The sequence below is a fragment of the Paenilisteria newyorkensis genome (genome assembly GCF_000766145.1).
Taxonomy (GTDB): Bacteria; Bacillota; Bacilli; order Lactobacillales; family Listeriaceae; genus Listeria_A; species Listeria_A newyorkensis.
On the sequence record NZ_JNFB01000012.1, the window covers coordinates 461,374 to 519,044 of the forward strand.

Below are 57,671 nucleotides of genomic sequence, written 5' to 3' on the forward strand. Positions count from 1 at the left end.
TATTGGCGGGATATTGGGATTCATTGCGATTTACTATTTTGTTGTCGCTCAAGTTTTGCTCATGCTCTATTTGGTATCGATTCTGATGGGGATTGGCCGAAGCGGGACTTTCTATGTACCTTGGAATATTTATAGTTTCGTGGCGGATGTCGATCAAATGCTGACAGGTAAAAGACGAGAAGGTATATTTGCAGGGATGATGACATTTACGCGGAAGTTCGTGCAATCTGTAGCCATTCTTTTAGTCGGCGCATTTTTAGAAAGCTTTGGTTTTATTTCTAAGCAAACGGTGCAATCGAGTAGCGCGATTATGGGGATTATCATTGTGTTTGGTATTGGGACGATTGTCTTCGCGCTATTTGGCCTCTATATATCGAGTAAGTTTAAATTAACGAGAGCGAATCACAAAGTCCTGTTAAATGAAATTGAGCGTTTGCAAGAAGGTGGTTCGATGGAGACGGTCGATCCGCATACGAGAGAAGTCGTGGAAGAGTTGACAGGATGGGAGTACGAGAACAACTGGGGGAATAATAGGATTGTTCCTGTTAGAGAGAAAACGGTTTAAATGTAGAAGTCAAAAAAATAATCCTCGTCTATTCCAGAAAGTGGGATAGGCGAGGATTATTTTTTATAAGGCAACGTATTTCCAAAGTGTCTGACCATCTTTTGAGTCAACCATCGTTACTTTTTGCTGTAAACGCCACTTCTTCATTTGACGTTCGACTTGTTTTTCTGGTAAAGCATATAAATTCGCTATTTCCTTCGTTGTCGAAATCTGGACTTCTTCCATGTATTCCTCAAGCGTCGGCGTTTCTTTTGGTTCTGGGAAATGATTGAGCAGTTCCGAAAGAATGTGCACGTAGACATCATAACGATGCAAGCCACTAATCTTCAAACCTTCGTCCTCAATATTCCGATTGAAAAAGACAACGGTCGGATTCTCATCAATTTCCATTTCATGCGCTACTTTCTGGTCGCCGATATAGGCCCGTTTGGCAAGATTGGATTGCAAGTCACTTTTGAACTCCATCAAATCAAGGCCAACTATTTTGGCGGTTTCGTATAGAACGCTCGATTCAGAAATATCTTTTTCGTCGATGAAATGGGATTCTTGGAGTTTGCGCAAGAAATCAATGCCTTGTTTCTTCCCTTGAAGTTCCGCAGCTTTCACCGCTAAACAGGAAATATAAGACATATGTGCCATTTCAGGTTGGGGAATCGTGCAGGCATTTCGCTTTTGCCGATTCATCACCGTTTGTAGGTTATTATGCAGGACATAGCGCAACTTAAAGTAGTTGCCATATTCCATCTGCAACCTCCGTATCGTATGTTCCATGTTCCAGCAATCCGTACAAGCCGGGTCGAAAAATAGATAAATCTCAATAGGCTTGCTATTACAGACCGATTGAAGATATAAATTTTGGTTTATCATTGCTATCACCTGTTTTTCAGATTCTAATCTCTCTCTTGATTAGACAAAGTATATGCGAATGGATCCATTTTTTCTCGGGAGGTTTGCCGGATATGTCATGACATCATTCATACTACCATAACTATATTTTAGCAGTGGAAGGTTAAATTAACAAATGATTGCAATCAAAAAAGCAAAACTTCCTTACCCAAATTTGACGAAACCGTAACATTTCGCATACATTACGATTTTGGCGTCTACCAGTGAACGCGTTAACATCCAGTGATAGCAATGACTTTATTTCTCTTTGTAAACAGCTTCATAAAAACGTAATATTTTATTCTTTGTCGGACGCTGCGGAATCTCTCGCTCCTCTAAAAAACGATGAAATATCACTTTTCCTTTTTCAAAATCGGCAACTTCGTATTCTAATTCGAAATCATGCGTGTCACTATAGAAGCTTTTATCGAAAACGAGCAACCCTTTTTTGTATTCTTTTTCGGCGCGGGTGGTTGTTAGCGAACCGAACATGACGAGGTCTTCGTGGTCGATGCTAAGCGTATGTAACGCGTCACGAACTTGACCAACAGGGATATTTGCACCGTCTAAAATCGCTGTGACTTGTTCTTCCGCTAAGATTTGTGTCGTTTCGAGTAGGCCGATTTGCTCCGGTGTTTTTAAGGTAAGTTCGTAATGTAATTCTCGTTTTCGGATTCTTAAAGCGGCGAGGCGATCCTTCAACTGGAAATCAGCGGTATCGAAGTAATAATTGGTTTGCGTGAAAAAATCAGATTCCTCTAAACGGAATTCATGCACTAATAAATCGTATTCGCTAGCAGTCAGCATGTTTTTAAATTCAATTTCTAATTCTTGGCTCATGGATAAGCACTCCTTTTTTATTAATCCCAGACTGCATCTAAATCTTCTGAGTAGTTGATAATCGCTTTTTTGTAAGCAATAATGGTTGGATCACTCGATGTTTCGCCGATAATCTTGATTGCAAGCTGCATCGCTTCTTTGTAATTCTGCTCGTTATAAAGGGCCATACTTGCAAAAACAGTAATTGCCTGATTTTCTGGAAAGGCAACGCGCGCTTTTTGAAAAGTTTCGCTAGCTTTTGCATAATTACCAATGGCGCGATACGTGCTGCCAAGACCAATGTAAGCGTCGGCTAAATCATGTTCGGGAAGTCCGATTTCGAGTGCTTTTTCATAGTAGGAAATGGCTTCGGTCTCATCGCTTAAACCGTCGCAACTCCAGGCGGCATAGTAGTTTAAGAGGGCATTGTCGGGCGCTGTTAGCAAGGCATTTTTGGCGGATTCTTTGGCATCTTGATACTGTCCATTTTCGAGTAACGCAAGAATTTCTGTTGTTTTCATCATCGTTTTCCTCCTAGGATTGTGTATTCCTTCATTTTAACACAAGTTGGCAGAATACATGAAATCAAAAAAGATAGATGTAAATAGGAGAGAAAGGCGTGCGAATATGCTAAAATAGAAGGCGAGCAAGTTTATCACATAATGAAAATCGACATATGAGGTGAGTGTTTTGAATCATTGGGAAGATTTTTTAGCGCCATATAAACAAGCAGTGGAAGAACTGAAAATTAAATTAAAAGGGATGCGTTCGCAATTCCAGCTTGCAAATAACCATTCGCCGATTGAGTTCGTGACCGGCCGTGTGAAGCCAGTTTCGAGTATTTTGGATAAGGCGAACAAGAAGGATATCCCACTGGACAGACTCGTCGAAGAAATGCAGGATATTGCGGGGCTTCGGATGATGTGCCAGTTTGTGGATGATATTAATGTAGTCGTGTCGCTCCTTCGTCAACGCAACGACTTTCGAATTATTGAAGAGCGCGATTATATTACGAATAAGAAACCAAGCGGCTACCGTTCGTACCATGTGGTGATTGAGTATCCGGTTGAGACGGTGCAAGGCGAGCGAAAAATCTTAGCGGAGATTCAAATCCGAACGCTGGCGATGAATTTTTGGGCGACGATTGAGCACTCGCTGAACTATAAATATCAAGGTGAATTTCCAGAGGACATCAATGTTCGATTGAAACGCGCGGCTGAGGCGGCTTTTCGGTTGGATGAAGAGATGAGCGAGATTCGTGAGGAAGTACAGGAAGCGCAAGTGTACTTTACAAAAAATAAAGAGGTGCCAAAAGACAAGAACGCGAATCATCATACATTACCGAAAAATTAGATCGCGTAGAGGATAGGGGAGAAGTAATGATGAAGTATGCAGTCACTTCTAGAGGGGATGAGAAGTCCAATCTATTACGGCTCAAAATGATCGGCTATTTTGATGATTTTGATATGGTATATGATGAATCGGAGCCTGAGATTGTGATTTCTATCGGCGGAGATGGCACATTATTGGCGGCTTTTCATGATTATCAACACCGATTGGACAAGGTAACATTCGTCGGCATTCACACAGGCCATTTAGGATTTTATGCTGACTGGCGCCCGTCTGAGGCCGAAAAACTGGTTTTTGCGATTGTCGAAGGGAAATACGATACAGCGGCTTATCCACTTTTGAAAACGACAATCAAATATGGTGGGAATAAAGAGAAGATTTATTTAGCCTTGAATGAATCCACTGTCAAAAGTTCCGGTGGCCCGTTCGTTGTCGATGTCTCGATTAATGACGCCCACTTTGAGCGATTTCGAGGCGATGGCTTGTGTATGTCGACGCCTTCTGGGACTACCGCATACAACAAAGCGCTCGGTGGTGCGTTGATGCATCCATCGATTGAAGCGATGCAGTTGACCGAGATGGCATCGATTAATAACCGCGTGTACCGGACGATTGGCTCGCCACTCATTTTACCAAAACATCATTCGGTGACGTTGAAGCCGGTGAACGATAAGGATTTTCAGGTATCGATGGATCATTTGAGCATTCTACATCGCGATGTCCGCGAAATCCGCTATGACGTCGCACAACAAAAAGTGATGTTTGCACGTTTCCGATCGTTTCCGTTTTGGAAGAGAGTACACGACTCGTTTATTGAGGAATAGATGATATGCGGAGTAAATCGGCGGCAAGCGTTCGCATTCAACCGAGTCGGCGGATTTCCGGTTCTCACGTACACGAGTACGCTCCGCTTCCGGCTTCCACCGACTCGGTTGAATACAAACGCTTTCGCTCGATTTGTTGGTAGCAGAATTTAGAACTTATCCAATAGGGATAAGTTCTAAACATAAACATAAACATAAACATAAACATAAACATAAACATAAACATAAACATAAACATAAACATAAACATAAACATAAACAGTGACACAGAACATGTGAGGTATAAATATGTATTTAGAATGGAATGTCGCGGCGGATGAGGAGAATCTGATGCTGCGTACTTTTTTGCGAGGGAAATTTGTTTCGAAATTGTTGCTGACGTCGGTGAAATTTTCGGAGGATGGTAAGATTGAGGTCAATGGGAAAGAGGAGAATGTGCTTTATCGTGTGAAAACGGGGGATCATGTTCGGATTACTTTTCCGAAAGAGCAGGAGAATGAGCTGCTGATCGCGGAATATGGCGAGCTGCCGATTGTTTTTGAGGATGATTTTATTTTGGTGTTGGATAAGCCGGCTGGGATGACGAGTATTCCGTCGCAGTATCATCCGAGTGGTTCGGTCGCGAATCACTTGAAGGGGCATTATCTGAAAAATAAAATCGATTCGGCGATTCATATTGTGACGCGGCTCGATAAGGAGACGTCAGGCTTGATGCTGATTGCGAAGACGCGTTATGCGCACGGCAGGCTTAGTACGCTGCATCAGGCGGGGCATGTGACGCGTAAATATCAGGCGCTTGTTTCGGGGAATATGGAGACGCGGTCGGGGAGTATTATCGCGCCAATTGGTCGAAATCCGGAAAGTTTGATTGAGCGTGCGGTCGTTGCGGACGGCAAATATGCAAGGACGAACTATGAAGTTTTGGCGAGTTATCCAACATTCGATCATGTGAAAATTCAACTGGAAACGGGGCGGACGCATCAAATCCGTGTTCATTTTGCACATGTTGGGCACCCGCTTGTCGGCGATAGCATGTACGGCGGCCCGACAGAATTAGTGCAGCGCCATGCTCTACATTCCTGCCATCTTGAGCTAATCCACCCATTCACCGAAGAAAAAATGGCTTGGGACAGCGAATTAGCGAGCGATTTGGCGGCAATTTTGACAGAGCATAAATAATAACGGTTTTAAAATAGCAAGCATTCGTGTAAAATGAACATAAGCGCGTAATTTGAAGGAGGAAATGAAACAGATGAATTTATCTTTAGAGGGAAAAAACTATGTCGTGATGGGCGTAGCGAATAAAAGAAGTATTGCATGGGCGATTGCCCGTTCGTTAAATGAAGCAGGAGCAAATCTGATTTTTACATACGCCGATGATCGTTCGAAGCGTAGTATCGAGGAACTGGTGGCTTCTTTGAATGAGAACAATCAAAATCCGCTTATCATAGCATGTGACGTGAATAAAGAAGAGGCGATTGTCGCGACTTTTGAAACGATTAAGGCGAAGGTTGGCCAAATTTCAGGGATTGCGCATTGTATCGCGTTTGCTAATAAAGACTTTTTGGCGGGCGATTATTTGGAAGTCAATCGTGAAAGTTTCTTGCAGGCGCATGAAGTTAGTGCGTACTCATTCACGGCGATTGCGCGTACGGCGAAGCATTTGGAAATGTTAACAGACGATGCGAGTTTAGTGACATTGACATACCTTGGCGGCGAGCGTGTCGTGAAAAATTACAACATCATGGGCGTTGCAAAAGCAGCACTTGACGCAAGCGTGAAATATTTAGCGATGGATCTTGGGAAGCACGGCGTTCGTGTTAACGCGATTTCAGCTGGCCCAATCCGTACCGTTTCCGCACGTGGCGTTGGTAGCTTCAGTGAATCGCTAGCAGTAGTAGAAGAAAAAGCACCATTAAAACGCGCAACACAAGCCGAAGAAGTCGGCGATACAGCGTTATTCCTATTCAGTGGCTTATCTCGCGGCGTGACCGGCGAAATGATCCATGTGGATAGTGGTTATCACATTATCGGATTCTAAAAGAAGATAGAGCATTGGCAAGATAAATCGGCGACAAGCGTTCGCATTCAGGAGATTCGGCGGACTTCCGGTTCTCATGTACAGTCGTACACTCCGCTTCCGGGTTCCACCGAATCTCCTGAATACAAACGCTTTCGCTCGATTTGTTTAAAGCAGAATTCGTGTCTTATCCAAAGAAAATAGAACACAAAAAAGCGCCTTGAAAAATTCTCAAGGCGCTTTTTATTATGCTTTGGCTTGGACAGAAATCACGTCATCTTCTAGAACGGCAACTAGTGCTTTTGCTTCGGGTTGCTCAATCATGAAGTCAGCAATCGCGTCTTCTAGTTGTGATTGAATCGTTCTGCGTAATGGTCTTGCTCCGAAATTAGGATCGTAACCAATCTCGGCAAGTTTTTCTTTCACTGCTGTGTCTACCACCAAATCGATTTCTTGTGGTGCCAACATATCATTCAAATCAGCGAGCATCAAGTCCACGATAACGAGGAGATGTTCTTTATCCAAGCTTTGGAACGTCACAATGGCATCCAACCGATTCAAAAATTCAGGCTTGAAGTAATCGCCCAGTTTATCGAGGATTTCGGACTCTTTTTTCACGGCTTCAGCAGCGGTTGTCGCGAACCCAACGGAAGCTTCAGATAGCGTCGCACCAGCGTTACTTGTCATAATAATCACGGTATCTTTGAAGCTCACCGTACGACCTTGACTATCCGTTAAACGTCCATCCTCTAAAATTTGCAGGAACATGTGCTGCACGTCAGGATGGGCTTTTTCCATTTCGTCGAGCAAAATAATGCTGTACGGGTTGCGGCGAACTTTCTCCGTTAACTGGCCCGCTTCTTCATGACCAACGTAGCCAGGAGGGGAACCGATGAGTTTGGAAACGCTATGTTTTTCCATGTATTCACTCATATCTAGACGAATCATCGCGTCCTCGGAACCGAACATTTCAGAAGCAAGCGTCCGGCCAAGTTCTGTTTTTCCGACACCGGTTGGACCGACAAACAAGAAGGAACCGATAGGCCGATCTTTTTGCTTCAATCCAACGCGGCTACGGCGAATCGCTTTCGCTACTTTGGTAACAGCTTCTTCTTGACCGATGACCTTAGATTTCAAATTCGCTTCGAGGTTCTTCATCTTAGATTGCTCGTCTTCTTGCAAACGACCGACTGGAATACCTGTTTTTTCTTCAATCAAGGCTTGAATATCAGCCGCATGAATCGTTGGTATATCGGACGGAGTGCCTTCTGCTTTGCGCTCTTTCAGTTTTGTAATTTCATCTCGAACCGACGCAGCTTCTTCATAATTTTCATTGCGAAGCGCGGCATCTTTTTGCTCCTCTAATTTAATAATGCGCTCATTAATCGTATTCGGATCGATGTGCTCCAATGTTAAATTATATTTAGAACCAATTTCATCCATCAAATCAATCGCTTTATCTGGCAAATGGCGATCTTGAATATAGCGGTCGCTCAGTTTCGCAGCCGCCTCGATCGCATCTTGCGCATAATGCACGTGGTGGAATTCTTCATATTTCGGCTGTAAACCAGCTAAAATTGTAAGCGTTTCGTCAATCGTAGGCTCATCAACGAGTACCGGCTGGAATCGACGCTCGAGCGCGGCATCTTTTTCGATTTTGCGGTATTCTTTCAGGGTAGTAGCGCCAATCATTTGAAGTTCGCCACGAGCAAGCGCGGGTTTCAAAATGTTTCCGGCGTCCATCGAACCTTCCGCAGAGCCAGCTCCGACAATTGTATGCACCTCATCGATAAACAAAATCGTGTTTTCATCGGCTTGCAATTCGCTAATCAGTTGTTTCATGCGCTCTTCGAATTGTCCGCGAATCCCCGTATTGGAAACGAGGGAAGCAACGTCGAGCAAAATAACTTCCTTGTTTTGGAGTTTTGCAGGGACATTCCCAGCCACAATCGCATTGGCTAAACCTTCAACGACCGCCGTTTTACCAACACCAGGTTCCCCGATAAGCACCGGATTATTTTTATTGCGCCGATTTAAAATTTCAATCATGCGTTGAATTTCCTCATCACGGCCGATGACAGGATCAAGCTTCGCATCCCGAGCCATCGCCGTTAAATTCGTACCATATTCATCTAACAAACCACCGCGTCCGCCGCCAGCCGTTTGTGTTTTCACAGCTGTTTTGCGTTCCGGCTGCGCCTTTTGTTGACCACCAGCGATATTCGCAAAGAAATCATCCATTTGCGAGTAAAAATCATTTTGTCCACGAGGCGTTCCAGCAGATGCTCGGAATTGCGCGTAGCAATCAGGACACAACGGCATCTCCATTTTCTGACCATTCATGCTCATATATAGTTGAATTGTAGCTTCGTTTTGATTACAATTTTGACATTTCATTTGAAAACCTCCCATAAGTTTTGAGATTAGGTCTGACTTTGACTTTATTTGACCTTATGTCATTATTATACTCTGACCAATATTGACTTTCAACTATTTTGCTCAAAAAAAGAATCCCCGCTAAGGAATTCTCATGGTCATTATTATAATCGTTTCTGCATATCTTTATGCTCAATTCCTGCATCCATAAAAATATCAGAACACACTTCGTAGCCCAACTTCTCGTAAAACGGAATCGCTGTTGTTTGCGCGCCAAGCTTCAATAAAGTAACGTTTTGCGCGCGTGCTTCTTGCTCGATGGCTTCGATAATACGGCGGCCACTTCCTTTTTTGCGGGCCACTTTGCGAGCACAGATACGTTCTACTTTTCCGTATTCAGGCAATGCGCGGAATCGTCCAGTGGCAAGCGCCGTGCCATCCTCGTCGTAATCCACAAACATAACGGTTGAAGCCAGCGCGTCGAACTCGTCCCACTCTAACTCCGGATCCACTTTTTGCTCGAGGACAAATACCTCATTTCGAATGTCAAATGCATCTTGTTTCCCTTTTTTATCTATTACTTGCTTTACTGCCATGCTCCTTATTCCTCCTTAAACGGTCATATCTTCTGTTTCAAATTGCTCTTTATCTAACATAAATTGTAGCGCTTCTTTGACGAATGGTTGCCAGTACTTCCAGCGATGCTTGCCTTCAAACTCTTGGAAATAATACTCAAAACCGCGCGCCTCTAAAATGCGATGGAGTGCCAAATTCGGCTCTAGAAAATTCGCTACATCATTATCCGTCGTAGGAACCTCTGTTTCTTCACTACCAATCACGTGGAAAATTTTAACGAGTGCGGGGTTTGCTTTATTCGCAAGTTCCATCAGCTCATCCGTCACCAGTGGCGAATGCAAAATCGCGTTACCAAACGTGTGCGGATATTTCAAGGCAGCTTTCAAGGATACACTGGCACCAAGGGAATCACCCATCAAGAAACGACTTGCTCCCATATGATAGGTCGGAAAGTTAGCTTCAATGTAAGGCACGAGTTCATGCGCCAAAAAGCGAATATAGGCTTCGTTTTGCGCCCCATTAGGATGGTACTTCGCGCGTCGATCTTCCACTGTTTTGTAAGGAATCCCAACAAAAATGGCTTCCTGAATCTGCTTGCTCTCCGCTAATTCATCCGCGAAACGCGCTAACTTGCCAAACTGGAAATAGTCTTTGCCATCTTGTACTAAGAAAAAAGGGTACTTTGAAAGCGGCGAAAACGTTGGCGGTAAATAAATTAATAAGTCCAATTCCTCGTTTAAAACATTACTCCAAATCTTTTGTTCCAACATTTTTGCATCTGCCATTTGTGTAGTCCCCCTTCTTTATTCATTGTCCGAATTATTAGATAATAACTTGTGAGTAAGACAATGCAACCATATTTCGATAACGTATTTACATTCTACCACAAAATGAAATCAATGGGGAAACTTTTGCTTAAATAATCAGTTTTTTTTCAAAAGATTGCGTGTCTTTTTTCAAATCGCGCAGAGTTATGATATAATGAACAAATCAAATAATAGAAGAAAAAGGGTGGGAATCGCATGAGTAGTAAGGATATTGATTGGAGCACACTTGGTTTTGAATATATTAAAACGGATTTGCGCTATGTGTCTATTTGGGAAAATGGCAAGTGGGATGAGGGGACATTAACAGAAGATAATGTCGTGCATATCGCAGAAGGCTCTACGGCGATTCACTACGGACAGCAGTGTTTTGAAGGCTTGAAGGCATATCGTTGTAAAGATGGATCGATTAATTTATTCCGTCCAGATCAGAATGCAAAACGGATGAAGCGCAGTTGTGATCGGTTATTGATGCCAGAATTTCCTGAGGATCGCTTTATTGAGGCGTGTAAACAGGTGGTGGCGGCAAACGAAGATTACATGCCGCCATACGGTTCAGGCGGAACGATGTATTTGCGCCCTTATTTAATCGGAATTGGCGATAATCTAGGAGTTCGGACGGCACCTAAGTTCATGTTTTCTGTCTTTTGTTGCCCAGTTGGTCCTTATTTCAAAGGTGGTTTAAATCCGACGAACTTCATTATTTCCGAGTACGATCGCGCGGCGCCAAACGGTACCGGAGCGGCAAAAGTTGGCGGTAACTACGCAGCCAGCCTCTATCCAGGAAAAATTGCGAAAGATCGCGAGTTCAGCGATTGCATTTACTTGGATCCAGCGACGCACAAAAAAATTGAAGAAGTAGGAGCGGCGAATTTCTTCGGTATTACAAAAGATAACCGTTTTGTGACGCCATTCTCGCCATCTATTTTGCCAAGTATTACGAAATATTCGTTGCTTTATTTGGCGGAGCATCGTTTAGGCATGAAGGCCGAGGAAAGCGATGTCTATATAGATAAATTGGACGAGTTCACGGAGGCCGGAGCATGTGGTACGGCCGCTGTTATTTCGCCAATTGGTGGGATTCAGAATGGGGATGATTTCCATGTGTTTTATAGTGAGACAGAAGTTGGGCCAGTAACGAAGCAATTATATGACGAGCTTTGCGGCATCCAATTTGGCGATGTAGAAGCGCCTGAAGGTTGGATTTATAAGGTGAAGTAAGTTGTTAGTGAGAATAGTGTCTTTAAGTTTTGCCATATTGAGTATGCTAGCTTGGATGCCGAATATTGTATTTCAAATGGCGTCACTATGGTTTTTAATGAGTATCCCATTCGCGGTAATTGGTTTTTGTTTTGCGATGGCGGTTAAATCGAAAGGCTTGATTATTGCCAATGTTGTCATGTTTTTTAGCATTCCGATTGTGATATATGGCATGTATATATTGGAGTGGATTGAATCTATATGAAAAAAGCGCTACAAAATCTGAACCTAGATTTTGTAGCGCTTCTTTTTTGCTTAATTCCCCGAAACGTGTTTTTTCGGTAATATAAAATGAATCGCGTAGCTGAGTAGGCAGCAGGCGAACATGGCCCAGAATACCATGTGGAGTCCGCTGTATAGCACGTCTCGCAGTGGTTCAATCAGGGCGGGATCAACGTTTCCAGATGTTTGTGGACTGATAAGCTGATTCAAATTATCTCGATTCACGCCAGTTGCGGCATCCTTAAATCCATTCGCCAAAACGGAGTTGAAAATCGTTCCAAATACAGCGACACCAATCGTTTGGCCGACTGTTCGGAATAGCGTATTGGAAGCCGTCGCGATTCCTGTCTGATCTTTTCGCACGGCGTCTTGAACGGTGACGGTTGTCGTCGTGAAGATAATTCCGAATCCAAAGCCCATCAAGGCGCTGTCAAGATAGAAATACAGGTCCGGCGTCGTACTCGGAAACAGGGCTAAGAAAAGTCCGCTGACCGTCGCGATAATCACGCCAAGCCCAACCGTGTGGCGATTCCCAATGGACATGAGGAGCCGTCCGCCGATAAAGGAACCGATAATCCAGCTCACCGACAGCGGTGCAATCATCAGACCGGCAATCATGGCGCCGTGCCCCATCATGCCTTGCGCCCACATTGGAATGTACACGTTGATGCCAATCAAAAACGCGCTCACCAGGAAGCCGATCAAGTTTCCAATCAGCACGACTGGATTTTTAAATAAAACAAACGGCATGATTGGGTCCTGCGCTCGTTTTTCGGCGTAGTAAAAACCGATGAATAGTGCCACGGAAACGAGGAGTAACACAATGATGAGTGGTTCTAGCCAATTTAGCGTCTCGCCAGCGCGTTGCAAAGCGAATAATAGGCTCAAAAGCGCGACGGTGAATAGTGTTGTTCCTAAGTAATCGATCGGTAGTTTGACGCGGACGAGATGTTCTTTTAAGTACATTGAAATCAAGATAATCGTGGCGATTCCAACAGGTACATTGATGAAGAAAATCCAATGCCAGGATAGCTGGTCGACTAAAAAACCACCAAGTAATGGTCCAAAAACCCCAGCGATTCCCCATGCGGCACCCATGAAACCAAGCACTTTTGCACGTTTTTCGAAAGGGTATACATCGGCGATAATCGTCATCGTTGTCGGTAAAATTCCGCCTGCTCCGATTCCTTGGATTGCCCTAAAAATAATTAACTGCTCCATCGTTTGCGCAAAGCCACAAAGCGAGGAACCAATAATGAAAATAACGGTCGCGATGATAAATATTTTTTTGCGGCCGAATAAATCGGATAATTTTCCGTAAATTGGGACAGTAACGGCCGAAGTAAGGAGGTAAATCGAGAAAATCCAGTTCATCAGCTCGATGCCATGTAAGGCGCTTACAATCGTAGGCATCGCCGTACTAACAATCGTTCCCTCAATCGCGGCCATAAAAGTAGCCACAAAAACAGCAATCGTGACGGCTGTTCTTTTTGTATTCGTTGTTTCCATTTTGATAAAAACTCCTTTCACACATCGTTAAAATTATAACATAACTCGAAATGAAAAAGCAGGATAGCCGTCATTATTTTGAAAAAGAGGTATAATGGAACATGAGAAGAAAGTGTGAGGAGGAATGGAAGCATGGCGTTTGAACCAAATACGTTAGAGACGATGCGTTTGATCAAGGATTTGACATCGATACCGAGCCCGACTGGGAACACGGAGCAGGTACTGGCCTTCGTCGAAAATTACTTAAAAGAGGTGGGAATCGCGAGTACGCGAAATAATAAAGGCGCGTTACTTGTTCGCATTCCTGGAAAAGATGACACGAAACAGCGGATGTTGACGGCGCACGTGGATACGCTTGGTGCGATGATTAAAGAAGTGAAAGCAGACGGTCGTTTGGCGATTAACCTGATTGGCGGATACCGCTTTAACGCGATTGAAGGCGAGTACTGTACGATTGAAACGAGCGATGGCAAGCGGTACACAGGAACTATTTTGATGCACCAGACGTCGGTTCACGTGTATCAAGATGCTGGAACGGCCGCGCGTGACGCGAAAAACATTGAAATTCGCTTGGATGCTAAAGTGTTTAACCGCGAAGACGTGGCTAAACTTGGCATCGGTGTCGGCGATTTTGTTTCCCTTGACCCACGCGTGGAAATTATCAACGAGGAGTTCATTAAATCGCGTCATTTGGACGACAAAGCGAGCGTTGCGATTTTGCTAACACTTTTGAAAAAATTACAACAAGACGGCGCGGAGTTACCGTATACAACGAACTTTTTGATTTCAAATAACGAAGAAATTGGCTACGGCGGGAATTCGAATATCCCACCAGAAACCATTGAATACCTAGCTATCGACATGGGCGCGCTCGGAGATGGCCAAGCATCCGATGAGTACACCGTTTCGATTTGTGCCAAAGACGGTAGCGGCCCGTATCACTACGGTTTGCGGAAAAATCTAGTCCAGCTTTGCGAGGAGAATGGTATCGATTATAAAGTCGATATTTATCCATTTTACAGTTCCGATGCGAGTGCGGCGATCAAGGCCGGTTTTGACATTGTGCACGGCCTAATTGGTCCAGGAATCGACGCGAGTCATGCGTACGAGCGGACACACCGCGATTCTTTATACCACACAGAGAAATTAGTGTACGCGTATTTATTTTCTGAAATAGTGAAATAGGAGGAGAAGACTATGTCCATTTTTGAATTAGAACAAGAAACGCTTCACGGTGAAAAAGTATCGCTAGATCAGTATAAAGGTGAGGTTGTGGTCGTTGTGAATACAGCGAGCAAATGCGGTTTTACCCCACAATATGAGGAATTGGAAAAACTGTATCAGGAATATAAGGACAAGGGATTCACCGTTTTAGGATTCCCATCCGATAGTTTTATGAACCAAGAACTCGATACAGCTGGTGAAATCGAGGAATTTTGCAAAATTAATTACGGCGTGACCTTCCCACTTTTCGCGAAGTCCAAAGTACGAGGCTCCGATATCAACCCCGTCTTTGAAATCCTGACGAAGCAGAAAAAAGGCTTGCTAGGCGGCGGAATCAAATGGAATTTCACGAAGTTCCTGCTAGACCGCGATGGCAATGTCGTCGAACGCTTCGCACCAAAAGACAGCCCACTTGAAATGAAAGCAAAAATCGAAGCACTATTATAGTAAATTCTGAGTCGAATCTTCCATGGTTCGGCTTTTTTAGTTGTTTTTTCTACTGATTTATTTGGAAGGTGCTCAAAACTTAGCTTGTTAGTGAGGGGAGTATTTGGTAAGATAGTAATGAGGCTATAGTGCTTGTATTGGAATGGAGGTATGATGATGACACTATTTGGATATCCAATCGAGACGGTGTATTTCACAGTGCTGGTGGTTGTCGGGATTATTATTTTGATCGATGTTTTGACAGCGCTTATATTTTCTGTTGGGATGATCAGTTTTGTGCTGGATTTACTACCAATTCCGGGTTCTGTTTTACTTTATTTTCTGGGATTCGCATCGGCGACGGGATATTGTGGCGAGAGGTATACGTCCTTTTCCAGTCTGAGTATTCTGATTGTGGCGATTGTAGTGGGGATTGCTTTTTCATCGATTCTTTACTTCGGAATTCTCCTGCCGCTTTCGAAAAAGAGTGATTCGATTGCGTATGAGACGAAGGATTTAGAGGGGAAGGTCGCGAAAGTGATTACACCTGTTCCAAAAGACGGTTTTGGCGAAGTGATTGTCGAAATGAATGCCGGCAATATTTCCAAGGCTGCCAAAAGTGATGAAAATGAGCCAATCGGACGGGATGAAACGGTGTTGATTATCGATGCCACGGATTCTTTCGTGACGGTTGTGCCGTATGAGCCATTTTTGAAATAAAGAGGGCCTCGTTTTAAAAACAGAGACGACAAGGAGGAATTACTAAAAATGGATTTACTGACGAATGGTGTGACAATGATCGTGATTATTGCGGTCGCGATTCTGGTATTGTTTTTAATCGTATTTATTACGAAATACAAAACAGTTGGGCCAGATGAGGCGTTGATTGTTTCGGGGAGTTATTTAGGTAGAAAGAATGTTTTCACAGATGAGGGCGGCAAACGGGTGAAAATTGTGCGCGGTGGCGGTACGTTTGTGATGCCGGTTTTCCAGCAGTCTTCACCGCTAAGCTTATTGTCGAGCAAGTTGGAAGTGCGGACGCCAGAAATCTACACGGAGCAAGGTGTTCCAGTAACGGCAGACGGGACGGCAATCATCAAAATTGGTGGTTCCATTTCAGAAATCGCGACGGCAGCCGAGCAATTTTTAGGAAAAACAACGCAGGAGCGTGAAAATGAAGCGATTGAGGTCGTGGAAGGGCATCTGCGTGCGATTCTAGGTTCGATGACCGTGGAAGAAATCTATAAAAACCGCGATAAATTTTCCCAAGAGGTGCAAGGTGTTGCGACGCAGGATTTGTCGAAAATGGGACTTATTATCGTATCGTTTACGCTGAAAGAAGTGCGCGACAACAATGGTTATTTGGATGCATTAGGGAAGCCGCGGATTGCGCAAGTGAAGCGTGATGCGGATGTTGCCGAAGCCGAAGCGACAAAAGAAACTCGGATGAAACGTGCGGAGGCAGAGAAAGAAGCGACGCGTGCAGAACTCGAGCGCAAGACCGAAATCGCAGAAGCTGAGAAGCAAAACCAATTGAAAGTCGCGGAATACCGTAGCGAGCAAGAAACGGCGAAAGCGATTGCCGATCAGGCGTATGACTTGGAATCCGCCCGTTCGAAACAAGAGGTTATCGAACAACAAATGCAAGTGCAAATCATCGAGCGTGAGAAGCAAATCGAATTGGAAGATCGCGAAATTAAGCGTCGCGAACGTCAATATGACGCCGAAGTGAAGAAAAAAGCAGATGCTGATCGTTACTCGATTGAGCAAGCCGCGGCAGCCCGTAAGAGTCAAGAGTACGCAGAGGCCGAAGCGAATCAATACAGAATCGAAACGCTTGCAAAAGCCGAAGCCGAGCAAGTACGCGTGCAAGGTATCGCAAAAGCTGACGCCGAACGCGCGCAAGGTACAGCAGCAGCCGAAGTTATTAAACTGCAAGGTCTTGCCGAAGCCGAAGCGAAACGCAAAATTGCCGAAGCATACGAGTTGTATGGCCAAGCTGCGATGCTCGATATGATCGTGAGCATGCTTCCTGAGTACGCGAAACAAGTGGCGGCTCCGATGGGGAACATCGATTCGATTACAGTTGTGGACACTGGTAGCAGCGAAAGTGGCGGTGGCGCGAATAAAGTCAGCGGCTATGCAACCAATTTGATGGCGACAGCGCAAGAAAGTTTAAAAGCAACGACTGGCCTTGATATCCGCGAATTGTTGGAGAATTTCTCTGGCAAAGGAAATGTGAAGAGTAGCATTGAAGATTTGACGGATGCCGTAAAGTCGAAGAAACCAGTGAAAGTTGTTGAGGTGGAAACGCCTAGTGAGAAGGTAGAGGAAGTTTAATAAAGATAATGACCAGATGCGGTGATCAAATGGATCGCTGCGTCTGTTTTTTTGCGAGTACACAAAATGAGTTTTTAATTGTATTTGAACTCTTATTGTGTTTATGATAAGTTTAAAGTATTATGCACAAGAAAGGAACAATATGTTTAGATTAAAACCTTTTGCCATAGTCATTCTTATCATTATTTTACTAGGTCAAGTTATTTTTGCTAAGGAAAGTTTTGCTACAGTCCACGTCAATCAAGAAGTAAATCAATTGGACGAGGCTGGTAGTGTGAATAAATATCATACGGAAGGCATTACTGGAAAAGGGATCAAGATTGCCATTTTAGATACAGGTGTTGATTTAAAGAATGAGGATATTACATTTAAAAAAGGAATTAATTTCACATCGGGTGAAGTGACTGATTTTGCTGATAGAAATGGGCATGGAACGAAAATTGCGGGGATTATTGGCGCGCGTAAAAATGGGGAGGGACTCATCGGAATCGCGCCGGAATCCGACCTTTATATTTGTAAGGTCGCTAATGATAGTGGAAAAGTTAGCTTTGATGGGCTCATGAAAGGATTAGACTGGGCAGTGGAGCAAGAAGTGGATATTATCAATATTAGCTTGGAGTTTGGAGATGGAGATAAGGCATTAAAGAAAGCGATAGATAGGGCAATAAATCAACATATTATCGTCATTGCATCATCTGGAAATATTCGAGCAAAAGGCGATATGTTTAAAGCTTATCCGGGTGCATATCCTGACGTGATTTCTGTGGGTATGCTGAATCTGCAGGGGGAAATATACGCGGCTGAATTTAAGGAAAAGAAAGTGGATATTTACGCGCCAGGGGAGGATTTGACTAGTACTTACTTCGATAATAAGTTGACACTCGATACTGGTGTTTCCTATGCGACGGCTTACGCTTCTGGTTTTGCAGCACTTGTTGTAGAGGGGAAGCGAGCGGATGGAGATGTGGTTAATCGGGAGACTATTATTAAAACGATGAAAGCTGACTTAAATCAGGGAATCGATGGTGCGCCGTGGTATATTTACACAGGGGTTGTTCTAAATATGGTTACGATTGGCGGGTTGCTGATTCTTGGAGTCTATAGCGTGATGTATTATCGCAAAACGATACCGAGACAATGGCCAGTTCGGATGATTTGGACGATTTTGATGATCATGATAACGCTGAATATAGCTGGCAGGTTAACGGTGTATTTTTTAAGTAAATAAGATTTTTCCCAGATGTGGTGTTCGCTGCGTCTGGTTTTTTGGTCTGTTAAAACGAGTGAAGAAAAGTCTGAATTATAGGGGGATGTTACAAGTTGTTATCGTTAACAGTTAAATTTAGGTTGATTTACACCATCCAGCTTGATTATACTTTAGATTGAGTAAGCGCTTTCTAATAAAAAGAAAAGGGGTTTGAGATTTGAAAAACATGTGGCGTAAGTATTTAGTCTCCATCATGATTGTGTTGTTTGCTGTACAGAGTTTTAGCTTTGGGATTCAAGGGTTTGCGGAAGAGACCGTAGCACCAAAAGCAGATGTGACGAAGCAGGTAGCATCAGTTAGTAGCGTGAATGACAATGTTTTATCGGAAAATAGGGAGAGCAAGACGAAGGTTATTGTGCATTACAACCCGAAAGATCAGGCGAATAAAGCTTGGCAAATGTGGGTGTGGAACAATGACGGTGTTGCAGGGCATGAGGTCGTTTTTGAGGACACGAGTGCGTATGGTGACTATTCAAAAGTAGCGGTTTTAGATGTGGATGGCGTGCAATCGGAGCTTGGCTTTTTAATTAAAAATGGTTCTGGTTGGGGCGGCGATCGTGATATTAGTAGCGACCGTTATATTTCTACAAAAGAGGGAATTACAGAAGTTTGGCTGAATTATGGCGAGGAGGAAATTGCGACAAAACCGGCGAATTTGGCGGATTTACCGAGCCATGAGAATTTGGAAGTGACGTTTTATTACCATCGCGATGATAACGATTACAGTAATTGGTTTGTTCATTCGTGGGCGGACGGTGCGACGGGAACGCAGACGGTTAATTTTACGGATGGGCAAGCGGATGGTGCATGGCAGTCTGTGAAGGCGACGTTTAACGCTGCTAGTGGCGCGAGTTTGTCGAATCTAGGCTTTATTATTGCGAATAACGCGAACGGAAATTGGGAAAAAGACGGGACGCAGGACGATCGTTTTGTTTATCTGTTTACGGATGATGGCAAGGCGGAGGTTTGGATTGTAAGTGGTGATTCTACTGGGTATCGGAATCCGAATTTTGCGGATGCGACGAAGCAGATAAAGACGGCGAGTTTGACTGGTTTTAAAGAGGTGAAAGTGACGCTGAATCGGGATGCGACGGCGCTTGATTTGATGGCGGACGTGACGCTTACTGAGGATGGGAACGCGGTTGCGATTTCAAATATTCGACGGGATGCGACGAATCCTGCTGTTTTTTATATTGAAACGACGCAAGATTTGCCGATTCAGGCGGCTTTGACGGTGAAGACGGATGGATTTGGCGAGAAATTGGTCGATACGACGAGCATTGTTCGGAATCCGGAATTTGATGCGAAATATGCGTACACGGGAACGGAGCCGCTTGGTGCAACGTATAACGCGGAACAAAGTGTGTGGCGACTGTGGGCACCGACGGCAGCGAGCGTGAAGTTGACGACGTATCAGGATAATTTGCCGAACAGCCCGGTGGCGCAAAGCTATGATATGACGCCAAAAGCGCAAGGTATTTGGGAATTCACCGCAAAAATTCCTTCTGGAACGGCGTACACGTATGATCTTGTTTTTGCGGACGGGAAGAAAACGGTGTCTCAAGATCCGTATGCCAAAGCGGCGACGGTGAATGGGAATCGTTCGGTTATTTTAGATCCGGCAGTGATGATTCCAGCGAATTGGGAAACGAATCGGATGCCAGCGTTTACGAATCCGACTGACGCGATTATTTATGAAATGCATATTCGGGATTTCTCGATTGCAAATAAGGACACGGTGAACAAAGGGAAATACCTAGGCGTGATTCAACAGGGGACGAAAACGGCAAATGGTGATCCGACGGGAATCGATTATTTGAAAAAACTCGGCATTACGCACGTGCAAATTTTGCCAATGTTTGATTATGCGTCTTTGAATGAGGAAAATCATGATAGTGCCTCGGAGCAACTGGGCGCGCTACCTTATAACTGGGGCTATGATCCGAAAAACTATAACGTTCCAGAGGGTAGCTACAGCACGAATCCGTACAATCCTGTGACGCGAATTCAAGAGGCGAAACAGATGGTGCAAGGCTTGCATAGCAACGGTTTGCGGGTGATTATGGATGTTGTGTATAATCACGTATTTGACGCGGGGGCTCATTCTTTTGAGAAGACGGTGCCGGGTTATTATTTCCGATATGGCGATGACGGCAAACTTGCCAATGGAACGGGCGTTGGAAATGATACGGCGTCGGAACGCGCAATGATGCGTAAATACATGGTCGACAGTGTCGCTTATTGGGCGAAGGAATACCATATGGATGGCTTCCGCTTTGACTTGATGGGCATTCACGATGTCGATACGATGAACGCGATTAAGGCCGAACTGAACAAAATTGACCCATCGATTATCGTGCTTGGCGAAGGTTGGGATTTGGGGACGCCGCTTGCAAGTGACGCGAAGGCCAACCAAAAAAATGCTTCCAAAATGCCAGAAATCGCGCATTTCAATGACTCGATTCGCGATGCCATTAAAGGTAGCACATGGGGCGGACACGAGTCAGAGCCTGGTTTTGTAAATGGAGCAACAGGAAAAGAATCGCTTATTGCAAAAAATTTACTGGCTGGGAGTCTCCGAGATCAAGGACAAGGCATTTATGATTTTACGAAGCCGAGCCAAGTGGTTCAGTACGCCGAAGCCCATGATAATTTGACAATTTGGGATAAGCTATCGTATTCGAATCCAACTGACTCCGATCAGGATAAAAAGAAAATGGAGAAAATGGCGACGAGCATGGTGCTACTTTCGCAAGGTGTGCCTTTTATTCATGCTGGACAAGAGTTTTTCAGAACGAAAAATCAGGATGAAAACAGCTACCAATCAAGTGATGCGATCAATAAACTAGACTGGGATCGCTATGCGGAAAACATCGATTCGGTGAAAGAAATCGAAGCAGTGATGCAGCTCCGCAATTCCGAGCCACTTTTCCGATTGACGAACTATGCGGAAATTAATCAAAAAATGAAGATTATCAAGCAAGACGAGAATGTCGTGGCCTATGAGCTAAAAGACGGCGCTACGTCCTATGTGGTTCTTTTCAACGCGAATAAAGCGGAAAAAGAAGTCGCGATTCCAACGAATAAATATTGGACGCGAATTGGCGAAACAACGACCGATTTGACGGCAGAGACGAGCACGGTAAAAGTTGGCGCACTATCGACGCTTGTATTGAAAAACGGGGAGGAAACGTTTGATATTACAGCATCGGCGGGCGCTGGTGGAACGATTACGCCGAGCGGGAAACAGGCGTACGCAGCTGGCGAAAAACCGAGCTATAAGGTGACAGCAGATGCTGGATATCGCGTGCAGCAACTGCTCGTGGACGGCAAAGCAGTGACGCTTTCAGGAGACACTTACACATTCGAAGCGTTGACGGCGGGGCATACGATGGAAGCGATTTTTGAAGTGATACCGCAGCATAATAAGATTGAGAGTTTGGATAAAATTTCGCTGTCTTTAGCTGAACTCGTTGCACAACCGGGGCAAAGCGCGAAGGAACGCTATCTCTTGGAAAAATTAGCGGCGCACGGGTACTATCAGTTGGAAGGCGAGACGGAACAACATGATTTGGGCATCGCGTTGACGGTTGCGAATCTGGATTGGGACTCACCGAAAGCTGGCGTTTATGAAGGCGTGATTCAGTTTGCGAGCGAGATGCAGAGCAGAGCGGCGGGGACGACGAAACCCGTTCAAATCACATTAACGGCAGCCGCACCAGCACCAGGTGAAACCGAAGTTGTAAATCCAGTTAAACCAACGAACCCACCTGGAAAAGTGGATGGCGGGACAACAACGATACCACCGAAAAAAGATACAAATCTGCAAGTAAATAAAGTCGAAGCCAAGCCAGTGAAAGAAGCGGCGAAACAAGACTTACCAGCAACGGGGGACAGCGATTTTTCTCTTTGGATGCTTTTGCTCGGTAGCGCTTTGATTATTGGAAGCATAATAATAATGAGTGCAACTCGCAGAAAACAACAGAACTAAACCAGAAATGGAGCGAAACGAAGACCGTTTTCAGGTCCTTGTCTCGCTCCATTTTCTACATAATATTTTCACCAAAAACTATCTCAAAAACGTCTGGATATGATATACTAAAGAAATGTGAGTATGTCTAGGAGGAATTTTAAAATGGTGCAAGATTTGAAAAAAGAGGTTGCTTCGCGCAAAACTTTTGCAATTATATCTCACCCCGATGCGGGGAAAACAACGATTACCGAGCAATTACTGCTTTTTGGGGGCGCGATACGTTCGGCAGGAACAGTAAAAGGGAAGAAATCAGGCAAGTTTGCGACAAGTGACTGGATGGAAATCGAGAAACAGCGTGGGATTTCGGTAACGAGTTCCGTGATGCAGTTCGATTATGATGGTTCGCGGATTAATATTTTGGATACACCAGGTCACTCGGATTTCAGTGAGGATACGTACCGGACGTTGATGGCTGTAGATAGCGCCGTGATGGTAATCGATAGCGCGAAAGGGATCGAGGCGCAGACCTTGAAACTATTCAAAGTTTGTCGGATGCGCGGTATTCCGATTTTTACCTTTATTAATAAAATGGACCGTCAAGGGAAGGCGCCACTGGAATTGCTTGCAGAATTGGAAGAAGTTTTGGGGATTGAATCGTATCCGATGAACTGGCCAATCGGGATGGGGAAAGAGCTTGGCGGTTTGTACGATCGCTATCACCGTCAAGTCGAACAGTACCGTGTGGATGGCGACGAACGCTTTTTACCACTCGGTGAAAATGGCGATTTAGCAGAACCTCATGCGATTCAAAATTCGAGTTATTATGAGCAGGCGCTGGATGAAATTATGTTGCTAGATGAGGCCGGGAATGATTTTAGCGAAGAGCGAATCGCGGCTGGTGAATTGACGCCCGTATTTTTCGGTAGTGCCTTAACGAATTTTGGTGTGGAAACATTCTTGAAAACGTATGTAAACTTTGCGCCAGCACCACAACCACGACAATCGAATGAAGGCGAAGTAGATCCATACATGGACAAATTCTCTGGCTTTATCTTCAAAATTCAAGCGAACATGAACCCAGCCCACCGTGACAGAATCGCGTTTGTGCGCATTTGTTCAGGGGAATTCGAACGTGGCATGTCTGTGAACTTGACGCGAACTGGAAAACCGATCAAGCTTGGAAATTCAACGCAGTTTATGGCGGACGATCGCGAAACGGTGAACAGCGCTGTCGCGGGAGATATTATCGGTCTGTATGACACAGGGAATTATCAAATTGGCGACACGATTACAAATGTCAGCAAAACGCTTCAATATGAGAAATTGCCACAATTTACGCCAGAGTTATTCATGAAAGTTTCCGCAAAAAACGTCATGAAACAAAAACATTTCCACAAAGGTGTCGAGCAACTCGTACAAGAAGGCGCGATTCAACTTTTCAAAACGTGGCGCATGGAAGATTACATTATTGGTGCGGTGGGTCAACTACAGTTTGAAGTATTTGAGCACCGGATGAACAACGAGTATAATTCCGAAATCCGCATGGAGCCAATCGGTTCTAAAATCGCGCGTTGGATTAAAGAAGAAGACGTGGATGAAAAACTGTCCACACAACGCAGCATGCTAGTGAAAGATCGCTATGATAAACCACTATTCTTATTTGAAAACGAGTTCGCCTTGAACTGGTTCCACGATAAGAATCCAGATATTGAATTAACTTCTCTATTATAAAAACACGAAGAGCCCGATTTTTAGGCTCTTTTTTTATGTTTTGCCTAAAACAAAGAAGGGAAAATAAACACCAGATTATTTAAAGGGGTGACTGGAATGAAAAAAACAATCTATTTATTGATGGGATTGCTACTCTTAGGCGTTTCGTTACTAGGAGGACACGAGGCAAAAGCGGCGACAGACTACGGCTCCCAATTTTTCACACACGTGGAATTACAAAATAAAAACGGTGTCGCATCCACAGACTTTAAAGAAAATGACCGTGTGAAAGTCGTTTATAATTGGGATTTGACACAAGTGGTACATAGCGGTGAAACGATGACGATTCCGCTACCTGCGCAACTCAAGTATGTCAGTTTTGCCCCATTTTTATTGAAGGATACTAACGGGAATACAGTGGCAACAGCGGTTGTCGATCCGATTAACAATAAAATCATCCTAACTTTTACGACATTTGTCGATACACACTCGGATATTAAAGGCTCGATGTTTTTCTACGCAGATTTCAACAAAAACAACATTGTAACAGATCAGACGAATCCAATTGCTTTTCCTGTGGGCGGCGACTTTACAACGCTCGGTGTCATGATTCATAAGGTGACGAGCGGTGGTGGCGGAACGGGTACACCGACTGTGGTCTTCAAGCAAGGGCGCATCGACGACAAGGATAGCAGTCTGATTAATTGGACGGTCACGCTGAATAATGCACTTGTGGATATCGACAATGCGTATTTCACAGACATCATGGGTACCGGGCAGACGCTTACTGGACCGGTGAAATTGAAATATCGCGATGCTGATAAAAAGGAACGCTATACCCGCAATGAGAGCGTCACGCTGGATGCCAATCGTAGTTTCCGCTTAGAGCTGGGCGATCTTCAAGATACCTCGATCGTCGTCACCTACCAAACAAAAATGGCGGGCGGTCAGTTTAGCTATAAAAATACAGCGAAAATCGGCGGTACAAATATCGATGAGCAAACGAGAAATGCAACCGTCAATGACTATTCGGGAGGCGGAGAAGGAGAAGGTAACGGAGGCAACAATCCACCGCCAGTTGATCCACCAACGCCTCCAGAGCCACCAGTAACACCAGAGCCAGAAACGGATCCAGACCCACTTGTTGTGAAGCCAGAAGTCAACACAATCATAGATGGCGATAACGAAATCCAAATCTACGTCGTCAAAGAAGGCGACACACTTCCAAGTATCGCTAAAAAATTCGAAACAACGACGCAACAATTGAAAATATGGAACAATCTCACAAATGATGAGATCAAAGTCGGTCAAAAGCTAATCGTCAAAGTAACACCGCGAAAAGTAGCTGTGAAAAGCGAAATTAATGTAAGCCCGAGTCCGACAACGACCATGAAAACATTGCCTCAAACCGGTGATGCAACAAGCGGCGTCGCAGAATTAATTGGCGTGTTACTAGCCTTAACATCAGGTGCATTTTTAACTCGTAGAAAATAACAAAAACCTAGCCGAGAATCTGATTTTGATTCCCAGCTAGGTTTTTCATTTGCCCATCTCAACGTGAATTTTCTGCGCGAGTTTTTCATAGTTTCGAAAGCTTTCTGTATCCTGCTCCGGAACATCAAGCAAGTCTTGCGTTTTCAAAACCTGTTTTTCTATACCATCTGCGAATTTTACAAACGAATTTGCTGTTTCTTTCCCATAATCAAGCGAGAAATACTTCGATTGGCGATAAAAAGCTTGGAGATTAGGGTCGGTGATTTCCTGTTTTTGATCCGCGAAGATTTCATCATATTTGACCGAAACAAGTTTTCCGTCTTCCGTAACCACCTGAAGACGCGCCGTTAAACCATTACCAAGCGGCTCCGCGATGCCATAATAGTAAAATCCAAACGGCTTTTTCACCCAGTCTTTCATTTCCGCGGCCAGTGGCATCATACCGTTTCGCGCGCTTGTAGAAGAACCTTTCACAGTCTCAAAATTCCCATCCAATCGATTTTCCGCCAGCATTTGTCCTTCTAAAAAGGTAATGCCATTCACCCAAGTCACTAGCGTATCGTCGGTTCGCGTATTGCTAGCTTGGAAAAAAGCATAATCAGAAAGACGCTTCGATGCATTGGCGTACTTCGGTTCATAGTAGTTTGCCGAAGCCATTTCGTTAAATTCCACATGGATCAGCTTGCCATCATCATCCGTGACTAGTTCCAAAATGCCGCGATTTCCGCCATCAAACTCGCTTTCATTTTTATAATAATGTCCTTTAATCAAGCCAGTCGGTGATTGGACAGACCAAAACATGCGCGCTTCCTTCTCCTCTTTTGTATATTTTGCTTCAGGATGCGTGCCAAATGTCGTCGTTGTTGCGGATGTCACCACGTCATAATTATAGTCATGACCCTGCGATTCCACAGCAACTTTTTTCGCTTTCGGTTCGTCAGGTTGGCTATTTTCATTGGAGCAAGCAACTAATGTGAGCGATGAGAGTACCAAGATTATTTTCTTCAAGTCGAATTCCCCCTCTATACTCTCCAGTATCTCAAAAGAAAATAAAGCCCACATAAACAAAATATGAAAAAAAGATAAACATTCCAGATAATCAGCGCGTGTTGTTGACAGCGAACCTAGTTCTGTGATATTATTTCCCTATCAATCAAATATCACTTTTGACATTCGTCAAGGGGGAGTAGCGTTAGCCTTATTTGGAGGCTAAGATAAAGTCGTCATTACATGGATGCGAGTCCATCGGTTTTATCAACATTTTTTGTATGAAAATGTCAGCGAGACCTTTGCCAAACTTCTGGCAGGGGTCTCGTTTTTTCGTGTTTAAAAAGAGGCGCTTTGGGACGGTTGAAAGATGAAGGAGGAATTTATTTGGATACAGCGATGATTTTGGAGTATGGATGGGTTTTACTTGTCCTGATTGGTTTGGAGGGTATTCTAGCCGCCGATAACGCGGTAGTTATGGCCGTTATGGTCAAACATTTACCCGATGAGCAACAGAAAAAAGCATTATTTTACGGCTTAATTGGCGCATTCGTTTTCCGTTTTGCAGCCCTTTTCTTGATTTCCTTTTTGGCAGAAGTTTGGCAAGTGCAGGCATTAGGAGCCGCGTATTTACTTTACATCTGTATTAGCCATATGTGGAAGCACGCAAAAGGCAAGGATGATGGGCACAAAGTCAAAGAAGGCAAGGGTTCCAGCTTTTGGATGACCGTTTTAAAAGTCGAAATTGCGGATATTGCGTTTGCGATTGATTCGATGTTGGCGGCAGTAGCACTTGCAATCACGCTTCCAGCAACAGGTTGGGGAACGATTGGTGGACTTGACACAGGACAATTCAGCGTGATGTTCATCGGTGGCTTGGTTGGACTAATCTGCATCCGTTTTGCAGCAACACAATTCGTGAAACTACTGAAAAAATACCCATCACTGGAAACAGCGGCTTTCTTAATCGTTGGTTGGGTCGGCGTGAAGCTAGTCGTCTACACGTTAGCACACCCAGAACTAGGCATTATTCCAGAACACTTCCCACATTCAACTACATGGAAATTAACATTCTGGGCTGTGATGATCGGAATTATTATCTGGGGCTGGCTCGTATCAGTTCGTGCAGCAAAGAAAAATCCAGATGCAAAAGCTTGATATAAATGGAATGTGGCTCCCGTCCTATATGCGGGAGTTTTTCCGTTACATATGGCAACAAATTAATAGCAAATTGACTAGTAAATATGGTAAAGTGGAGAGTACAGAAACGGTGGGGTGAAAATGGATATATCGGTTTGGGGAGAATACGTGTGGGTCTTTTTAATTCTGATTGTACTAGAGGGTGTACTTTCGGCGGATAATGCGGTGGTTATGGCCGTTATTGTTAAAAAGTTGCCACATGAACAGCAGCGCAAAGCCTTGTTTTATGGGCTGGTTGGGGCATTTGTTTTCCGACTGATTGCGATGCTTATTATTTCATACTTAGTTAATTTTTGGGAAATACAAGCGATTGGTGCGATGTACTTACTTTATTTAGCGATTAAGCATATTTGGGATAAGAACAAGGGCAAGGATAAAGAGGAAAAAGAAGAGAAAGAGGCGAAACCAACGTCCTTCTGGGGAACTGTTGCGCGCGTGGAGCTGACGGATATTGCGTTTGCACTTGATTCGATGCTTGCCGCGGCCGCTTTAGTTGTGACATTGCCAGCACTCGGAACATATGAAATTGGTGGCATGAATGCAGGCCAGTTTACCGTGATGTTCTTAGGTGGTTTGGCAGGTTTGATTGTGATTCGTTTTGCAGCGACACAAGTTGTGAAATTGCTGGAGCGTTACCCTACTTTAGAAACAGCCGCCTTCTTAATCGTTGGTTGGGTTGGGGTGAAAATGGCCGTGATTACATTGGCGAACCCGCAAGTAGGCATTTTACCAGAGAGTTTTCCAGACTCAGCAGGGTGGGAAATCACCTTTTGGGCGGTCATGATTATTCTCGGTTTAGGTGGTTATATTATTGCTAGAAAAAAAGAGAAACAAAAGGGATAACTATATGATTGGCGGGAAATCGCGGCGAGGAAGAGCGCGTGCAAGGATGTCCAGGCTAACGCCGATTCAAGTCATCATCACGTTCTACTTCCTATCGATTACGTTTGCGACAGCACTCCTTAGTATGCCATTCACACAAAAACCTGGCGTCAAAATTCCATTCATCGATACGCTATTTACGGCGGCGAGCTCGGTGAGTGTGACCGGTTTGGCATCGGTGAACGTCGGCGAGTCCTACAGCCGTGCGGGAATCTGGGTTTTGATGGGGATTTTCCAAGTCGGTGGACTCGGCGTGATGATGCTGAGTACGTTCTTCTATCTTGTGCTGAAACGCCGCGTTGGCCTGCGACAGCGTCAGTTAATTATGACGGATACGAATCAGTTTTCGATGAGCGGTATGGTTCGGATGCTACGCGAGATTCTCGTTTTGATTTTCGGTATTCAAATTATCGGCGGACTAATTCTTGGGATTTATTTCATCCCATTTTATAATGGCGATGTCGGCGAGGCGATGTTCCAGGGACTATTTAACTCGGTTTCCGCGGTGACGAATGCGGGCGTGGATATTACCGGATACTCGCTGACGCCGTTCGTAAATGATTATTTCGTCCAATTTATCACGATTTTACTCATTATTGCCGGCGGGATAGGATTCCCAGTGTTAATTGAAGCACGCCGATTCCTATTTGAAAAAAATACGCTGATCCCGTTCCGCTTTTCTCTTTTTGTAAAAGTGACGACGGTGACCTATATGGCGCTACTTGTGATTGGCGGATTGCTGATTTGGGCGATGGAAAGCCAACATTATTTCAAAGGAACGTCCATTGATGAAGGCTTCTTTAACTCGATGTTCTTATCAGCGACCTCTAGAAGTGCCGGCCTGTCAACAATTGATACATCCGCATTGACAGATCCGACGCTGCTCGTGGTTTCGGCATTGATGTTCATCGGAGCATCGCCGAGTTCAGTCGGTGGTGGAATTCGGACGACGACATTCGCGATTACGATTTTGTTCCTATATTCTGTGATGCGCGGACGGAATCACATTTACATTTTTGGTCGCGAATTATATCAAGAAGATGTACGTAAAGCGCTTGCTGTTGCGGTTTTTGCGACATTACTGTGCGTAGGCGCGATCACTATTTTAGGCTATACCGAGCAAGCCGAGCTAATGGCGATTATCGTCGAGGTCTTCTCAGCGTTCGGAACATGCGGTTTATCCATGGGATTGACGGCCGATTTGAGCCACTTCGGCAAAATTATTATCATCCTGTTAATGTTCATAGGACGCGTTGGGATCATGTACATGATGTTATCCTTCCGCACCAAAGATGGTAAGAAAAACGCGATTAGACTGCCAAAAGAGAAAATTATTACGGGGTGAAAAACGGTTTTTGACTCCAATATCAAAAAAGTGTCAGGACAAGCGTCTGGCATTTTTTTGTGCCGAGCTCGAGCGCCAAACAAATGCCACGTTTTTCATTTAATTTTAATCTTGATATGTTAAAGTTATAAAAAACACGTAAGGAAGTGGCTTTTTTGCAGCGAAGATTATCTTGGTTATTTATAGGTATTGCTTTGGCAGTTATTCTTATGCTATTCATCTCCTCCTCGCAAACCTACGAGCAGCAATCGATGACGTCTAGTTTGGATAGATTGCTAGCCAATAAACCATTTGAAAAGCAATTATCAGCGGTATCTTTTCACTATGCTGGTTCAGAAATTAGTATTCAAGCGAAGGGTTACAGCTCTTTTATCGAATTCTTCATCCGAAAAGGCGCGCATTTCTTTTCCTATGCTTTAATGGGATTCAGTTTATTCATGGGATTTGGCGCGTTTATCAAAAGAAAATGGTTGGTCATGGTCTTCAGCGCGGGAATCCCGTTAGCCTACGCGGCGTTTGACGAGTTTCACCAACTGCTAACAGGTGGCAGAACACCGCTTGTCGAAGACGTCATGCTAGATTTTGCAGGTGCGTTGTTCGGTATACTTCTGGCTTATTTTCTCGCCAAATGGCTCATCAAAAAAGATAAAGGGTCTGGGACATAACTACAAACAAGATAAAATCGCTATACCTTATTTTGGGGTAAGACGAAAATAATGCGTTACACAAATCGAGCGAAAGCGTTTGTATTCTGGGGATTTGGTGGAAGCCGGAAGCGGAGCATACTGGTGTATGTGAGAACCGGAAGTCCGCCAAATCCCCGGAATGCGAGCGCTTGTCGCCGATTTATTTGGGTTATATCCCAACATCTTTATCTTTTTTCGGTTTGAAGGTACTTACATGTGCGGTATGGCTCAACTTTTCATAAAAAAGCTGGCGGTCTTTGGAGAAGAAATTGATGCAAATATGGATGAAAAACATAAATCCTGCAACAAACCCGATTCCAATCACCGTTAGGAATAGGACTGGCGACAAATGATCAACAAAAAATGGATTTTGCGGGAAGAGAATGATTGCCAGTGTTACATAATAAAGCAGGCCGTTTCGAATCATCAGTTGCCGTAGTTTCAGGCGTTCTGAATTGGTGGATTTGATGCGGATTTGCACGAGCATTTTTCCGAACGTGCGACCTTTTGTGAACCTAGGTAGGAGCATGAAGTATAGGAAAACGATCAGAACGAGCCACCAGAGTTGTGTGAATCGCGCGCCACCGTTTGTTTCTAAGTTTTTAAATGGGAGGACATGAATCGCACCGAGGATTGCGGTGATGACTTCGAGCAGAAACCAGTCGACAAGAAAGGCGATGAGACGGCGTAAATAGCTCACTTGTTTCCCTTGAATGTATGTCATTTCGTCCATTTTTGTGCGTGATGGCAGAAGGCTCGTGAACAGTGGGGCAATCGCGAAACCAACGATGCCGCCGAGCGTGTTTAACATCAAATCATCGACGTCGAATAAGCGGTAAGCATGTGGATAAATGCCGTAAATGCCGGTTAATTGTGTTATTTCAAAAAATAGGGATAGCAAAAAAGAAAAAAGCGTCGTTTTCCAAAAAGGATAGCGGAAATAATAGCGTAAATAAATGCCGAATGGGATGACTAGAAGTACGTTAAACACTGGCTGCAAAACAACGGCTTGTGTTAGGGCTGACAAATATGTACTAGGATCATTCCAGACGAGTACGGTGTGCCTTAAAAAATCGTGAATAAACTTGAATGGCGTTAATTGTACCGCTGAACCCGTCATTTTTGCGACATCACCTGGGTCTGGTAATGGTAGTAGAATAAGTAAAAACGCACACAATAAGTAAAAAATAAACGTGTATAAAACAACATTACGCAAGAAGTTCAGGCCGCCGAATTTGCGGTATTGATAGATCGCGAATGGTAATGTTAAAATAAACGCGAGAACTGGAAAAACCAGCACGGCGACTTCGATTGGAAATAAATAAGCGTGCATAAACAAGACCCCCTTACATCTAGAGTACAATAAAAACACAAAAAAGACGAGCCAGAAACACAGCTTCGTTAGTGAAAGTGCGTTTTGGGAGGCGCCCGATTCACTAATTATCGCTATATTTTAGACTCGACTTTTGACTTGAAAAGGGTATTAATATTTAGGCGATGGTACACGGAAAAGTGCCATTAAGCCGGCAAGAATGATTAAAATTCCTGATATAATCCAAATCTGGCCCACTACGAAAAACATAATGATACCGATAAGTGTGAGTACGACGCCCCAACCACGTGGACTTTTTTTGATAAGAAGGGTTGCGATTAAAGCGAGTGCGGACGCAATGACTGTTATCCAACCAAGTGTCGCAATGCTATCCCCAAGTGCCCCATTTAGATACGTGAATGTTTGGATGTAGTCCGTGACGTCATTACCGTACGCAATAATCCAAAAACCAGCCACTAAACCAACGATCGAGCCGATTAAACCTAAAACTAATTCTGCTGTTCTTGACATATTTTTATCCCCCTGTCTGATGGACTCTTTTGTTAGCAAGCTTGTGCTACTGAGAAGAAGTCCTCTAATGTCTCGTATAATAAAATATACGTACAGAGTATTTTACCCCAATTTGAAAAGACTAACCGTTATTTTAAGATTTTGATAGAAAAAATAGTGAATATAACGAAATATGAAGGTATATTTGTTATCTGGGTTAGAAAATGCTATGTTGGAAAGAGAGATGGAGGAGATGTGTATGCAGCTTTATGTGAATGAAATGGAGTCGCCGCTTGGGAAGTTATATCTTGGGGTTTCAGAGGTGGCAGTGAAATATATTGCGTATGATGAAGCATCATTTGTCGGTGAAGGGACGGATTTTTCTACAGCGGAAAATGAGATGATGTGGCAGTTGAAGGCGGAATTGCAAGCGTTTTTTGATGGGGAGATTCAGGCTTTTACGCTACCGCTTGAAGTGAGTGGAACGGATTTTCAGATGCGGGTTTGGCGGGCGTTGCAGGAGATTCCATATGGGGAGGTCGTTTCGTATAAAGAGATTGCGGAGGTTGCGGGGAGTCCGAAAGCAGTGCGTGCCGTGGGTCAGGCGAATCGTGCGAATCCAATTCCAATTATTATTCCGTGTCATCGCGTGATTCAAGCTGGCGGGAAATTAGGTGGTTATAATGGTGATGATGTCGATCGCAAAATCTGGTTATTGAACCGCGAAATGCCTTTTTAAACGTTATCATAAATTTCATGACTCGTTCATAGTTTTTTCTTATTTATCGGATAAGATAAGAATAAGTGAAAGGAGCTGGAATGAAATGAATAATGAGATAGAAACGGCACCGAAGAAGCAAGTGAATAAATGGAAATGGAGTACTATTATTGTAAGCGTAATTTCAGTTGTAACGATATCATTTATGGGCTTTGCACTATTTAATCAAAATCAGGCTGGAATGAATGGGTCTGGCAATATGTCTAGCAATAATCAGTCGCAGATGGGTGGTACGGACGAATCATACGGAATGCCGCCAAGTGGTGGACCAAATGGTCAACAAGGAGGGACTTCGGATTCTAGCGGGGATACGGATGCCAATTCAGGCGCGTCTATGAATCCGGATACAGACTCTTCGACAAGCTCTTCATCTAATTCAATATAAGTGAAAAACCACATTCCGCGTTGAATGTGGTTTTTCAATGATTAACAGTTACATGAGCCGCCAGAACAACAATCGTCGCCCGCGTCTGATTTATTCAGCATCGTTAGCGGATTCTCTTCGTTCCAAACCTTCGTCAAAACTTCTGTAAAATTCGCCGCAGGTTGGGCGCCGGAAACGCCGTATTTTTCGTTGATAACAAAGAACGGAACGCCTTGAATGCCAAGGGAAGCGCCGGTTTGTTCATCATCGCGAACATCCGCTGCAAAAGCGTCGCTGGCCAGCATATCGAGGACTTCTTTTTTGTCCAGACCAGTTGATGCGGCGATTGTTGCGAGCGTTTCGTGGTCGCCTAGATTTTTTGATTCGGTGAAATAAGCGTGGAGCAGTGTTTCTTTTAACGTTTCCGCGGCTCTTTTTGTTTTCGCGAATTGGAGTAAGCGGTGGGCGTCGAATGTATTGGTTGGAATCATCGTATCGAAGTGATAATCCAGGCCGACCGTTTTGGCCTGTGCGCTGACTTGATCGTTCATGCTTTTGGCTTTTTCGAGCGTCATGCCGTATTTCTCAGCCAGGATCTCGTCCATTGTTTGATCGTATTGAACCGGCGCGTTGGGATCGAGTTCGAAACTGCGATATTCCACCTCTACATCCTTGCCAAATTCCTTTAAACCTGCCTCAAAATTACGTTTTCCAATATAACAAAACGGACATGCGAAGTCCGACCAAATTTCTACTTTCATATGTGTTCCTCCTAAAAAATAATTTGTGCATCTCTGATCAGTATAGCGTGTGTGGCTGTATAATTCAATCAAGTTGCTTACTATTTGTTAGTGAGGTGAGCAAAGCAGTTGAGAAAGGGGAGGGAAATGGAGTATCTTTGTATGGTAGAGGAGTGGAACGGGAATGGAGATTTTTCAAGTGAAGGACAAGCTGCCGGACAGTGCGGAGTCGGCTGTCTTAGTGATTGGCAAGTTTGACGGTGTGCATAAGGGACATCAACATTTGCTAAAACGCGCGAAATCGTTTTGTAAAACTGGTGAGAAACTCGCGATTGTGTGCTTTTCGCCGCATCCATTGTGGGCGCTAAAAAAAGATCCTAGGTATCGACGTGCGATTACGCCTGGCGTGGAAAAATTTCGTTGGCTGGCACATTTTGGTGTGGATAAGGTGTACAATATTGGGTTTACAGAAAAGTATGCAGAAACATCGGCGGAAACGTTCATTAGAGAGCATTTGAATGGGTTGAACTTGGCGCATATTGTTGTTGGCGAGAGCTTCAACTTTGGCAAAGGACGGGATTCGGATGTCGATTTGCTGATGGATTTGTGTGGTGAGCGTTCGGTTCCTGTGACGGAAATTCCGTTTGTGCGGGATGGCGCGGATCATAAGGTGAGCTCGACGGATATTCGTGCTGCTTTATATGAGGGGAACTTTGCGGAGGCGGAGCGTTTGTTGGGGCATCCTTATTTTATCGAAGGGGATGTTCGGACGGAAAATGGGACGCATCTGCTGACAGGGTTGGAGGAGTTTGTGCTTCCGAAGCCAGGGAAATATCAGGCTTTTGTGGATGGAGAGCGTGCCGAGGTTCAAGTTTTAGAAAATGGGGAAATGAAGATATCGCAACAAGCAGCGCATATACGACTACAGTTTGACACTGTCCAATAGGATGGTGTTTTTTATGGTGGGTTGATTTTCCATGAAAAGGATGTTATACTACGTTAGTAAGTTTACTAATTTACTAAACTACTAAAGGAGAGATACCATGAAAATCCCAACAAATTTAAAACACAAACCAGTTATCGTCGCTGAAAACTATGAAGAAGTGGACGGCAAATATGCCTACAATTCGGATGCGAAAGGCTTGTCGCTTGGCTTGGCGCAATGGAATGATCGCGGCAAAGTAGATATTTCAGCAAAAGTGTGGCGGCATACTGGCGGGAAATGGTCTCGCCAATCAGAGGAATTACCGCTACATCGCGTGCTGGACTTGGCCATTTTGATCGGGCGGTCGAAGCTTTATTTTAAAGATGCTTATAAATATGAAGGATTATACGATAAAGAAAACCCACAGATTGATCGGATTGGTTTGCAGGGCGACGCGATGACGGTGTCGGTTTGTGAGGATAATCAGATGATTGGTGAAGATATTGAGCTGTTTCAGCAGGCGTTGGCGGATAGCGATGAGCTTTTGAGTGAGCGGTTGCGGACGTTGAGTCGGATTTTAAAAGAAGCTGGCTACTAGCAGCGTGGCGACAAACGCTCCCTTTCGTCGTTAAAAGCTCCGTTCCAGTGCTCTTCTACACTAGGTTTCGCATAACTTCTTACATGGTCGGGGATAAGACTCCCTCCTTGTTTTCAGTCAACGTACCCGAGTACGCTCCGCGCTGGTACTCGCTTTTGCCTAGAAATGAAAGCATTTGTCGCCACGCTGAGGTTTTGTGGCAGATTATGAAAATTTATAGAGTCAGATTAGGAGGAGGTTTTTTTGATGACATCGGAGAAAGAGACGCGTAAGGAAAAGATTAATGCGTATAAGCAAATGAAGCATCGCGCGGGTGTGTATCGTTTTGTTAGTCAGGAGACGGGTGTTTATGCGTTGGCGGCGAGCATGGATTTGAAGGGTATTCAGAATAAGTACGCGTTTGCGAAAAAAATGAATATGCCGGGTGCGTTGCCGTGGACGATTGCAGCGGAGGCCCAGAAACATGGCATGGACACGATTGCGCTTGAGGAATTAGAGCTCGTGGATATCAAGGACGAGATGACGAATCAGGATATTAAGGAAGAATTGGATGTTTTGCTAGAACTTTGGCAGGAAAAATTAGCATCTGAGAACGAATAGGGAAGTCGGAATAGGAGAGAAGGACCGAATGGGTTTATTTTCTTGCTATTTCGGCTTTTTTGTTTAGCTTTGGCGCCAATTCTGCTATACTTAATCAAAAGTGGCGAGAGGCTGGTGAAGGAATGAGAAAATATTATACCCATCAGATTGGGCTGGCATTGATGCTGATTTTTGGTGTGATAACGGGGCTTGGAGCGTTGCGGCGCTTGATGTACCTGTTGCTACTAGATCAGGAGCGTTCCAGTATTTATTGGATGGTTGAGCTGGGGCTTGCTGTTATCATGATTGTGACGGCCATTTTATCTTATTCTGGTCGCCGGCTGAAAGGGACGGAAGTGGTGGTTAGCTTATTGTTTGTCACCTACTTTACGTATTTTGTGATTCGGGCGGTCATCGGGATGGAAGAAACCGTGAATATTCAGAATGCCAATATTTTCTCGATGTTAGCGGGATTAGCGATGTTTTCAGCTTTTATCTTATTTTATACGACGGAAGCTGGGGCGATTATTGCAAAATCTGAGAATCGAATCGTGACAGTGAGCGGTTTTGTAATGGTTTTACTCGGTGCGGGACTTGGCCTTGTGCTGGCTGTTTTGAGGTATCAGGCGTATGTGACGATGCAAGGCTGGGACGGGCAGGATTTTCGCAAAATGGTTCTTTATCCGGCGATGATTTCAATGGGTGAATATTTATTCGTGTCTCTGGCCTTTATTTTCTTGGCTTTTTTACTATTTCAAAAATGGCAACCGCTACTCGCCTATGTTGGAATGGGGATTGCGATGCGGGAATTGCTTTTTGGATGGTTACAAATGCAAGGCTTGCTGGGTGATGATATGGCATTGACGATGCTGGCATTATTGCCGTTATTTGTTGGTGTGACTGGATTTATTGGCTTCCTTTTATTTTTAGGAGGGGCTAAAAGAGGTGGACAGGAGGAACAGACTTGAAACGAAATAAATGGGTAATGGTGATGACGTGGATTTCGGTATTGGCGCTATTGCTGTGCGTGGCGGGTTTAATCGCTGTGGCGCAAGGCCATACGAAATCGGGAAATAGTACGACGGAAAAAACGGAGACGAAGACGGAAACGAAGAAAACGGACCGGTTCCAAGTGACGGGGCTCGGGGATTCGTTGACGGCTGGCGTTGGTGATACGGACGGAAAAGGTTATGTTCGCCGTGTCGTTGAGAATTTGGAGAAGAATGGTACGAGTGTGACGCTGTCGAATTTGGCGATTAGTGGTGCGCGTAGTAATCAGTTGCTTAGCCAACTTGGCCAGAAAGAAATCGCGCAGCAAGTGACGAACGCGGATGTGATTTTCATGACGATTGGTGGCAACGATTTGTTCCGTGGTGGCGCGGCTTTGGAGGATTTGAATGCGGCGGAAATTCAGAAGAACGAAACGGCGTACTTGAAAAATTTGGAGCAGACGTATAAGCGGATTCGGGAATTGAATAAAGATGCCGTTGTGTACCATCTCGGTTTGTACAATCCATTTGTAGATGTGAAAAATCGGGTGGAGCTGGCGAGTATTGCGGCGAAATGGAATATGGATACGCAGAATTTGGCGAGTAAATTTTCACGCGTGGTCTATGTTCCGACGTATGATTATTTTATTTTGAATGGGAAAAAATATTTATCGAGCGATCATTTTCATCCGAACGGTGCGGGTTATCAGTTGTTTGCGGATCGGGTATCGAGTGTCATGACAACGGATGGGGAGAGTGATGCGAAATGACGGCGGCGCTATTAGTACAGGATTTAAATAAAAAAATTGGCAAGCGGCAAATTATTAAGGATTTGAGTTTTGAGGTCAATGAGGGCGAAGTATTCGGCTTTCTAGGTCCTAATGGAGCGGGAAAAACGACGACGATTCGGATGCTCGTTGGTCTGATAAAACCGACTTCTGGGACGATTTTAATTGGCGGCAAGGATATTCGCAAAAATTTCACAGAAGCGATGAAGAGTTTGGGGTGCATCGTTGAGAATCCGGAGTTCTATCCATTTTTGACGGGGTGGGAGAACCTTGCTTATTTTGCGCGAATGGACCGGTCGATTCGGCCGGAGCGTTTGCAGGAAGTGGCGGAGCTCGTTGGTATGACGGCGCGCGTGCACGACCGGGTTTCGACGTACTCGCTTGGGATGCGTCAACGTTTGGGAATCGCGCAGGCGTTGTTGTCGAATCCGAAATTGTTGATTCTGGATGAGCCGACGAATGGCCTTGATCCATCGGGAATTCGCGAGATGCGGGACTTTATTCGTTATTTGGCGAAGAAGGAAGGGATTAGCGTGCTGGTTTCTTCGCATTTACTTAGTGAGATTCAGCTGCTGTGCGATCGCGTGGCTATCATGACAAACGGCGAAATCATTGCGACGGATGACGTGGATAAGCTGCTTTCAGATCGGGAAAAAACGCGCTGGCGCTTCGAACCAATGGCAAAAGGGGCGGCGATTTTGGCGGAAATGACGAATGTGACGGAGCAGGATGGCGCGTATTATACAAGTTTTGAGGCGGATAAATTGCCGGTTTGGAATAGTCGTGTGGTGCGTGCGGGCGTGCAGGTGCTCGAAATGCAGAAGATTACGCCGTCTTTAGAGGACTTATTTATTGAACTGACAGGAGGGCAAGGCATTGATTAACTTAGTTTATAATGAGCAGTTGAAGCTTTACAGAAAACGCCGACTCCTGATTATTTTATTTTTGGTCGCGATTATTGTGGGTATTTTTACGTATGCGCAGTTTCGGCAGCATCAGGAGGATGAGCAGAAATCGGGGACGACGGATTGGCATGTGCAGGTGCAACAACAGATTGTGGACATTGAGAATCGGCTGAGTTCGAATCGGATTCCGGATGAGTATAAGAAATATATGCGCGTGACGCTGGGCCAGTTGCAGTATTATCTGGACGAGGATGTGAATCCGAACGCGCCGGGAGCACCGACTTTCCTGAAATCGTTTGTTGAAAATGGGATTGGCTTGCTGTTCCCGCTGTTCGTGATGGTGATTGCGGCAGATTTGATTTCTTCGGAGTCGGGGAGCGGGACGATTAAATTCTTACTGACGAGGCCGGTGAAACGATGGCGAATTTTGACGAGTAAATTCATTTCGATGATGCTGTCGGTGTCGATTATATTGTTGGCGTCGGCGATTATTGCCTATGCGATATCGGGCGTTGTGTTCGGATATGGTGGCTGGACGGCGCCGATTCTGACGGGATTCGATGTGAGCGGAGATGCGGTCGGAACGTCAGGCGTGTATTCGTTGCCGATGTGGCAGTATTTATTGATGGAATTCGGCTTGGCGTGGCTGGTCGCGATGGTGATTGGAGTGCTGACGTTGATGTGCTCGGTATTGGTGAGAAGTACGGCGGCCGTGATGGGAATTATGCTGTCGGCGCTGATTACGGGATCGATTTTGAGCAATCTCGTATCGTCTTGGCCAAGCGCGAAATATTTGTTCATGGTTAATTTGCAGTTGACGAATTACTTGAACGGGACGAGTCCACCGGTGGATGGCATGACGCTCGGATTTTCTGTTGTGACGCTACTTGTTTGGATGGTTGCGGGACTAATAACATCGTATTGGGTGTTTATGAAACGTGACGTATATTGAAAAAATGGCTCTGGGACACGGATTATGTCTCGGAGTTTTTTTGTCGCTTACTTTTTATAAGCAAAGTTCTTTCTTTTTTTATAGTTTAGTGTTAAACTGTCTTTAAAGATGAAAAGGAAGGTTGTGAGGAGATGAGTACGGGGATACATCATGTGTCGGCTTTTACGAAATCGGCGGCTGAAAATCGGGCTTTTTATACGGAAGTGCTTGGGTTGCGGTTGGTGAAAAACACGGTGAATCAGAATAATACGCGGATGCGGCATTTGTTTTATGGGGATTATCTCGGGAATCCGGGGACGTTGCTTACTTTTTTTGAGATTAAGCGGCTTGGTCGGGCGAGGCGGGAACATGATTTTTATGGGACGACGTATTTGGCGGTGCCGAATGGTGCGCTTGATTTTTGGGAGGAGCGGTTGACGCCGCACGTGACGGAGATGGAGCGGACTAGCGCGGGCTTGGTTTTTGAAGATGCGGATAGTTTTCGGATCATGTTGGTCGAGATGGATGAGCTGATTTTGGCGGAGAATGCGACGCGGCATACGGATATTCCTGCGGCTAAACAGGTGATACGGATTCTCGGGATAGATTGGCATGTGGGGGATACGGAGCGTTTGGCTGATTTTATGAAGCAGTTTTTGAGGATGGAGCCAGCGCCTTTTACGCATGTTATTCCGAGTGTGTCGGAGGCGAAAACAAGGATGGGGCGCGGGAGTATCGATCATGTGGCTTACCGGGTCGGGACGAAAGCGGATGTGGCAAAATGGCATCAGCGGGCTGTGGACGCAGGTCTGGAAATAGCAGAATTCGTGGATCGGGCTTATTTTACAAGTTTGTATGTCCGCGAACCGAATGGGCTGATGATTGAAATCGCGAGTGACACGCCTGGTTTTGCGATAGATGAAACGGTGGAGACGCTGGGTGAAACGCTTGCCTTGCCGCCATTTTTAGAAGATAAAAGAGTAGACATTGAATCTAATTTAAAGGAGAATGACAAATGAAAGAATTAAAAGGAATCCACCATGTAACGGCGATGACGAGTAGTGCGGAGAAGAATTATGCGTTTTATACGGAAACGCTTGGGATGCGACTTGTGAAGAAAACGGTGAATCAGGATGATATTCAGACGTACCACTTATTTTTTGCGGATGATGCAGGTTCGGCGGGAACGGATATGACGTTTTTCGATTTTCCGAATTTGCCAAAAGGGCGTAAAGGGACGGACAGCATTTCGAAAACATCGTTCCGTGTGCCGAGTGATGCGGCGCTTGAATATTGGGTGGAGCGCTTCGATGCGTTGGGCGTGGATCATGACGCGATCGGTGAAAGTTTCGGGAAGAAAGTGTTGGCGTTCCGCGATTTCGATGAGCAGTCGTTACAACTGATTTCGGATGAGAATAATGAAGGGGTCGCGCCTGGGATTCCGTGGAAGAATGGACCAGTTCCGGCTGAATTTGCGATTTATGGATTGGGTCCTGTGTATTTGACGGTGCAAAATAAGGAAAATATCGGCCTGGTGTTGACGGTCATTCTTGGTTTTAGAGAAGTGGCTACAAGCGGCGTGGAGCATTTATATGAGGTTGGTGAAGGTGGAAACGGGGCGCAAGTCATTGTTGAGGAGCGAAACGATATATTGCCGGCGATGCAAGGATATGGCAATGTGCACCATGTCGCGTTCCGTGTCGAGGATCGTGCGGAATTGGAGAAATGGATTGCGCGTGCGAATGAGTTTCAGGCGCCGAATTCGGGTTATGTGGATCGTTTCTATTTTGAATCGCTGTACATGCCGGTTTCGCAACAAATTTTGTTTGAGTTTGCGACGGATGGACCTGGTTTTGCGCAGGATGAGCCGTATGAAACGATGGGCGAGAAGCTTTCGCTACCACCCTTTTTAGAGGCAAAACGTGCTGCGATTGAGGCGGAGGTTCGTCCGCTAGATACGAAAAGGAGCTGAGGTAAGGATGGAACATATTTTTGTGCAAGGGAAAAATAAGGATTTGATGCCGCTTGTTTTGCTTCATGGGACGGGAGGCGATGAGCAGTCGTTGTTAGAGTTGGCGGAGATTATTGCGCCGGATGCGAGCGTGTTATCGTTTCGTGGTGATGTTTCGGAACATGGGGCCAATCGGTTTTTCGCGCGGTATGCGGACGGCTCGTTTGATTTGGCGAGTTTGAAGGAGAAAACAGGGGGATTAGTGACGGAAATCAAGGCATTAGCTGAAAAATATGATTTTGACGCGGCGCAAGTGGTCGCGGTTGGTTATTCGAACGGTGCGAACATTGCGGCGAATGCGATGTTGACGGATGCTGCTAGTTTTCAAAAGGCGATATTGTTCCATGCGATGCCGTCGGGTGAGGCGATGCCTGATTTTGCGTTGGATCGGGCGGCTGTTTTTGTGACGGCGGGCGTGAATGATCCGTTGGTGACGGCGGCGGGGTCTCAGTCTTTGATTGATGCGCTGAGTCACCGAGGGGCGGCGGTCGAGTCGCTTTGGACGCAAAATGGGCATAATTTGACGATGGTGGAAGTCGAAGCTGCGCGAGATTGGTATGTGGCGCAACATGATTAGGATGGATGCAAACGAGTTGTCACCGCAGGATAATTATAAGTTTTTGAGTGGAGCGATTATTCCGAGACCGATTGCTTTTGTGACAACGGTATCAGAAAATGGTGTGTTGAATGCGGCGCCGTTTAGTTTTTTCAATGTGGTGTCGAGTCAACCGCCGATTGTGTCGATTGCGATTCAGCGGGATAATGGGCAGATGAAGGACACGGCGCGGAATATTCTCGAGACGGGCGAGCTGGTGATTCATATTGTGGATGAGGATTTGACGGCGGAAATGAACAAGACGGCGGCGAGACTCACTCCCGAGGAAAACGAGTTGGACGCGACTACTTTGACGGTGATTCCGAGTGAAAAAGTCGCGGTTCCAAGTGTCGGGGAAGGTAAGATTCGAATGGAAGCCAAACTTTTTCAGCATATTCCAATTTCGAATGATGAAGGGAATCCGGTCACAGATTTGATTTTGGCTCGTGTGGTATTTTATCATGTGGATGCGTCTGTTTTTGATGTCGAAAAGCAGTACGTTTTGACGGACGAATTGAAACCTGTGGCGCGTTTAGCGGGGAATAATTACGCCAAATTGGGCGAGACGTTTGTCGTGGAACGGCCTAAATAAGAATAATATTTGGAAAACGTAGCGCATCCACCTAGGCGCTGCGTTTTTTTTTCTGGTATAATAATGAAAGATGAGTGAAGGGAGGCGTGGACGGATGATCCAGATACGGGAAGCTTGCGAGTATGACGCGAAACGATTTGCGAAGATGCAATTACAAATAGATGGTGAGACGGATTATATGCTCTACGGCGCTGGTGAGCGGGAGATTACGACGAAGGATGCGCGAAAACGGATTGAGTTTTTTGCAGATTTGCCGTATTCGCTTATTTTAGTGGCGGAGGATATGGAGACGGACGAGCTGATTGGATTTTTGATAGCGGATGGAAACCCGCCGAACCGGATGCAGCATAGCGTGTATATTGCGGTCGGTGTTGTGAAATCGCACTGGGGACAAGGTGTGGCGACGCGATTATTTACGCATATGGAGACGTGGGCAAAAGCGCGTGGCGTGGTGCGCCGAATCGAATTGGGTGTGCTGTGTGAGAACAAGGCCGCCTTGCATTTATATCAAAATCTTGGCTATGAAATCGAAGGGACACATCGCGATTCCTTCATGATTGGCACGGATTATTACGATACATATTGGATGTCCAAATTGATTTAATGACTTGCAAACCGCTTTTTACCATGTTACAATGTGACTAATTAAAATGATCGGAGGGTTGTCCAGATGTGGTATGTTAGACTTAGAATTCCAAATTCGCTAAACGTAACTAAATAGTGCGAGAATGAGTTCAGGACAAACAGAGGGGTAATGCGAAATGTACCTATGCTACACTCGATGAAACGCGAATCGAGCGAAAGCGTTTGTATTCTGCCAAATACGTAGAATGCGAGCGGTTGCCGCCGATTCCCTCGAAGTATGCGCTGAACTAGACACGGGATTGGTCTGCCTTTCACGAAGGGAACCCTAAAACTAAATATTTTCGCGTACCTAGATTTTTTCTTAGGATGCGTGTCGATATTGACGGGGGAGCAGATGAATTGTCTGCTTCTTTTTGCTGTGCCTAGAACTTCCTATTTTGGGGCACTGGCCGTCTCTATTTCCCTCGCACGTGTAAAAATAAAAAAACACTGGAGGAATGAACAATGACTAGAACAGCGATATTAGTAGGAATTACCATGCAACAAGCCGATTTTGAGTACTCGATGGCGGAGCTTGCCAATTTGGCAGAGGCGAACGCAATTGAACCTGTTGGCGAAATTACACAAAAATTGGATCGCAAAAATAAAGCAACCTATGTAGGAAAAGGAAAAGTGGATGAAATCAAGAGCTTGGCGGATTATGAAGATGTCGACCTCGTTATTTTTAATGATGAGTTGGCGCCTTCGCAAATTCGCAATTTAGAAGAACTGCTGGAAATTGAAGTGATGGACCGGACGCGACTTATTTTAGATATTTTTGCGGAGCGGGCGAAAACGAGAGAGGCGCAGCTGCAAGTCCAGGTTGCCCGTTTGAAATATGAATTGCCGCGGGTTGTTGGTCAAGGGGAAGGCATGGATCAGCAAAGCGGAAAAGGTGGACTGAAAAACCGTGGTGCTGGGGAAACGAAGCTTGAAATGGATCGGCGCCGGATTAAAAATCAAATCAGTCAGCTGAATAAGGAATTGGACGGTCTCGTGGCGGAACGGCAAGTACAGCGTCGTCAGAGACAGAAAAATGAGATTCCTGTCGTGTCGCTTGTGGGGTATACAAATGCCGGCAAGTCGACAATCATGAATGCGATGGTCACTGCGCACAGCCAGACGGCGAACAAACAGGTTTTTGAGAAGGATATGTTGTTTGCAACGCTTGAGACGAGTGTTCGCGAAATTGTGTTACCGGACAAAAAACAGTTTTTGCTCACGGATACAGTTGGTTTTGTTAGTAAATTGCCGCATAATTTAGTGAAGGCTTTCCGTTCGACGCTGGAAGAAGCCGCGGAAGCAGATGTGTTGATTCACGTTGTCGATGTGTCGCATGAACATTTTGATGCGATGATAAAAACCACGGAGGAAACGCTGGCGGAACTCGATATTACGGACCGTCCTATCATTTTTGCATATAATAAAGCGGATTTGGCGACGAACGTGATGTTCCCGAGACGCGAGGGCGATAGCTTATACTTGTCTGCACGAGAGGACACGGGGCTTGAATTGCTGATTGAGATGATTAAAGAGCACGTGTTTAATGACTATAAAACGGTGACTTTCGTAATTCCGTTTGATCGCGGGGATGTGGTTTCCTATTTGAACGAAAACGCAGATGTGCTGGAAACGGCTTACGAAAACGAGGGAACGGTTCTGCGCGTAAATGCCCAGGAATCAGATCGGATGAAATATGCCGCATTTATCAGTGAGGATACTCAAAAAGAAGGCTAAGAAGCGATTTCTTTGTTATAATGGGGAAAAAGATGTGAAGGATAGAAGCTATGAAAAATAATTTTTTGAAGGTTACAGGTTTTGCCGCGATTGCTTTTACAGGCTATGCGTATTGGTCAACGAAGCAGCTCAAAACGACGGATTACAACATTGTTTCGGCGAAAATTGCACCGGAGTTGGATGGATTTCGGATTTTGCAATTATCGGATGTGCACGGCGATACGTTTGGGCGTTATAATCATCGGTTGATCAAGAAGATTTGGGCGATTGATCCGGATATCATTGTCGTGACAGGCGATTTGCTAGATGGCGATGAGGGTATTAATACGGCGATAACATTGATGCGCAAGCTTGCACGACGTTACCCAATTTATTATGTGACGGGCAATCACGAGGCACGAAGCGCGAATTTGGAAGACTTGTTGCCAGAATTAGATAAAGCTGGGATTACCTATTTGAAAAATCAACATGTGTACATCGAGCGTGACGGGAAATCGTTTGCTTTAGCGGGTATTGATGACCCAAGTATGTTGATTCAGAAGCCGCACCAGCTTACTTTTGCTGAAGAAATTGCGCGTGAGGAAGAAATTGTAGCGACGGAAATCGAGGAAGCAACGACCGGGATTCCAGATTCTATATTTACCTTTTTATTATCTCATCGACCTGAAAAATGGCCATTATATCAACAAGCGCCAGTTGATCTCGTTTGTTGTGGACATGCGCATGGCGGGCAAGTACGATTACCTTTTACAGAAGGTTTGTACGCGCCACATCAAGGTTTGATGCCGAAATGGACCGCGGGATTGAAAGAAGCGAAGGGAAAAGCGATGATTATTAGCCGCGGAGTTGGGAACGCCACACTTGTACCGCGCGTTTTCAATGAGCCGGATTTACCAATCATCATATTACGACATAAATAACAAGAAAGGACTCGAGGCACAGAGAAAGAACTGTTGTTTCGGGTCCTTTTATGGATGGAGAGAAGTCAGTGATTTATATTGATACGAAAGATTGTTTAGATCAGACCGAAAATTTTGCAATAGAAGAGTTTGCGTTGCGCCAAATGGATGCGAATGAGACGTACGTGATGTTTTACAGAATGCATCCGACCGTGATTGTTGGGAAGAATCAGAATACGTTAGCCGAGATTAACCAGGCCTATATCGATGAGCATGATATCCCGGTTTTGCGCAGGCTTTCCGGTGGTGGCGCGGTTTATAACGATGAAGGCAATATCAGTTTTAGCATAATCACGAAAGATGACGGGGCAAGTTTTAATAATTTTGAGCGATTTACAAAGCCGGTCATTGATGCGCTGATTGAGCTTGGCGTGGACGCGAAATTGAGCGGTCGCAATGACATTGAAGTTGCAGGCAAAAAAATATCTGGAAACGCACAGTTCGCAACGGGTGGCAGGCTATACAGTCACGGAACGCTACTATTTGACGTGAACCTGGCTAATGTGGAAAAAGCGCTCCGTGTGAATCCGCTAAAACTACAAGCAAAAGGCGTGAAATCCGTTCGGTCGCGTGTGACGAATATACGTGAACACTTGCGCGAAGATATGGATATCAACGCATTCCGAGAAGTCTTGCTACAATCCATTTTCCAAACAGCAGAAATACCAACCTATCGTTTTTCAGAAGCCGACTGGACGCAGATTCGTAAAATTCAAAAAGAACGCTATCAAAATTGGGATTGGAATTACGGAAAATCACCTAAGTTCAACGTTAAAAATGAGCAAAAATTCCCTGGTGGACTAGTAGAAATACGTTTTCAAGTCGAAAAAGGACGGATTACAATAGCGCAAATTTTCGGCGATTTTTTCGCGACAGGAGATATACAGGAAGTGGAAAATAAGTTGCTAGGAGTCGCTTACACACGAGACACGCTAGATGATTTTTTAGAAGGAATTAATGTGCCGCTTTATTTTGGCGAAGTCACAAAAGAAGAACTTCAAACGATTATTTTTCAGTGAAATTTCGAATCTAAGTCTTAGGTATGATGTATTGCACAGTAGCTGTATGTTAGACTATGTCTATAAACTAAAGAAGGCAGGGAATAAAATATGTGGAAAAAAATTAGTGTAATTGCAATGACGACGGTGATGGTAGGAACGCTCGCAGCTTGTGGGGATGACGATGCAAAAGATAATAATAATTCGAACAATACGCAACAAACAACAGATTCAGGGACAAACAGCAATTCCAATTCGAACACATCGACAACCGATTTGAATAACAAGAAATTTTCGATGAGCTACACAGATGCAGTAGAAATATTCAAAAATAAACATCCAGAGACAGACATAACCTCCATTGAATTATCACAAGAACTTGGGAAATTTGTCTACACGATTGATGGTGTCGATGATTCCAACGAGTTTGAAATGAAATTCGATGCAGATACAAAAGCTATTTTACAAGATAATAATGAAAAATTGGACGCTGAAGATGCAAACGGAAAAGAACGGGCAAACGAAAAGCTTGACTTGACAGGCATTAAAACACCACAAGAAGCGATGACAGTAGCGCTTAAACAACAAGCTGGAACAGTGAAAGAATGGACGATTGAGCGTGAGTTAAACCAAACATATTTCAGCGTTCAAATCATGAACGGAAATCAAGAAGTTGAGGTGAAATTAGACTCTAAAACCTTGGAAGTATTATCCACCGAACAAGACGACTAAGGGCTCAGCGCGCCAGTAAACGCTCATTGTTGTGGCTATTCGAAGTGGAACTGGGTTAGAGCCTCAATATGCAGTAGAACGAAGTGAGACTGCCATCCTTTAAGCGCTTTTGCCTAAGATCTAAGCATTTGCTGGCTCGCTGATGTTTGGCGACACGGAAGTGGCGTATAGGGCTATCGAAGATAGCTTGAAAATATACAGTAGCAAGAATCACGAACTATTTTTATTAATAGGGTGTGATTCTTGTTTTTTTTATGGATTAACCAGTCATATTCTTCTGCTTATACTCCCCATTTTTTATGGTCTGTGGCTTTTATTATTTGGCTTTACGTGATAAACTAGGATGAAAGAATGAGAAGGAATGAGTGTTGGTTTATGGCGGGGGAAAAGCTGATTCGGTTTTACCGGACGAAACTTAGTAATTATAACTTAATATATGGATTTATGACGCAGCGGATTTGGCTTTTTTGCTTGCTGATGATTCTTTTGTTGGCTTTACCGAATGCTTTTGGCTTGGCTTTTGGTGCCAGCGGACTCTGGATTGGGCTTATTGGGTATGCGGTGCTTTTTTTGCTTTTTTATTACCTACTGATTGTTAGAAAAGCACGGAGGGAACTGTGGAAAAGGTATCATATACGTGATTTTAAGAAATTGCATATGTTGAAGCTTTGTTTACTGCGGAATTATTTGGCGCGCAATGGGTTCGCTTCCCCGGAGGAATTAGGGACGTTGCAAAAGGTGCTGGAAGAGGACGATGCGTTTCTAACGAAGACTTTTACTATAAAAAATATGGCAGCTTTGCTCGTGATTCTTATTTTTGCAGCGCTTGGTGCGGTGTTTATTTTGGAGGCCAGTCCTGAGGGGCATCGTATTTTTCTAGCAGGAATGATGGCTTTATTTGTGCTATTTTTGGCGGCGGCTTTGCGTATTATCGGGTATGTGGTTTCGCACTTTTTCGAGGCTGACAAACGCTTGACGCGGGCTTTGGTGCGGGATATGCAGGAGCTTAGCGCGAGTTATATTATGGAGCAGAACACGGCGTATCAACCATATCGTGAAATGGAGTTAGTGATCGCGAACAATGATATTTTAAAAGAAATCATTGATGGAAAAGCGATATTTTAAAGGGGAGTCAAGGGATGAATAAACCTGGGAATGAAACGCTGGAAAGTAGGGCGTATCGGATGATTAAGGAGAAGATTCAGCGCGGAGAGTTTCAAGTGGGGCAACGTTTGATTGAAGCGGATGTTTCGCGGGAACTCGAGTTGAGCAGGACGCCTGTTCGGAAGGCTTTTGCGATGCTGACGGTGGATGGATATTTGGAATTTGAGGATTATAAAGGAGTCATCGTCAAAAACTGCGCGATTACAAAAGAACGGTATATTGAAATGCTCGATATTATGGAGTTACTGCTGATAGGCACCATCGATAAATTAGAGGCAAAATCACTTACCTTTTCGAATCGCCGTGTAGTTGAGAAAGCCGCTGATTTTGTTGGGTTGGAAGAAGCGACGGAGCGTCAATGCATGGAGTATCAGCGCTGGTTCTTGAATGAAATTTTGAGTTACGCCAAGAATGACTATTATTTGCAGGTGGTCAATCAATTCTACGATGATTTATTGGAGTTTGGTGAGCCAGATGTGTTTCAATCCGCAACCAAGCTCTTCGACAGAACAATCGATAATTACGTAGCTTGCGGTCGTGCGATGGAGTCGCGTGATTATGCCGAGGCGCGCGCAATTGTGAAGCAAATTATTAACGATCGGATTCTATTTATTTTCAGATAAAAAAGACAAAAGGAGAATTTACATGAAGCAATTTATACGGATAAGTTGTGCGATTTTATGCTGTTTCGTAATCGCGGCATGTGGTCAGAACGAAGCAAAACCGTCAGAACCTGCACCACAAAAGAAACCAGCCCCTGTGACAAAAGAAGAAAAACCGCCAGTGCAACTCGGGACAGATAGGAATCCGGATACGTTGCAAATCCCGGTTTTGATGTATCATTCTATCAACACGAATGTGAAAAATAACTTAATTACCCCTCCGAATGAGTTTGACGCGCAGATGAAATGGCTTGCTGATAATGGCTATCATACGGTGACGCTTGCCGAATTGGATGCGTTGCTTGAAACGGGTAAAAATGTGCCAGATAAGCCAGTTGTGATAACGTTTGACGACGGCTATCAAGATAATTATACGAATGCTTATCCGATTCTTAAAAAATATGGTTTAAAGGCCAACATTTTCGTGATTACAGATAAAATCGCTAAAAATAACCATTTTGATGAAGCGGCTTTAAAAGAGATGAGTGCATATGGCATTGAAATGGACAGCCACACGGTGCACCATCACGAATTAAATACGCTTTCCTACGAGGAGCAGTTGAAGGAGTTGCAGGATTCTAAAACCGTTCTTGAGCGTCTGACGGACAAAAAGGTGAACAGCATCTGCTATCCAGTCGGTCGGTATAATGAGGATACAGTACGCGCCGCAGAGGCAGCAGGATACGCGATGGGATTCACGACAGAACCCGGAAAAGCCAACAAAAATGATGGCATGTACACATTACCACGCGTCCGAATGGTTCCTGGGATGTCCATAGAATCCGCAGTCAAATAAAAATGGGTATGGTAGATGATAACCCAAATAAATCGGCGACAAGCGTTCGCATTCAGGGGATTTGGCGGACTTCCGGTTCTGCTACGCAATACTTGCTACGCTTAACTTCTTGCATGGTCGAGGAAACTACCCTCTCCCTGCTTTCAGTCATCACATACACCAGTATGCTCCGCTTTGTTGTGGTTCTTTGAAGCAAGGCGAATTAGAACCTCAATATGCAAAGGAATGGAATGAGTTTGCCATCCTCATTCCGCCAAATCCCCTGAATACAAACGCTTTCGCTCGATTTGTGTAAAGCAAAATTTTTCGTCTTACTAAAATGGAGTAAGGCGATTTTGTTTTATTTTGAGTTTTGCCTCATCTTTATTTTTTTACTTTACAGAAAAGTGTTCATGCAACCAATGAAGTCCAAGTGTTTCAATTTCATCTAATTGCTCCATAAACCCATGATCTGCACCGTCTAGCTCGATCATCTTTGTGCCATCTGGGAAAAGTTCCGCGCCCTGCTTCGTAATCTGTGCAAGTTCCTGCTCCAACGCGCCTTCCGTACCATGAATCACAAGGACCGGACAGTGCACATTTTCTAAAGTCGCGGCCTGATCCATCTCATCAAAATCAGTCAACATCTGCTTATCCAGCACGATTTCTGAACGCCAAGGATCATCGACGTAAAACACCATGCTTCCGTTGCATTCACATTGCGCGACCTGCTCTTTTGAAAAATTATCCACGTGTTGATAGGCAATGGCGCCAGTAACTGGACCAGTCAGCACCATCGTGTCAATGTCTGGCTCGTAACAAGTTAAGGAAAGGCGTCCGCCAAGGCTATGTCCCCAAAAAGCGAATTTCTTCATTCCTATTTGGTAGCCATATTTTTTAGCTGCCTTTAAATCAGCGACTTGTTTCTCAAAATGGATGGCGGTATCATCGCTTTCTCCGTAGCCGCCGCAATCGTATGTTAGCACATTATAGCCGTTTTGTTGTAATTTTAAGGCGAAGCGATCGAAGCGCCCGCTCGATGATTTATTGGATAAGAAACCGTGTGTCATAATGACGATAGACTCGGAAGGAGCGGCATAAAAATGACCAACTAGCGTCAATCCAGCTTCGTTTTTGAATGTGATTCGTTCCATTTTTAATCCTCCTTACAATATCCAAGTAAAGTACTATGTTTTAACTGTAACGCCAAATGAGGAATTTTTCAAGTAATAATTACTTAAGTTCGTGTGTTTTTGCTGTTTTTATGGGCTTGGAACAGGGTATAATGAGAAGGAGTATATTGAAGGAGTGTGTTACATAATGGGAAAAGCATTATTGATTGTGAATCCTTCCTCTGGCAAAGAGAAAGGGAAAGTATACAAGGACCGGGCGCATCAGGCGTTATTGAAGCGATTTGATGAGGTCGAGGTCAAAGAGACGCAAAAGGGTGGAGACGCGACGGATTTTGCGCATGAGGCGGCTGACAATGGCTATGAAGCGGTCATCGCGATGGGTGGAGATGGAACGCTAAATGAGGTTATCAACGGTATTGCAGAGAAGCCGCACCGACCTGCATTTGGCTTTATTCCGCTGGGCACGGTGAATGATTTGGCTCGGTCTCTCGGCGTCCCATTACGAGCAGATCGCGCGATAAAGGCGCTTGAAACGGCTCGGAAACGCCCAATGGATATTGGGAAAATTGGTGATGCATACTTCATGAACGTACTCGCAGCGGGCATGATTGCAGAAGCTGTCGATAAAGTGAGCGTGGAACAAAAAACGAAATTTGGTTCTGTTGCTTATTTTGCGGAAGGGTTAAAAGCCTTTGCGCGTCACGAGTTGTTGGAGTTTGAAGTGAAGTATGATGACGGAGAGTGGGACGGCAAAGCGGGGTTGGTTATTGCTAGCTTGACGAACTCGGTCGGAGGTATGGAACAGTGGGCGCCAGAAGCTGAGGTAGATGACGGCTTGATTCATGTGTTTATTTTAACGAAACTAGGCTTAATTGATGCTGCCAAAATTTTACCGCAAATCGCGTTGGGCACGTTGAAAAAAGCGGACGGCGTGATGTATTTCTCCACGACAAAACTCGATATTTCCTGCACCGATCCAGATGTGAAGGTCAATGTTGACGGCGATCCCGGAGATACGTTCCCAATCCAAATTGAAGTTTTGCGGGAGCATTTAGATGTATTAGTCCCTAGTTGATGTGATTTTACGATCTGGAATACCTAGATTCGAAAAGCATTCCAGATCGTAGAATCAGTCGGTAAGTTCGCTAATTTTGTGAAGAATGGCTTGTTCTAGCAACGGATGATAGTGAAATGATTCGCAAAGTACCGTTTCGCAGGCTGGATACAATTTCTGTAAATGCAGCCGTTCTTGATCAATGGCAACCACATGAGCTCCTGTGAATAGAAAGTAAGGGAGGATATAGACTTTCTCGAACTTGGTGACTAGTTTTTCGAGTATTTCTGGATAACATGGTTCGCCTTTGATTTCACTATGGAAAACCGGCAAATGTAGCTGCGATTCTAATAATTGAGCGACATTATAGAGCCGATTTGCGGGTTCATTGTCGCGTTCATTTCCAAGTCCTACAAGCAAGACAGCCTCTGAATTTGTGAAGTTGATATTGGTCTGTAGTATTTTTTCTTTGGCTAGTGCGATTATTTCTGGATCAAAGCCAAATGTTTTTGTCATTTTAATTGTTATTTCTGGGTGTTTCATGGTAAGGGAGTCGAGAATTTTAGGGATTTCATATTTGATGTTGGTCGCGGAAAATAGGAATACTGGGACGACGATAAGTTCATCTGCACCAGCCGCGATAGCCTTCTCACAGGCGATTTCTATGGTAGGGTAGCTCATTTTTAGAAAGCCTAATTCTTGAATCGTTTCAGGTCTTTTCTTTCTGATTTCGGCAATAAATGTACGAAATTCTGCATTGCCCTCGGCTAGCTGTGTGCCATTGCCGATATAAATTATTGCGCGCAAAATGATTAACTCCCTCCAAAATGGTGTATGGCATTGCTGTATACTCTATATTTTAACCCGCATAGGGACGTAAGCCAAGCTGTTTTCGTAAAAAAAGATTTTAAATGTCACCAAATTGTGAACGGATGTCAAGATGTGGCAAGGGTTAGGAAATCATAGCAAATCGATTGTAAATAGATACATTGGAAAAATAGGAGATGAGGAGGAAGTAATGTATGGGTGAGTCGCTAGATGTTGTTTACAAAGGGTTGGCGAACCTGAAAAATGGTTTTAAGCCGGTACCGGGGAAGCTTTATGTGACGCAGGATTATTTGATTCACAAACCAAATGATTATTTTTCGGAAGATGTCATGATTCCTTTTGAAGATGTGGCGCGGATTGAGGGCGTGATGACGAAGATTTTAGGGCGGGATATGTTATCTAATTTACTTGAGGTGGAAACAAAAGAGGGACATACCTTCCAGTTCGTGATTAATAAACAAAAGAAATGGCTAGCCGCATTGGAACGAGTACTTACGGAGCGCGGGGAAGCGGTAAAGTTAGTTCAGGCTAAATAGAGGAGCGGTGTCTGGGGCATAACTCAAAACAGGATAAAATCGCAAGTCTCTTTATTTTTGGGTAAGACGAAGATAACGCTATACACAAATCGAGCGAAAGCGTTTGTATTCAGGGGATTTGGTGGAATGAGGATGGCAAACTCATTCCATTCTTTTGCATATTGAGGTTCTAATTCGCTTTGCTTCAAAGAACCACAACAAAGCGGAGCATACTGGTGTATGTGATGACTGAAAGCAGGGAGAGGGTAGTTTCCTCGACCATGCAAGAAGTTAAGCGTAGCAAGTATTGCGTAGCAGAACCGGAAGTCCGCCAAATCCCCTGAATGCGAGCGCTTGTCGCCGATTTATTTGGGTTATGTCCCTTTTTAGTCGTAGATTTGATTGAAGTTTGCGACGGCACCGATGAGGTTTGCGTCATTTCCGAATTCGCAGGAAACGAGTGTTGGCGCTACTTTTGCGATTGTGATTTGCGCTAGTAGGTCGTCGAGTTGGGTTTGGATGGCTGAGAGGAAATCTGGACGCTCGCTGACACCGCCGCCAATTACGATGAGTTCGGGGTCATATACATATTGCAAGTTAAAAATGCCTTTTGCAAGGTTGCGGAACATGAAGTCGATTTCCTCCATCGCGATTGGGTCACCGGCTTCTTTTAATTGGAAGGCTTCGATGCCACTTAGCGATGGCAAGCCTTTTCGTTTTGCGATGCGTGAGGCGGCATTGACCGCAGTTCCAGTGTCGCTTAGATTTTCTAGTTTGTCATTCATAATCATATAACCGAATTCGCCACCGTGAAGATGCGCGCCGGCATGGATTTTGCCATTTTTGATAACGGCGCCACCGATTCCTGTACCGATGATGAGAAAGAGGATGTCGCTTGCTTGTTTTGCTACGCCCAACCACGTTTCGGCGAGAGCTGCGCAATTGGCATCATTTTCGAGTGCGATGGGTAGTTCTAGATTTTCTTCTAATAGTTGTCGGAATGGAAAATGGTGAATGTACGGAATCGCGCTGGCACCGCCGATAATACCGCTTTCATTATCGACTGCTCCGGGGCAACTAAAAGCGATACCAGTCAGTGGATGTGTGCTGTATGTACGTTTAGTCGTTTGTAATTGGTTTATGAGGGCGTCTAATGTTTCTGGTGTCTTGAATTTGCCTTTGGAAAGGATTGTCCCGTCTTGCTCTACTAAAGCGTATTTGACGGCTGTACCGCCCATATCGAATGCTAATAATGTCATATTTTCCGAACTCCTTTTCGCTGAATTAACTCAAGCATACGTGTATTATTAGGAAAAAACAAGTGGGAACAAAAAGAAACGTTGAAAAAATATTTTACAATTATATTACGAAGTGTTACAATTATGTCGTACTTATTAGAACAAGGAGGAAATAAAATGCATGTAAGTAGAGCAGAGCGGGCGCGAAAGAAACGCAAGACGCGGCGTCTAGGAGTTATTTTTACAGTCATTGCTTGCTTTTTATTTGGGGGATTAGGAAGTGCGTATCTGTTTATGCAGGCACATTCTAAGGTAACGGCAAACGAAATGAGTATGAACGAGGATTCGACGGCAAATGTGAAGGCGAACATCGTGATTGATCCACATGCCTCACTCAAAACGAAAATCGATTTAATTCTACAGAAACATCAATTTAATGGGGCGGCCTATGTCGTGAAGAATAACAAAGCCATTATAAATCAGGGCTATGGTATGGCGAATAAAATGACTGGGGAAGCCAATACAAGCCAGAGCTTATTTTTTATAGGATCGATGGAAAAAGCAGTGGTCGCAACGGCTATCATGCAATTACAGGAAAAAGGATTGCTGAACGTGGAAGATCCAATCGCGAAGTATTTTCCAGAGTTTCCGAACGGGCAACATATCAAAATCAAGAATTTCTTAGGTCATACGTCTGGCCTTGAGGGTCGCGAAAAAGGAAACAACAAAGTGACGTCGCAGCAAATTTTAGAGCAGGTGGAGGACGCGGGCATTAAGCGCCAACCGGGTACATGGGATTATAAAGATGATAATTATGCGGTGATGGGAAGATTGGTTGAGAAGTTGTCACATCAGTCTTTAGAGGCCTATTTAAAGCAACACGTTTTGAAACCAGCTGGCATGACATCTACGGCATTTGGTGATTCTTTTTTCACGCATCCGAACGAATCAATAAGTTATAAACTGAAGAATGGTGTGTTGACGAAAACGAGTTTTGTGCAAGATACTTCGCAATTATTCGGCGCTGGAAATATGTATATGCCGCCGCGAGATATTTATCTGTTTAATAAGGCGTTAACGGATGGAAAACTAGTAAATCAAGCGAGTTTGGCGAGCATGCTTCATGCAGGCGCTGGGAATTATGGGTATGGTTTTTATACACGGCCGACTTTCTATATTTCTCGCGGCGTGCTTTATAACTACGAGACGATCAATAGTTTTTCAAAAGATTATCGAGACGCGGTGATTCTTTTTTCTAATATTCGAATGGAAAAAGATAACGGTGCGCTTGTGAAAGAAATTTATAGCGTGATGCAGTAAAAAATAGATGCGATTTGCCAATTTCATGCTATAATATACAAAAGCGAAAAAACTTCAGGAGGAATTTTTTAGTGGAAATTAGGATTCAGAAAAAGCTTGCGACTGGGCAAGTTAGATTTGAAAGTGATTTCGGCACGTGTGAAGGAATTTGGAATGATGACGAGCCGGAGTCGAATCGCAAATATACGGTAGACATTGAAATACCAGAGCATTTGACGGCCGCGCAATTAGCGGAGAGTGACGAGAAGCATTGCATTTTGGAAAAGACCGAGGATGCACATGTTCATGTTGTTGGACAACTAGAAGACTACGAGGAGGACGGTTTTGCCGTTTTGCGACTAGAGGATAGTATCATTTGTTTCAACACGCAATACGATGAGCAAATCGAAGCCTTACACGGAAAATTTATTGAGTTTGAAGTAGAACGGATTCATTTGAGTAAAGTAGGTATTTAAAAAGCAACGTTTGGGAATTTTGCCCAAACGTTGCTTTTTTAGCCTTTTTCCGTAAATACTTTTAACATCTGTTCTAAATCTTCTTCATTACGCACA

The 57,671-nt window shown here is 44.4% G+C and carries 59 protein-coding genes and 1 riboswitch (2 of these 60 only partly in view); of the genes, 44 read left to right on the forward strand and 15 right to left on the reverse strand.

Features of this window, described 5'->3' with window-relative positions; all coding sequences use genetic code 11:
* Window positions 1-565: the 3' portion of an MFS transporter gene (locus EP58_RS06805; protein ID WP_036091472.1), read on the forward strand. The gene continues 947 nt to the left of window position 1, outside the view; the window shows 565 of its 1,512 coding nt (coding positions 948-1,512); the start codon falls outside the window, past its left edge; it ends in the stop codon at window positions 563-565.
* A gap of 63 nt (window positions 566-628) precedes the next feature.
* Here the strand turns inward: EP58_RS06805 and yjbH are convergent, their stop codons facing one another.
* From yjbH to EP58_RS06820, 3 genes are all read right to left on the reverse strand, one after another.
* Window positions 629-1,432: a protease adaptor protein YjbH gene (gene yjbH, locus EP58_RS06810; protein ID WP_036091474.1), complete on the reverse strand. Its 804-nt coding sequence runs from the start codon at window positions 1,430-1,432 to the stop codon at window positions 629-631.
* Window positions 1,433-1,708: 276 nt separating this feature from the next.
* Window positions 1,709-2,290, reverse strand: a complete 582-nt coding sequence (locus EP58_RS06815) for a CYTH domain-containing protein (protein WP_036091476.1) — start codon at window positions 2,288-2,290, stop codon at window positions 1,709-1,711.
* A gap of 20 nt (window positions 2,291-2,310) precedes the next feature.
* Window positions 2,311-2,793, reverse strand: coding sequence for a tetratricopeptide repeat protein (locus EP58_RS06820; protein WP_036091478.1), 483 nt, complete (start codon window positions 2,791-2,793; stop codon window positions 2,311-2,313).
* Between the two features lie 166 nt (window positions 2,794-2,959).
* On the opposite strand from EP58_RS06820, the gene yjbM reads away from it, so the two are divergent.
* The 4 genes from yjbM (at window position 2,960) to fabI (ending at window position 6,484) form a co-directional block, all read left to right on the forward strand.
* Entirely contained in the window at window positions 2,960-3,622 is a 663-nt protein-coding gene (yjbM, locus tag EP58_RS06825; RefSeq protein WP_036091480.1) for a GTP diphosphokinase, read from the forward strand.
* A gap of 29 nt (window positions 3,623-3,651) precedes the next feature.
* On the forward strand, window positions 3,652-4,443 hold the full coding sequence (locus tag EP58_RS06830; protein WP_036091482.1) for an NAD kinase: 792 nt from the start codon (window positions 3,652-3,654) through the stop codon (window positions 4,441-4,443).
* 288 nt (window positions 4,444-4,731) lie between these two features.
* Window positions 4,732-5,622, forward strand: a complete 891-nt coding sequence (locus EP58_RS06835; RefSeq protein WP_036091485.1) for an RluA family pseudouridine synthase — start codon at window positions 4,732-4,734, stop codon at window positions 5,620-5,622.
* Window positions 5,623-5,695: 73 nt separating this feature from the next.
* Window positions 5,696-6,484, forward strand: coding sequence for an enoyl-ACP reductase FabI (gene fabI, locus EP58_RS06840; RefSeq protein WP_036091487.1), 789 nt, complete (start codon window positions 5,696-5,698; stop codon window positions 6,482-6,484).
* 225 nt (window positions 6,485-6,709) lie between these two features.
* Here the strand turns inward: fabI and EP58_RS06845 are convergent, their stop codons facing one another.
* The 3 genes from EP58_RS06845 to EP58_RS06855 all read right to left on the reverse strand — a co-directional run bounded on the left by EP58_RS06845 (window position 6,710) and on the right by EP58_RS06855 (window position 10,200).
* Complete coding sequence (locus tag EP58_RS06845) at window positions 6,710-8,860, reverse strand: ATP-dependent Clp protease ATP-binding subunit (protein ID WP_036091488.1); 2,151 nt, start codon at window positions 8,858-8,860, stop codon at window positions 6,710-6,712.
* A 143-nt stretch (window positions 8,861-9,003) separates the two neighbouring features.
* Entirely contained in the window at window positions 9,004-9,435 is a 432-nt protein-coding gene (locus EP58_RS06850) for a GNAT family N-acetyltransferase (protein WP_036091491.1), read from the reverse strand.
* Window positions 9,436-9,450: 15 nt separating this feature from the next.
* A complete protein-coding gene (locus EP58_RS06855; protein ID WP_036091493.1) occupies window positions 9,451-10,200 on the reverse strand; it encodes an alpha/beta hydrolase in 750 nt (249 codons plus the stop codon).
* A 237-nt stretch (window positions 10,201-10,437) separates the two neighbouring features.
* On the opposite strand from EP58_RS06855, the gene EP58_RS06860 reads away from it, so the two are divergent.
* Both EP58_RS06860 and EP58_RS17495 read left to right on the forward strand, forming a co-directional pair.
* Window positions 10,438-11,460: a branched-chain amino acid aminotransferase gene (locus EP58_RS06860; protein WP_036091495.1), complete on the forward strand. Its 1,023-nt coding sequence runs from the start codon at window positions 10,438-10,440 to the stop codon at window positions 11,458-11,460.
* 55 nt (window positions 11,461-11,515) lie between these two features.
* Window positions 11,516-11,704 (forward strand): hypothetical protein, encoded by a 189-nt coding sequence (locus EP58_RS17495; protein WP_059140536.1) that lies wholly within the window; start codon window positions 11,516-11,518, stop codon window positions 11,702-11,704.
* A gap of 50 nt (window positions 11,705-11,754) precedes the next feature.
* Here EP58_RS17495 and EP58_RS06870 read toward each other — a convergent pair whose 3' ends face one another.
* Entirely contained in the window at window positions 11,755-13,230 is a 1,476-nt protein-coding gene (locus tag EP58_RS06870; RefSeq protein ID WP_036091499.1) for an LM6179_1298 family efflux MFS transporter, read from the reverse strand.
* A gap of 132 nt (window positions 13,231-13,362) precedes the next feature.
* Here EP58_RS06870 and EP58_RS06875 point away from each other — a divergent pair, with 132 nt between their 5' ends.
* The 8 genes from EP58_RS06875 to EP58_RS06910 all read left to right on the forward strand — a co-directional run bounded on the left by EP58_RS06875 (window position 13,363) and on the right by EP58_RS06910 (window position 25,664).
* Entirely contained in the window at window positions 13,363-14,415 is a 1,053-nt protein-coding gene (locus EP58_RS06875) for a M42 family metallopeptidase (protein ID WP_036091501.1), read from the forward strand.
* Between the two features lie 12 nt (window positions 14,416-14,427).
* Entirely contained in the window at window positions 14,428-14,901 is a 474-nt protein-coding gene (locus EP58_RS06880) for a glutathione peroxidase (RefSeq protein WP_036091502.1), read from the forward strand.
* 156 nt (window positions 14,902-15,057) lie between these two features.
* Window positions 15,058-15,600 carry an NfeD family membrane protein gene (locus EP58_RS06885; protein ID WP_036091504.1) on the forward strand — a complete coding sequence of 181 codons (543 nt, stop codon included), beginning with the start codon at window positions 15,058-15,060 and terminating at the stop codon, window positions 15,598-15,600.
* A 75-nt stretch (window positions 15,601-15,675) separates the two neighbouring features.
* On the forward strand, window positions 15,676-17,220 hold the full coding sequence (locus tag EP58_RS06890; protein WP_373862720.1) for a flotillin family protein: 1,545 nt from the start codon (window positions 15,676-15,678) through the stop codon (window positions 17,218-17,220).
* Window positions 17,221-17,362: 142 nt separating this feature from the next.
* Window positions 17,363-18,448: a S8 family serine peptidase gene (locus tag EP58_RS16975; RefSeq protein WP_052165005.1), complete on the forward strand. Its 1,086-nt coding sequence runs from the start codon at window positions 17,363-17,365 to the stop codon at window positions 18,446-18,448.
* 205 nt (window positions 18,449-18,653) lie between these two features.
* Window positions 18,654-22,478 (forward strand): type I pullulanase, encoded by a 3,825-nt coding sequence (pulA, locus tag EP58_RS06900; protein WP_241481002.1) that lies wholly within the window; start codon window positions 18,654-18,656, stop codon window positions 22,476-22,478.
* A 144-nt stretch (window positions 22,479-22,622) separates the two neighbouring features.
* Entirely contained in the window at window positions 22,623-24,191 is a 1,569-nt protein-coding gene (locus EP58_RS06905; protein WP_036091507.1) for a peptide chain release factor 3, read from the forward strand.
* 96 nt (window positions 24,192-24,287) lie between these two features.
* A complete protein-coding gene (locus EP58_RS06910; protein WP_036091509.1) occupies window positions 24,288-25,664 on the forward strand; it encodes a collagen binding domain-containing protein in 1,377 nt (458 codons plus the stop codon).
* A 45-nt stretch (window positions 25,665-25,709) separates the two neighbouring features.
* On the opposite strand, the gene EP58_RS06915 is transcribed toward EP58_RS06910, so the two are convergent.
* Window positions 25,710-26,672: a hypothetical protein gene (locus tag EP58_RS06915; RefSeq protein WP_206539783.1), complete on the reverse strand. Its 963-nt coding sequence runs from the start codon at window positions 26,670-26,672 to the stop codon at window positions 25,710-25,712.
* Between the two features lie 161 nt (window positions 26,673-26,833).
* Window positions 26,834-27,006, forward strand: a riboswitch (yybP-ykoY riboswitch).
* Window positions 27,007-27,038: 32 nt separating this feature from the next.
* Here EP58_RS06915 and EP58_RS06920 point away from each other — a divergent pair.
* From EP58_RS06920 to EP58_RS06935, 4 genes are all read left to right on the forward strand, one after another.
* Window positions 27,039-27,809 carry a TerC family protein gene (locus tag EP58_RS06920; protein ID WP_036091512.1) on the forward strand — a complete coding sequence of 257 codons (771 nt, stop codon included), beginning with the start codon at window positions 27,039-27,041 and terminating at the stop codon, window positions 27,807-27,809.
* Window positions 27,810-27,932: 123 nt separating this feature from the next.
* Complete coding sequence (locus tag EP58_RS06925) at window positions 27,933-28,694, forward strand: TerC family protein (protein ID WP_036091792.1); 762 nt, start codon at window positions 27,933-27,935, stop codon at window positions 28,692-28,694.
* 46 nt (window positions 28,695-28,740) lie between these two features.
* The gene (locus EP58_RS06930; protein ID WP_077917865.1) at window positions 28,741-30,078 is read left to right on the forward strand and encodes a TrkH family potassium uptake protein; all 1,338 of its coding nucleotides are present in this window, start codon (window positions 28,741-28,743) and stop codon (window positions 30,076-30,078) included.
* A gap of 155 nt (window positions 30,079-30,233) precedes the next feature.
* Window positions 30,234-30,743, forward strand: a complete 510-nt coding sequence (locus tag EP58_RS06935) for a VanZ family protein (RefSeq protein ID WP_036091517.1) — start codon at window positions 30,234-30,236, stop codon at window positions 30,741-30,743.
* Between the two features lie 190 nt (window positions 30,744-30,933).
* Here the strand turns inward: EP58_RS06935 and EP58_RS06940 are convergent, their stop codons facing one another.
* Together EP58_RS06940 and EP58_RS06945 are read right to left on the reverse strand one after the other, a co-directional pair.
* Window positions 30,934-32,097 (reverse strand): VanZ family protein, encoded by a 1,164-nt coding sequence (locus EP58_RS06940; RefSeq protein ID WP_036091518.1) that lies wholly within the window; start codon window positions 32,095-32,097, stop codon window positions 30,934-30,936.
* 150 nt (window positions 32,098-32,247) lie between these two features.
* Window positions 32,248-32,607, reverse strand: coding sequence for a DUF4064 domain-containing protein (locus tag EP58_RS06945; protein WP_036091520.1), 360 nt, complete (start codon window positions 32,605-32,607; stop codon window positions 32,248-32,250).
* 238 nt (window positions 32,608-32,845) lie between these two features.
* Here EP58_RS06945 and EP58_RS06950 point away from each other — a divergent pair, with 238 nt between their 5' ends.
* Window positions 32,846-33,325: a methylated-DNA--[protein]-cysteine S-methyltransferase gene (locus tag EP58_RS06950; protein WP_036091522.1), complete on the forward strand. Its 480-nt coding sequence runs from the start codon at window positions 32,846-32,848 to the stop codon at window positions 33,323-33,325.
* Window positions 33,326-33,410: 85 nt separating this feature from the next.
* A complete protein-coding gene (locus EP58_RS06955) occupies window positions 33,411-33,749 on the forward strand; it encodes a hypothetical protein (RefSeq protein ID WP_052165003.1) in 339 nt (112 codons plus the stop codon).
* Window positions 33,750-33,790: 41 nt separating this feature from the next.
* Here EP58_RS06955 and EP58_RS06960 read toward each other — a convergent pair whose 3' ends face one another.
* Complete coding sequence (locus EP58_RS06960; protein WP_036091524.1) at window positions 33,791-34,489, reverse strand: DsbA family oxidoreductase; 699 nt, start codon at window positions 34,487-34,489, stop codon at window positions 33,791-33,793.
* Window positions 34,490-34,652: 163 nt separating this feature from the next.
* On the opposite strand from EP58_RS06960, the gene EP58_RS06965 reads away from it, so the two are divergent.
* The 19 genes from EP58_RS06965 (at window position 34,653) to EP58_RS07055 (ending at window position 51,053) form a co-directional block, all read left to right on the forward strand.
* On the forward strand, window positions 34,653-35,414 hold the full coding sequence (locus EP58_RS06965) for an FAD synthetase family protein (RefSeq protein ID WP_036091526.1): 762 nt from the start codon (window positions 34,653-34,655) through the stop codon (window positions 35,412-35,414).
* Between the two features lie 97 nt (window positions 35,415-35,511).
* Entirely contained in the window at window positions 35,512-35,991 is a 480-nt protein-coding gene (locus EP58_RS06970; protein ID WP_036091528.1) for a DUF6530 family protein, read from the forward strand.
* 246 nt (window positions 35,992-36,237) lie between these two features.
* A complete protein-coding gene (locus EP58_RS06975; RefSeq protein ID WP_036091530.1) occupies window positions 36,238-36,591 on the forward strand; it encodes a GIY-YIG nuclease family protein in 354 nt (117 codons plus the stop codon).
* Between the two features lie 122 nt (window positions 36,592-36,713).
* Window positions 36,714-37,538 (forward strand): hypothetical protein, encoded by an 825-nt coding sequence (locus EP58_RS06980; protein WP_036091532.1) that lies wholly within the window; start codon window positions 36,714-36,716, stop codon window positions 37,536-37,538.
* Window positions 37,535-38,329, forward strand: a complete 795-nt coding sequence (locus tag EP58_RS06985) for an SGNH/GDSL hydrolase family protein (protein WP_036091534.1) — start codon at window positions 37,535-37,537, stop codon at window positions 38,327-38,329. Before EP58_RS06980 ends, EP58_RS06985 begins: the two co-directional genes overlap by 4 nt.
* Window positions 38,326-39,231, forward strand: a complete 906-nt coding sequence (locus EP58_RS06990) for an ABC transporter ATP-binding protein (protein WP_036091536.1) — start codon at window positions 38,326-38,328, stop codon at window positions 39,229-39,231. Before EP58_RS06985 ends, EP58_RS06990 begins: the two co-directional genes overlap by 4 nt.
* The gene (locus EP58_RS06995) at window positions 39,224-40,204 is read left to right on the forward strand and encodes an ABC transporter permease (RefSeq protein ID WP_036091537.1); all 981 of its coding nucleotides are present in this window, start codon (window positions 39,224-39,226) and stop codon (window positions 40,202-40,204) included. Before EP58_RS06990 ends, EP58_RS06995 begins: the two co-directional genes overlap by 8 nt.
* Window positions 40,205-40,335: 131 nt before the next feature.
* The gene (locus EP58_RS07000; RefSeq protein ID WP_036091539.1) at window positions 40,336-41,202 is read left to right on the forward strand and encodes a VOC family protein; all 867 of its coding nucleotides are present in this window, start codon (window positions 40,336-40,338) and stop codon (window positions 41,200-41,202) included.
* Window positions 41,199-42,155 (forward strand): ring-cleaving dioxygenase, encoded by a 957-nt coding sequence (locus EP58_RS07005; protein WP_036091541.1) that lies wholly within the window; start codon window positions 41,199-41,201, stop codon window positions 42,153-42,155. The genes EP58_RS07000 and EP58_RS07005 overlap by 4 nt, the downstream gene beginning before the upstream one ends.
* A gap of 7 nt (window positions 42,156-42,162) precedes the next feature.
* On the forward strand, window positions 42,163-42,771 hold the full coding sequence (locus tag EP58_RS07010; protein WP_036091543.1) for an alpha/beta hydrolase: 609 nt from the start codon (window positions 42,163-42,165) through the stop codon (window positions 42,769-42,771).
* Window positions 42,764-43,381: a flavin reductase family protein gene (locus EP58_RS07015; protein ID WP_036091546.1), complete on the forward strand. Its 618-nt coding sequence runs from the start codon at window positions 42,764-42,766 to the stop codon at window positions 43,379-43,381. The genes EP58_RS07010 and EP58_RS07015 overlap by 8 nt, the downstream gene beginning before the upstream one ends.
* A gap of 94 nt (window positions 43,382-43,475) precedes the next feature.
* A complete protein-coding gene (locus tag EP58_RS07020) occupies window positions 43,476-43,985 on the forward strand; it encodes a GNAT family N-acetyltransferase (protein ID WP_036091549.1) in 510 nt (169 codons plus the stop codon).
* Between the two features lie 485 nt (window positions 43,986-44,470).
* On the forward strand, window positions 44,471-45,742 hold the full coding sequence (hflX, locus tag EP58_RS07025) for a GTPase HflX (protein ID WP_036091550.1): 1,272 nt from the start codon (window positions 44,471-44,473) through the stop codon (window positions 45,740-45,742).
* Between the two features lie 50 nt (window positions 45,743-45,792).
* Window positions 45,793-46,662: a metallophosphoesterase gene (locus EP58_RS07030; RefSeq protein WP_036091552.1), complete on the forward strand. Its 870-nt coding sequence runs from the start codon at window positions 45,793-45,795 to the stop codon at window positions 46,660-46,662.
* Between the two features lie 68 nt (window positions 46,663-46,730).
* The gene (locus EP58_RS07035) at window positions 46,731-47,720 is read left to right on the forward strand and encodes a lipoate--protein ligase (protein ID WP_036091554.1); all 990 of its coding nucleotides are present in this window, start codon (window positions 46,731-46,733) and stop codon (window positions 47,718-47,720) included.
* A gap of 90 nt (window positions 47,721-47,810) precedes the next feature.
* Entirely contained in the window at window positions 47,811-48,431 is a 621-nt protein-coding gene (locus tag EP58_RS07040) for a PepSY domain-containing protein (RefSeq protein WP_036091556.1), read from the forward strand.
* A 375-nt stretch (window positions 48,432-48,806) separates the two neighbouring features.
* Window positions 48,807-49,556, forward strand: a complete 750-nt coding sequence (locus tag EP58_RS07045) for a hypothetical protein (protein ID WP_036091557.1) — start codon at window positions 48,807-48,809, stop codon at window positions 49,554-49,556.
* A 14-nt stretch (window positions 49,557-49,570) separates the two neighbouring features.
* A complete protein-coding gene (locus EP58_RS07050) occupies window positions 49,571-50,218 on the forward strand; it encodes a GntR family transcriptional regulator (protein WP_036091559.1) in 648 nt (215 codons plus the stop codon).
* A gap of 22 nt (window positions 50,219-50,240) precedes the next feature.
* Window positions 50,241-51,053 carry a polysaccharide deacetylase family protein gene (locus EP58_RS07055; RefSeq protein ID WP_036091561.1) on the forward strand — a complete coding sequence of 271 codons (813 nt, stop codon included), beginning with the start codon at window positions 50,241-50,243 and terminating at the stop codon, window positions 51,051-51,053.
* 371 nt (window positions 51,054-51,424) lie between these two features.
* Here EP58_RS07055 and EP58_RS07060 read toward each other — a convergent pair whose 3' ends face one another.
* Entirely contained in the window at window positions 51,425-52,186 is a 762-nt protein-coding gene (locus EP58_RS07060; protein ID WP_036091563.1) for an alpha/beta hydrolase, read from the reverse strand.
* Window positions 52,187-52,352: 166 nt separating this feature from the next.
* On the opposite strand from EP58_RS07060, the gene EP58_RS07065 reads away from it, so the two are divergent.
* Window positions 52,353-53,240, forward strand: coding sequence for a diacylglycerol/lipid kinase family protein (locus EP58_RS07065; RefSeq protein ID WP_036091565.1), 888 nt, complete (start codon window positions 52,353-52,355; stop codon window positions 53,238-53,240).
* 54 nt (window positions 53,241-53,294) lie between these two features.
* On the opposite strand, the gene EP58_RS07070 is transcribed toward EP58_RS07065, so the two are convergent.
* Window positions 53,295-54,026 (reverse strand): sirohydrochlorin chelatase, encoded by a 732-nt coding sequence (locus EP58_RS07070; RefSeq protein WP_036091567.1) that lies wholly within the window; start codon window positions 54,024-54,026, stop codon window positions 53,295-53,297.
* 215 nt (window positions 54,027-54,241) lie between these two features.
* Here EP58_RS07070 and EP58_RS07075 point away from each other — a divergent pair, with 215 nt between their 5' ends.
* The gene (locus EP58_RS07075) at window positions 54,242-54,583 is read left to right on the forward strand and encodes a GRAM domain-containing protein (protein ID WP_036091569.1); all 342 of its coding nucleotides are present in this window, start codon (window positions 54,242-54,244) and stop codon (window positions 54,581-54,583) included.
* A gap of 365 nt (window positions 54,584-54,948) precedes the next feature.
* Here EP58_RS07075 and EP58_RS07080 read toward each other — a convergent pair whose 3' ends face one another.
* Window positions 54,949-55,821 carry an ROK family protein gene (locus tag EP58_RS07080; protein WP_036091571.1) on the reverse strand — a complete coding sequence of 291 codons (873 nt, stop codon included), beginning with the start codon at window positions 55,819-55,821 and terminating at the stop codon, window positions 54,949-54,951.
* Between the two features lie 156 nt (window positions 55,822-55,977).
* On the opposite strand from EP58_RS07080, the gene EP58_RS07085 reads away from it, so the two are divergent.
* Complete coding sequence (locus EP58_RS07085; RefSeq protein WP_052165002.1) at window positions 55,978-57,120, forward strand: serine hydrolase domain-containing protein; 1,143 nt, start codon at window positions 55,978-55,980, stop codon at window positions 57,118-57,120.
* A 71-nt stretch (window positions 57,121-57,191) separates the two neighbouring features.
* Window positions 57,192-57,575 (forward strand): hypothetical protein, encoded by a 384-nt coding sequence (locus tag EP58_RS07090; protein ID WP_036091573.1) that lies wholly within the window; start codon window positions 57,192-57,194, stop codon window positions 57,573-57,575.
* A 38-nt stretch (window positions 57,576-57,613) separates the two neighbouring features.
* On the opposite strand, the gene EP58_RS07095 is transcribed toward EP58_RS07090, so the two are convergent.
* A protein-coding gene (locus EP58_RS07095; protein ID WP_036091574.1) for an Lmo0779 family protein crosses the window boundary here: on the reverse strand, window positions 57,614-57,671 show its end. It continues 410 nt past the right edge of the window; 58 of the gene's 468 nt are visible here — the last part of the coding sequence; its start codon lies beyond the right edge, outside the window; it ends in the stop codon at window positions 57,614-57,616.

Coding starts and splice junctions, on each gene's coding strand:
- EP58_RS07075 (WP_036091569.1), top strand. CDS start 54,242: ATGGGTGAGTCGCTAGATGTTGTTTACAAAGGGTTGGCGAACCTGAAA.
- EP58_RS06925 (WP_036091792.1), top strand. CDS start 27,933: ATGGATATATCGGTTTGGGGAGAATACGTGTGGGTCTTTTTAATTCTG.
- EP58_RS06830 (WP_036091482.1), top strand. CDS start 3,652: ATGAAGTATGCAGTCACTTCTAGAGGGGATGAGAAGTCCAATCTATTA.
- EP58_RS07000 (WP_036091539.1), top strand. CDS start 40,336: ATGAGTACGGGGATACATCATGTGTCGGCTTTTACGAAATCGGCGGCT.
- EP58_RS07010 (WP_036091543.1), top strand. CDS start 42,163: ATGGAACATATTTTTGTGCAAGGGAAAAATAAGGATTTGATGCCGCTT.
- EP58_RS07085 (WP_052165002.1), top strand. CDS start 55,978: ATGCATGTAAGTAGAGCAGAGCGGGCGCGAAAGAAACGCAAGACGCGG.
- EP58_RS07005 (WP_036091541.1), top strand. CDS start 41,199: ATGAAAGAATTAAAAGGAATCCACCATGTAACGGCGATGACGAGTAGT.
- EP58_RS06945 (WP_036091520.1), bottom strand. CDS start 32,607: ATGTCAAGAACAGCAGAATTAGTTTTAGGTTTAATCGGCTCGATCGTT.
- EP58_RS06960 (WP_036091524.1), bottom strand. CDS start 34,489: ATGAAAGTAGAAATTTGGTCGGACTTCGCATGTCCGTTTTGTTATATT.
- EP58_RS06980 (WP_036091532.1), top strand. CDS start 36,714: ATGAGAAAATATTATACCCATCAGATTGGGCTGGCATTGATGCTGATT.
- pulA (WP_241481002.1), top strand. CDS start 18,654: ATGTGGCGTAAGTATTTAGTCTCCATCATGATTGTGTTGTTTGCTGTA.
- EP58_RS06875 (WP_036091501.1), top strand. CDS start 13,363: ATGGCGTTTGAACCAAATACGTTAGAGACGATGCGTTTGATCAAGGAT.
- EP58_RS06850 (WP_036091491.1), bottom strand. CDS start 9,435: ATGGCAGTAAAGCAAGTAATAGATAAAAAAGGGAAACAAGATGCATTT.
- EP58_RS06870 (WP_036091499.1), bottom strand. CDS start 13,230: ATGGAAACAACGAATACAAAAAGAACAGCCGTCACGATTGCTGTTTTT.
- EP58_RS06815 (WP_036091476.1), bottom strand. CDS start 2,290: ATGAGCCAAGAATTAGAAATTGAATTTAAAAACATGCTGACTGCTAGC.
- EP58_RS06940 (WP_036091518.1), bottom strand. CDS start 32,097: ATGCACGCTTATTTATTTCCAATCGAAGTCGCCGTGCTGGTTTTTCCA.
- EP58_RS06970 (WP_036091528.1), top strand. CDS start 35,512: ATGAAAATCCCAACAAATTTAAAACACAAACCAGTTATCGTCGCTGAA.
- EP58_RS07050 (WP_036091559.1), top strand. CDS start 49,571: ATGAATAAACCTGGGAATGAAACGCTGGAAAGTAGGGCGTATCGGATG.
- EP58_RS06910 (WP_036091509.1), top strand. CDS start 24,288: ATGAAAAAAACAATCTATTTATTGATGGGATTGCTACTCTTAGGCGTT.
- EP58_RS06885 (WP_036091504.1), top strand. CDS start 15,058: ATGACACTATTTGGATATCCAATCGAGACGGTGTATTTCACAGTGCTG.
- EP58_RS07015 (WP_036091546.1), top strand. CDS start 42,764: ATGATTAGGATGGATGCAAACGAGTTGTCACCGCAGGATAATTATAAG.
- EP58_RS06820 (WP_036091478.1), bottom strand. CDS start 2,793: ATGATGAAAACAACAGAAATTCTTGCGTTACTCGAAAATGGACAGTAT.
- EP58_RS06990 (WP_036091536.1), top strand. CDS start 38,326: ATGACGGCGGCGCTATTAGTACAGGATTTAAATAAAAAAATTGGCAAG.
- EP58_RS06845 (WP_036091488.1), bottom strand. CDS start 8,860: ATGAAATGTCAAAATTGTAATCAAAACGAAGCTACAATTCAACTATAT.
- EP58_RS06975 (WP_036091530.1), top strand. CDS start 36,238: ATGACATCGGAGAAAGAGACGCGTAAGGAAAAGATTAATGCGTATAAG.
- EP58_RS06955 (WP_052165003.1), top strand. CDS start 33,411: ATGAATAATGAGATAGAAACGGCACCGAAGAAGCAAGTGAATAAATGG.
- EP58_RS07065 (WP_036091565.1), top strand. CDS start 52,353: ATGGGAAAAGCATTATTGATTGTGAATCCTTCCTCTGGCAAAGAGAAA.
- EP58_RS06930 (WP_077917865.1), top strand. CDS start 28,741: ATGTCCAGGCTAACGCCGATTCAAGTCATCATCACGTTCTACTTCCTA.
- EP58_RS06950 (WP_036091522.1), top strand. CDS start 32,846: ATGCAGCTTTATGTGAATGAAATGGAGTCGCCGCTTGGGAAGTTATAT.
- EP58_RS06855 (WP_036091493.1), bottom strand. CDS start 10,200: ATGGCAGATGCAAAAATGTTGGAACAAAAGATTTGGAGTAATGTTTTA.
- EP58_RS07060 (WP_036091563.1), bottom strand. CDS start 52,186: ATGGAACGAATCACATTCAAAAACGAAGCTGGATTGACGCTAGTTGGT.
- EP58_RS06905 (WP_036091507.1), top strand. CDS start 22,623: ATGGTGCAAGATTTGAAAAAAGAGGTTGCTTCGCGCAAAACTTTTGCA.
- EP58_RS06890 (WP_373862720.1), top strand. CDS start 15,676: ATGATCGTGATTATTGCGGTCGCGATTCTGGTATTGTTTTTAATCGTA.
- EP58_RS07030 (WP_036091552.1), top strand. CDS start 45,793: ATGAAAAATAATTTTTTGAAGGTTACAGGTTTTGCCGCGATTGCTTTT.
- EP58_RS07055 (WP_036091561.1), top strand. CDS start 50,241: ATGAAGCAATTTATACGGATAAGTTGTGCGATTTTATGCTGTTTCGTA.
- EP58_RS17495 (WP_059140536.1), top strand. CDS start 11,516: ATGCCGAATATTGTATTTCAAATGGCGTCACTATGGTTTTTAATGAGT.
- EP58_RS16975 (WP_052165005.1), top strand. CDS start 17,363: ATGTTTAGATTAAAACCTTTTGCCATAGTCATTCTTATCATTATTTTA.
- EP58_RS07040 (WP_036091556.1), top strand. CDS start 47,811: ATGTGGAAAAAAATTAGTGTAATTGCAATGACGACGGTGATGGTAGGA.
- EP58_RS07045 (WP_036091557.1), top strand. CDS start 48,807: ATGGCGGGGGAAAAGCTGATTCGGTTTTACCGGACGAAACTTAGTAAT.
- EP58_RS06835 (WP_036091485.1), top strand. CDS start 4,732: ATGTATTTAGAATGGAATGTCGCGGCGGATGAGGAGAATCTGATGCTG.
- EP58_RS07020 (WP_036091549.1), top strand. CDS start 43,476: ATGATCCAGATACGGGAAGCTTGCGAGTATGACGCGAAACGATTTGCG.
- EP58_RS06880 (WP_036091502.1), top strand. CDS start 14,428: ATGTCCATTTTTGAATTAGAACAAGAAACGCTTCACGGTGAAAAAGTA.
- EP58_RS06860 (WP_036091495.1), top strand. CDS start 10,438: ATGAGTAGTAAGGATATTGATTGGAGCACACTTGGTTTTGAATATATT.
- EP58_RS06965 (WP_036091526.1), top strand. CDS start 34,653: ATGGAGATTTTTCAAGTGAAGGACAAGCTGCCGGACAGTGCGGAGTCG.
- fabI (WP_036091487.1), top strand. CDS start 5,696: ATGAATTTATCTTTAGAGGGAAAAAACTATGTCGTGATGGGCGTAGCG.
- hflX (WP_036091550.1), top strand. CDS start 44,471: ATGACTAGAACAGCGATATTAGTAGGAATTACCATGCAACAAGCCGAT.
- EP58_RS07080 (WP_036091571.1), bottom strand. CDS start 55,821: ATGACATTATTAGCATTCGATATGGGCGGTACAGCCGTCAAATACGCT.
- yjbH (WP_036091474.1), bottom strand. CDS start 1,432: ATGATAAACCAAAATTTATATCTTCAATCGGTCTGTAATAGCAAGCCT.